The 57,671-nt window shown below is 46.9% G+C and carries 53 protein-coding genes, 2 tRNA genes and 1 riboswitch (2 of these 56 cut by a window edge); of the genes, 26 read left to right on the forward strand and 29 right to left on the reverse strand.

Annotated elements, in window-relative coordinates; translation table 11 throughout:
• From MESINF_RS09405 to pfkA, 9 genes are all read right to left on the reverse strand, one after another.
• On the reverse strand, window positions 1–253 hold the 5' portion of the coding sequence (locus tag MESINF_RS09405) for a hypothetical protein (protein ID WP_169699583.1). 245 nt of this gene lie to the left of the window's left edge; 253 of the gene's 498 nt are visible here — the first part of the coding sequence; the start codon lies at window positions 251–253; its stop codon lies off the left edge, out of view.
• Between the two features lies 1 nt (window position 254).
• A complete protein-coding gene (locus tag MESINF_RS09410; RefSeq protein ID WP_169699584.1) occupies window positions 255–1,130 on the reverse strand; it encodes a DUF4895 domain-containing protein in 876 nt (291 codons plus the stop codon).
• Window positions 1,127–2,326 carry a vWA domain-containing protein gene (locus MESINF_RS09415; RefSeq protein ID WP_231936707.1) on the reverse strand — a complete coding sequence of 400 codons (1,200 nt, stop codon included), beginning with the start codon at window positions 2,324–2,326 and terminating at the stop codon, window positions 1,127–1,129. Before MESINF_RS09415 ends, MESINF_RS09410 begins: the two co-directional genes overlap by 4 nt.
• Window positions 2,310–3,407, reverse strand: coding sequence for an AAA family ATPase (locus MESINF_RS09420; RefSeq protein WP_169699585.1), 1,098 nt, complete (start codon window positions 3,405–3,407; stop codon window positions 2,310–2,312). Before MESINF_RS09420 ends, MESINF_RS09415 begins: the two co-directional genes overlap by 17 nt.
• A 23-nt stretch (window positions 3,408–3,430) precedes the next feature.
• The gene (locus tag MESINF_RS09425) at window positions 3,431–5,062 is read right to left on the reverse strand and encodes a hypothetical protein (protein WP_169699586.1); all 1,632 of its coding nucleotides are present in this window, start codon (window positions 5,060–5,062) and stop codon (window positions 3,431–3,433) included.
• Window positions 5,063–5,138: 76 nt separating this feature from the next.
• Window positions 5,139–6,761 (reverse strand): chaperonin GroEL, encoded by a 1,623-nt coding sequence (gene groL / locus MESINF_RS09430; RefSeq protein ID WP_169699587.1) that lies wholly within the window; start codon window positions 6,759–6,761, stop codon window positions 5,139–5,141.
• Between the two features lie 13 nt (window positions 6,762–6,774).
• Window positions 6,775–7,044: a co-chaperone GroES gene (gene groES / locus MESINF_RS09435; protein ID WP_169699588.1), complete on the reverse strand. Its 270-nt coding sequence runs from the start codon at window positions 7,042–7,044 to the stop codon at window positions 6,775–6,777.
• Between the two features lie 226 nt (window positions 7,045–7,270).
• On the reverse strand, window positions 7,271–8,689 hold the full coding sequence (gene pyk / locus MESINF_RS09440; protein ID WP_169699589.1) for a pyruvate kinase: 1,419 nt from the start codon (window positions 8,687–8,689) through the stop codon (window positions 7,271–7,273).
• Between the two features lie 9 nt (window positions 8,690–8,698).
• Window positions 8,699–9,658, reverse strand: a complete 960-nt coding sequence (gene pfkA / locus MESINF_RS09445; RefSeq protein ID WP_169700989.1) for a 6-phosphofructokinase — start codon at window positions 9,656–9,658, stop codon at window positions 8,699–8,701.
• A gap of 149 nt (window positions 9,659–9,807) precedes the next feature.
• Between pfkA and MESINF_RS09450 the strand changes: the two genes are divergently transcribed.
• The 7 genes from MESINF_RS09450 to MESINF_RS09480 all read left to right on the forward strand — a co-directional run bounded on the left by MESINF_RS09450 (window position 9,808) and on the right by MESINF_RS09480 (window position 16,188).
• Entirely contained in the window at window positions 9,808–10,038 is a 231-nt protein-coding gene (locus tag MESINF_RS09450) for a putative signal transducing protein (protein WP_169699590.1), read from the forward strand.
• Window positions 10,035–11,141, forward strand: coding sequence for a glycine cleavage system aminomethyltransferase GcvT (gene gcvT / locus MESINF_RS09455; protein ID WP_169699591.1), 1,107 nt, complete (start codon window positions 10,035–10,037; stop codon window positions 11,139–11,141). Before MESINF_RS09450 ends, gcvT begins: the two co-directional genes overlap by 4 nt.
• 16 nt (window positions 11,142–11,157) lie before the next feature.
• The gene (gene gcvH, locus MESINF_RS09460) at window positions 11,158–11,529 is read left to right on the forward strand and encodes a glycine cleavage system protein GcvH (RefSeq protein WP_169699592.1); all 372 of its coding nucleotides are present in this window, start codon (window positions 11,158–11,160) and stop codon (window positions 11,527–11,529) included.
• 1 nt (window position 11,530) lies between these two features.
• Window positions 11,531–12,877 carry an aminomethyl-transferring glycine dehydrogenase subunit GcvPA gene (gcvPA, locus tag MESINF_RS09465; RefSeq protein ID WP_169699593.1) on the forward strand — a complete coding sequence of 449 codons (1,347 nt, stop codon included), beginning with the start codon at window positions 11,531–11,533 and terminating at the stop codon, window positions 12,875–12,877.
• A complete protein-coding gene (gcvPB, locus tag MESINF_RS09470; protein WP_169699594.1) occupies window positions 12,874–14,322 on the forward strand; it encodes an aminomethyl-transferring glycine dehydrogenase subunit GcvPB in 1,449 nt (482 codons plus the stop codon). The genes gcvPA and gcvPB overlap by 4 nt, the downstream gene beginning before the upstream one ends.
• Window positions 14,323–14,366: 44 nt before the next feature.
• Window positions 14,367–14,443 (forward strand) — tRNA-Thr (locus MESINF_RS09475).
• A 317-nt stretch (window positions 14,444–14,760) separates the two neighbouring features.
• Entirely contained in the window at window positions 14,761–16,188 is a 1,428-nt protein-coding gene (locus MESINF_RS09480) for a PAS domain S-box protein (RefSeq protein ID WP_169699595.1), read from the forward strand.
• Window positions 16,189–16,197: 9 nt separating this feature from the next.
• Here MESINF_RS09480 and MESINF_RS09485 read toward each other — a convergent pair whose 3' ends face one another.
• The 6 genes from MESINF_RS09485 to yajC all read right to left on the reverse strand — a co-directional run bounded on the left by MESINF_RS09485 (window position 16,198) and on the right by yajC (window position 21,883).
• Window positions 16,198–17,895 carry an NAD+ synthase gene (locus tag MESINF_RS09485; protein WP_169700991.1) on the reverse strand — a complete coding sequence of 566 codons (1,698 nt, stop codon included), beginning with the start codon at window positions 17,893–17,895 and terminating at the stop codon, window positions 16,198–16,200.
• A gap of 14 nt (window positions 17,896–17,909) precedes the next feature.
• Window positions 17,910–18,818, reverse strand: coding sequence for a phospholipase D-like domain-containing protein (locus tag MESINF_RS09490; RefSeq protein ID WP_231936709.1), 909 nt, complete (start codon window positions 18,816–18,818; stop codon window positions 17,910–17,912).
• 46 nt (window positions 18,819–18,864) lie between these two features.
• Window positions 18,865–18,940 (reverse strand) — tRNA-Ala (locus MESINF_RS09495).
• A gap of 55 nt (window positions 18,941–18,995) precedes the next feature.
• Entirely contained in the window at window positions 18,996–19,919 is a 924-nt protein-coding gene (secF, locus tag MESINF_RS09500; protein ID WP_169699597.1) for a protein translocase subunit SecF, read from the reverse strand.
• Window positions 19,916–21,427: a protein translocase subunit SecD gene (gene secD, locus MESINF_RS09505; protein WP_231936710.1), complete on the reverse strand. Its 1,512-nt coding sequence runs from the start codon at window positions 21,425–21,427 to the stop codon at window positions 19,916–19,918. Before secD ends, secF begins: the two co-directional genes overlap by 4 nt.
• 66 nt (window positions 21,428–21,493) lie before the next feature.
• Window positions 21,494–21,883, reverse strand: a complete 390-nt coding sequence (gene yajC, locus MESINF_RS09510; RefSeq protein ID WP_169699600.1) for a preprotein translocase subunit YajC — start codon at window positions 21,881–21,883, stop codon at window positions 21,494–21,496.
• Between the two features lie 158 nt (window positions 21,884–22,041).
• Between yajC and frr the strand changes: the two genes are divergently transcribed.
• From frr to MESINF_RS09565, 11 genes are all read left to right on the forward strand, one after another.
• Window positions 22,042–22,599 carry a ribosome recycling factor gene (frr, locus tag MESINF_RS09515; RefSeq protein WP_169699602.1) on the forward strand — a complete coding sequence of 186 codons (558 nt, stop codon included), beginning with the start codon at window positions 22,042–22,044 and terminating at the stop codon, window positions 22,597–22,599.
• Entirely contained in the window at window positions 22,599–23,294 is a 696-nt protein-coding gene (uppS, locus tag MESINF_RS09520) for a polyprenyl diphosphate synthase (protein ID WP_169699603.1), read from the forward strand. The genes frr and uppS overlap by 1 nt, the downstream gene beginning before the upstream one ends.
• Window positions 23,294–24,142 (forward strand): phosphatidate cytidylyltransferase, encoded by an 849-nt coding sequence (locus tag MESINF_RS09525; RefSeq protein WP_169700995.1) that lies wholly within the window; start codon window positions 23,294–23,296, stop codon window positions 24,140–24,142. The genes uppS and MESINF_RS09525 overlap by 1 nt, the downstream gene beginning before the upstream one ends.
• A gap of 12 nt (window positions 24,143–24,154) precedes the next feature.
• Window positions 24,155–26,767 (forward strand): alanine--tRNA ligase, encoded by a 2,613-nt coding sequence (gene alaS / locus MESINF_RS09530; RefSeq protein ID WP_169699605.1) that lies wholly within the window; start codon window positions 24,155–24,157, stop codon window positions 26,765–26,767.
• A complete protein-coding gene (locus MESINF_RS09535; RefSeq protein ID WP_231936712.1) occupies window positions 26,715–27,167 on the forward strand; it encodes a Mini-ribonuclease 3 in 453 nt (150 codons plus the stop codon). Before alaS ends, MESINF_RS09535 begins: the two co-directional genes overlap by 53 nt.
• The gene (rlmB, locus tag MESINF_RS09540; RefSeq protein WP_169699606.1) at window positions 27,167–27,934 is read left to right on the forward strand and encodes a 23S rRNA (guanosine(2251)-2'-O)-methyltransferase RlmB; all 768 of its coding nucleotides are present in this window, start codon (window positions 27,167–27,169) and stop codon (window positions 27,932–27,934) included. The genes MESINF_RS09535 and rlmB overlap by 1 nt, the downstream gene beginning before the upstream one ends.
• Window positions 27,935–28,142: 208 nt before the next feature.
• Entirely contained in the window at window positions 28,143–28,298 is a 156-nt protein-coding gene (locus MESINF_RS09545) for an RRXRR domain-containing protein (protein WP_169699607.1), read from the forward strand.
• 10 nt (window positions 28,299–28,308) lie between these two features.
• Window positions 28,309–30,108 carry a DNA mismatch repair endonuclease MutL gene (gene mutL / locus MESINF_RS09550; protein WP_231936713.1) on the forward strand — a complete coding sequence of 600 codons (1,800 nt, stop codon included), beginning with the start codon at window positions 28,309–28,311 and terminating at the stop codon, window positions 30,106–30,108.
• Between the two features lie 2 nt (window positions 30,109–30,110).
• A riboswitch (cobalamin riboswitch) is annotated at window positions 30,111–30,277 on the forward strand.
• A 53-nt stretch (window positions 30,278–30,330) separates the two neighbouring features.
• Window positions 30,331–31,215 (forward strand): ABC transporter substrate-binding protein, encoded by an 885-nt coding sequence (locus MESINF_RS09555; protein ID WP_231936714.1) that lies wholly within the window; start codon window positions 30,331–30,333, stop codon window positions 31,213–31,215.
• Window positions 31,212–32,204: a FecCD family ABC transporter permease gene (locus tag MESINF_RS09560; RefSeq protein ID WP_169699608.1), complete on the forward strand. Its 993-nt coding sequence runs from the start codon at window positions 31,212–31,214 to the stop codon at window positions 32,202–32,204. Before MESINF_RS09555 ends, MESINF_RS09560 begins: the two co-directional genes overlap by 4 nt.
• Complete coding sequence (locus tag MESINF_RS09565) at window positions 32,197–32,976, forward strand: ABC transporter ATP-binding protein (RefSeq protein ID WP_169699609.1); 780 nt, start codon at window positions 32,197–32,199, stop codon at window positions 32,974–32,976. The genes MESINF_RS09560 and MESINF_RS09565 overlap by 8 nt, the downstream gene beginning before the upstream one ends.
• On the opposite strand, the gene MESINF_RS09570 is transcribed toward MESINF_RS09565, so the two are convergent.
• The 4 genes from MESINF_RS09570 to MESINF_RS09585 all read right to left on the reverse strand — a co-directional run bounded on the left by MESINF_RS09570 (window position 32,967) and on the right by MESINF_RS09585 (window position 38,004).
• Window positions 32,967–33,437 carry a YbaK/EbsC family protein gene (locus tag MESINF_RS09570; protein ID WP_169699610.1) on the reverse strand — a complete coding sequence of 157 codons (471 nt, stop codon included), beginning with the start codon at window positions 33,435–33,437 and terminating at the stop codon, window positions 32,967–32,969. The genes MESINF_RS09565 and MESINF_RS09570 overlap by 10 nt on opposite strands.
• A gap of 84 nt (window positions 33,438–33,521) precedes the next feature.
• On the reverse strand, window positions 33,522–34,601 hold the full coding sequence (locus tag MESINF_RS09575) for a serine hydrolase domain-containing protein (protein WP_169699611.1): 1,080 nt from the start codon (window positions 34,599–34,601) through the stop codon (window positions 33,522–33,524).
• 40 nt (window positions 34,602–34,641) lie between these two features.
• Window positions 34,642–37,452, reverse strand: coding sequence for a response regulator (locus tag MESINF_RS09580; RefSeq protein ID WP_169699612.1), 2,811 nt, complete (start codon window positions 37,450–37,452; stop codon window positions 34,642–34,644).
• A 48-nt stretch (window positions 37,453–37,500) separates the two neighbouring features.
• Complete coding sequence (locus tag MESINF_RS09585) at window positions 37,501–38,004, reverse strand: hypothetical protein (RefSeq protein WP_169699613.1); 504 nt, start codon at window positions 38,002–38,004, stop codon at window positions 37,501–37,503.
• A 347-nt stretch (window positions 38,005–38,351) separates the two neighbouring features.
• Between MESINF_RS09585 and MESINF_RS09590 the strand changes: the two genes are divergently transcribed.
• The gene (locus MESINF_RS09590; RefSeq protein WP_169699614.1) at window positions 38,352–39,410 is read left to right on the forward strand and encodes a GAF domain-containing protein; all 1,059 of its coding nucleotides are present in this window, start codon (window positions 38,352–38,354) and stop codon (window positions 39,408–39,410) included.
• Between the two features lie 92 nt (window positions 39,411–39,502).
• Here the strand turns inward: MESINF_RS09590 and MESINF_RS09595 are convergent, their stop codons facing one another.
• Complete coding sequence (locus MESINF_RS09595) at window positions 39,503–39,916, reverse strand: transposase (protein WP_169699615.1); 414 nt, start codon at window positions 39,914–39,916, stop codon at window positions 39,503–39,505.
• A gap of 56 nt (window positions 39,917–39,972) precedes the next feature.
• On the opposite strand from MESINF_RS09595, the gene istA reads away from it, so the two are divergent.
• Together istA and istB are read left to right on the forward strand one after the other, a co-directional pair.
• Window positions 39,973–41,064, forward strand: coding sequence for an IS21 family transposase (gene istA, locus MESINF_RS09600; RefSeq protein ID WP_169699616.1), 1,092 nt, complete (start codon window positions 39,973–39,975; stop codon window positions 41,062–41,064).
• A 1-nt stretch (window position 41,065) separates the two neighbouring features.
• Complete coding sequence (gene istB, locus MESINF_RS09605) at window positions 41,066–41,842, forward strand: IS21-like element helper ATPase IstB (RefSeq protein ID WP_169698615.1); 777 nt, start codon at window positions 41,066–41,068, stop codon at window positions 41,840–41,842.
• Window positions 41,843–41,890: 48 nt separating this feature from the next.
• On the opposite strand, the gene MESINF_RS09610 is transcribed toward istB, so the two are convergent.
• Complete coding sequence (locus tag MESINF_RS09610; protein WP_169699617.1) at window positions 41,891–42,442, reverse strand: hypothetical protein; 552 nt, start codon at window positions 42,440–42,442, stop codon at window positions 41,891–41,893.
• Between the two features lie 331 nt (window positions 42,443–42,773).
• Here MESINF_RS09610 and MESINF_RS09615 point away from each other — a divergent pair, with 331 nt between their 5' ends.
• From MESINF_RS09615 to MESINF_RS09635, 5 genes are all read left to right on the forward strand, one after another.
• Window positions 42,774–43,877, forward strand: coding sequence for an ABC transporter substrate-binding protein (locus MESINF_RS09615; protein WP_169699618.1), 1,104 nt, complete (start codon window positions 42,774–42,776; stop codon window positions 43,875–43,877).
• Between the two features lie 78 nt (window positions 43,878–43,955).
• Window positions 43,956–44,897, forward strand: coding sequence for a branched-chain amino acid ABC transporter permease (locus MESINF_RS09620; protein ID WP_169699619.1), 942 nt, complete (start codon window positions 43,956–43,958; stop codon window positions 44,895–44,897).
• A gap of 4 nt (window positions 44,898–44,901) precedes the next feature.
• Window positions 44,902–45,948, forward strand: a complete 1,047-nt coding sequence (locus MESINF_RS09625; RefSeq protein ID WP_169699620.1) for a branched-chain amino acid ABC transporter permease — start codon at window positions 44,902–44,904, stop codon at window positions 45,946–45,948.
• Window positions 45,945–46,739, forward strand: a complete 795-nt coding sequence (locus tag MESINF_RS09630; RefSeq protein ID WP_169699621.1) for an ABC transporter ATP-binding protein — start codon at window positions 45,945–45,947, stop codon at window positions 46,737–46,739. The genes MESINF_RS09625 and MESINF_RS09630 overlap by 4 nt, the downstream gene beginning before the upstream one ends.
• Window positions 46,729–47,445, forward strand: coding sequence for an ABC transporter ATP-binding protein (locus tag MESINF_RS09635; protein WP_169699622.1), 717 nt, complete (start codon window positions 46,729–46,731; stop codon window positions 47,443–47,445). Before MESINF_RS09630 ends, MESINF_RS09635 begins: the two co-directional genes overlap by 11 nt.
• Window positions 47,446–47,452: 7 nt before the next feature.
• Here the strand turns inward: MESINF_RS09635 and MESINF_RS09640 are convergent, their stop codons facing one another.
• The 8 genes from MESINF_RS09640 to MESINF_RS09675 all read right to left on the reverse strand — a co-directional run.
• Window positions 47,453–48,094, reverse strand: a complete 642-nt coding sequence (locus MESINF_RS09640) for a glycerol-3-phosphate acyltransferase (RefSeq protein WP_169699623.1) — start codon at window positions 48,092–48,094, stop codon at window positions 47,453–47,455.
• A 13-nt stretch (window positions 48,095–48,107) separates the two neighbouring features.
• Window positions 48,108–48,875 carry a DUF1295 domain-containing protein gene (locus tag MESINF_RS09645; RefSeq protein ID WP_169699624.1) on the reverse strand — a complete coding sequence of 256 codons (768 nt, stop codon included), beginning with the start codon at window positions 48,873–48,875 and terminating at the stop codon, window positions 48,108–48,110.
• Window positions 48,876–48,884: 9 nt separating this feature from the next.
• A complete protein-coding gene (locus tag MESINF_RS09650) occupies window positions 48,885–50,702 on the reverse strand; it encodes a DAK2 domain-containing protein (protein WP_169699625.1) in 1,818 nt (605 codons plus the stop codon).
• 178 nt (window positions 50,703–50,880) lie between these two features.
• A complete protein-coding gene (locus MESINF_RS09655; protein ID WP_169699626.1) occupies window positions 50,881–51,081 on the reverse strand; it encodes a cold-shock protein in 201 nt (66 codons plus the stop codon).
• Window positions 51,082–51,255: 174 nt separating this feature from the next.
• Window positions 51,256–52,614, reverse strand: a complete 1,359-nt coding sequence (locus tag MESINF_RS09660) for a hypothetical protein (protein ID WP_169699627.1) — start codon at window positions 52,612–52,614, stop codon at window positions 51,256–51,258.
• 49 nt (window positions 52,615–52,663) lie between these two features.
• Window positions 52,664–53,896 carry a DUF58 domain-containing protein gene (locus tag MESINF_RS09665; RefSeq protein WP_169699628.1) on the reverse strand — a complete coding sequence of 411 codons (1,233 nt, stop codon included), beginning with the start codon at window positions 53,894–53,896 and terminating at the stop codon, window positions 52,664–52,666.
• 31 nt (window positions 53,897–53,927) lie between these two features.
• A complete protein-coding gene (locus MESINF_RS09670) occupies window positions 53,928–54,884 on the reverse strand; it encodes an AAA family ATPase (protein WP_169699629.1) in 957 nt (318 codons plus the stop codon).
• Between the two features lie 561 nt (window positions 54,885–55,445).
• Window positions 55,446–57,671: the 3' portion of an efflux RND transporter permease subunit gene (locus MESINF_RS09675; protein ID WP_169699630.1), read on the reverse strand. The gene runs 114 nt beyond the window's last position; 2,226 of the gene's 2,340 nt are visible here — the last part of the coding sequence; its start codon lies off the right edge, out of view — the gene reads right to left on this strand; the stop codon is at window positions 55,446–55,448.

The raw sequence follows: 57,671 nt of genomic DNA on the forward strand, positions 1-57,671 counted from the left end.
CGAGATCGTCGGGGCCTATATCTGCTGGTTCTTGTCTCAAACCGTTTTCAGTAGGTTTACAGAAGAAGAGTATCTCTCTGGAAAGGTTCAACAGTGGCGTTCCTTCGAGTTTTTCGTACATTCTATATTTATCTATCGTATCTTCGTTGGCAAGAAGCACCCGACCGCTGTACTGTATAAGATCTCCAGCCTTGAGCTGTCTTATGTTTTTTATGGATATCGGGTAAAACATCTTCAATGTTTGTCTGGCCATCTCAATCTCCACATTTCTTAAGGGGAAATTCGTTTTCGATCTGATCTATCATACTTGTAAGGGTTCTTTCAACACAGCCGCAATAAAACTCGTACAGATGCGGCAAAGCTGGCAGGATCTCCCTCGCCTTCACCAGATCGATCTCGAAAACCGTTGCGACAGGTCGATCTATTCGCATATCCGGAGTTACACTGGCACTCCTGAGAACGCTGTATTTTTTAGTAACCTCGGATCTAAAAAGCCTCGAAAGCTCCATGACCACGGATTTATCGACGTTTCTTTCGGATTTTGGAAGGCCGAAAGCGATCTTTAAAACGTTCTGAACCGGAAAGATGAAGACCTCTCCGGAGGGAAATTCCAGCCATTTCCTGTAGTTCTTTATGCAGATATCTATAAGTTCTCCATCAACAACCTCCGGAAGCCGGAAATACTCCTTTCCCCTCAGAGAGTCTTTCAGGATCTCCCTCTTCAGAAGTCTCTCATTTCCATAGTACGAAAGGAAGTAGAGCTTTAAGGGAGTCTGAAAAATCGCTCTCTGGAAGGTCAATTCTGTATCACCAAAGAAATCCATGAAAGCTTCCCTCAACTCTTCGGCCTCTTCCTTTCCAAATCTGTAGAGGGCACTGGCGGTTTCGAAGGGAGAGGAATTTGAAAGTCCGCAGAAGCCCCTGCCCTCGCTATCTACAAAAATCGATAAAACCGGGAAATCTCTCCTCGACGGTTGAACTACCAGAGTCATGAAATGTCCAAAGGCATTGTCGAGCTTGTCGGAATGCTTGTCAACAAGGCTTCCGATCTCCATGAACCTTCCGCTGATGCTGTTGTAAACTCTCTCAAGTCTGTTTCTATAACTCTGCGGTCCTGCGTAGTAAATCAACTAAGGAACACCACCGATGATTTGCCGTAAATAGATCTGGCCTCCGAAACGAAATCTGGGTTGTGGCTCTTTGAAAGTACGAATAGTACCCTCCTGGTGACCGATGGGAGATCAGTGTAACCGTCGGTGAAGATAATCAAACCTTCCGGTCTCAGGTTTTCCTGTGAGTAATCTATGGCCGGTTGAAGATCGGTCTCTCCCCGGCCAACTAGTTTGAGGTCTCTCCACATACCTTTGCTATATTTCATCACACTCTGGACGGTCTCATCGACCTGTACCAGCCAGATTCTAGAATCGGTGATTCGAGCTACCGCATCTATTTCGCCGAAGAAAGCGTTGAATTCATCTTCTATGACACTACCGCTGGTATCGACAACTACAACCAGCTTGGCCGCGTAATCGCTTTTCCAGCCCGGTTGATCGTCGTAACGTCTGTTCGGTCTCATGGGAGTTCTGTATCTGCCCACGTAGGTAGATGAACCGAAAAACCTTCGTATCATGTTCCTCCAGTCGAGCACGGGATTGTCGAGCACCAGTTTCATGACCTCTTCCAGACCTTCTGGCATCCCGGTCCTCGCCTTTTCAAGCGTCTCTGAGATGACCTGCTTCAAAAGATCTTCGATGAATTCTTTAGGCAGTTCGAAGCTGCCAAAGTCTTCATGAGAATCCACCCTGGAGAGACTGCTCTCGAGAAGTTCAAGGTCGATGGATCTTTTTTTCCCCATAAAGTCCAGCGCCCACGAATGGTAGAACTCGGCCGTCTCACCCGGGTAAGCCATGGGTGGACCGACGAAGAACCTCTCGTTGTCGGTGCCACACCCCTCTGAGAGCAGAGAATCCAAAGGAAGACTGAAGGCGTCCAGCTCAGGTATATACTGATTCACCGCAGCGTCCATAGAGAGATCCCAGACGACTTTCTCTCTGGATTTGTTCACGGGAATCAGAATATGTCCATTCACTATGTGAAGACATTCGTGTTTCAACAGTGCCTTTGTAAAGACCATAGGTTTGTTGCCCAAAACGTCTGGATTGTAGAGAAGCTGAAATCTCCCCCTGGATGTCACGCGCAACCTGACGGTTCTTGTGGCCGAGGAAGGTATTCTATCAACGAAAAGGAGCAGGAAATTGTAGAATGGGCTATCCTTGCCCAGTTCAAAAACTGCGCGCTCCATCAGTTCTTCATTTTTCACTCTCATGGCTCCCCTGTAGGAATTTCATGACATCGTGATCCATCGCGAGCTCTTCGAGCAGGTTTTCGAAGAGGGCACGCTTCAGACCTTTTTCTCCTTCTATCTGGTGTACCAGATGCCTGATTATCGAGAAGAAAGAGTCTCTAGGGATCACTCTTCCTATTTCGAGAAGATTTCCCGCAATCTTCGGAACCATCTGGAAGTACTCCTGAACCTGCATTTCATCGAGTTCCGAAAGATGTCTGGTTATTCTCATGACTGAGGCGCTGATTCCGGATATGTCACTCTGGGAAATTCTCTTCAAAATAATATCGTCCAGTTCCACGAGCAGGGTTCTGGGAGATGGAAGGAGCTGGTTCCCCTGAATCTTGCTCATGAAAGTTCTTGCGGCTTCCGGTCCGACGATCCCAGCGGCTAACACGTAGCCGTACTTCTCTATCTCATCGACCTGGAGTATACCGAAGACCCTTCCAAGTTTGTACCAGCTTCTCGGACTTGGTCTGAGTTCCAGTCTCATCGAGACAATCGTGTCCCTGGAAAGGAACTCGGGATACTCTCCGATGAATCTGGTGACACAATCGGGAACGTTCTGTTGTTTTGACCATTTCAGCCATTCTTCGGGATCGGGAGTCAGCTCTATATGAAAGAATCTAGACATGAAGGCAGGATCGGTTATGAGTTCAACCTGGTCATACTCCTCGTCTGGCGGGTTGGCAGCCGCGATGATCCAGCTACCCTCTGGAAGAAAATGGTTATGTATTCGCTTGTCTATGAGAAGCTGCATTATGGCGTTCCTTATTGATCTGTGGGCCCTGTTTACCTCGTCGATCATAAGTATCACGTTTCCATCGGTCGGCCACCAGTCCGGTCTCAAAAACAGTGTCCGTTCACCGTCTCTGGAAGGCATCCCTATTAGATCTCCCGGTTCCATTTGGGAGATTACAAGTATCACCAGTCTCCTACCGGTTTCTTCGGCTATTTCTCTGGCTAGGTCGGTCTTGCCGACTCCGAAATGACCCCAAAGGAGCGGTATTTCTCCGGCTTCCATGATCTTCCTGCTAAGATACTTAACGTCTTGAGCTTTCAACAATATCCCTCCAAAAACCTCATTCAGACAAAATTATAGCACAGCGATTTTAACGATGCCCAGATGATGCCAGCCCACAAAAGAAAAGGGATTGCCATTCCGAAGATCCAGTTCCAAGGGTTGGCTGCCGGCAAGTTCAAAAAACCCAGAAACGCGGCTATGCTACCGGTAGTGTACATTGCCAGGGGAAGCGTCGTGAAGACAGGCAAAAGGGTAGAGAGAACGAACGATATCAAAGCGCCGGCAAGTGTAAGAGCCTTGAAAACGTTGCCCGTATCTCTGGTCCCGAAGCTTTTTTCAAGATAACCGCCCAACAGTGACAGCGAAAATATCGTGGGGAGCATGAAGAGGAGAAAAGTGAACATGAAGTCCCTGTAAACCGAGGCCTTCGATACCACATAAAGCCCAACCAGGAATACGATGAGCGAGTAAAGAAATGTGACTATCGAAGCCTTCGAAATAACAGTACCTAACCTTTTTACAGGGAAGAGAAGACCATTATCGCCCAACTGTCTTTCGAAGGCGAAAAGTGCCGTTGAAGTGACGGTGGAATAGTTGCTAAACAGGAAGACGATCAATCCCAATAATTGAAGTATTCCGAAACTTCTCAAAAGTGTGGGGTTGGCCATGACGACAACAGGTACGAAAAGTGAGGGATAAAGAAAGGCGAAAGTGAGCTTTGGCTCTCTAATCAGAAGGAGAAAATCCTTTTTCAAGATGCCGGAGAAAGAATGCGATCGACCACGTCCCTCTTTTCTAAAGTTTTTTATAGAACCTGTTGGTCGAGTCGTAAGCTTTTGAATAACTCCGGGATATAAAAAGATTTCGAGAAATTCAAGGATCATGATTATCGCAAGAGAATAAAGTAGGAACAGAACCACGTCGTCGGTCTTCCCCAAAATTGAATTAACAAAGGGTGTCCAGGGCAAATAAGGGGCCGTAATAACTCCCTGAAGTGTGCCGAACTGCTCTGCCACATGGTCGGGTCTGGCGAGATCTATGGCCGAGAAGTCCATGAAACGCAGCGTAAAAATAAATGCGAAAAGCGTTACCATAGTCATTATCGAGGAGAGGACTTTGAGGAACCTTCCCCTGGAGAGAAAGACTACCGCGAAAGATATCACACTTGTAATACACAGGATATCTACAACGAAAATGATGAGCAAAACCAATGCCAGCCAGAATCTAAACCCGGAAACTCCCAGTCCACTCAGGGTCGCCAAAAAGACTGGCACAAATAGCAAAATCGGTAACCCGCCGGTGGTAAGGACTTCGGAAAGCTGCACTTTGGCTATGGTCGATTTTTTGACGGGCATCTGTATGAGTAGTTTTACCCTGTCGGAAAAGAAAAGATTCGAAATAACGACGGGTAGATCGCTACCAAGAAGAATCGAGAAGATGATCGCGGAGAAAAAAGTTATGACGATCATTTTCAAATCTATGCCGGTCAATTCCCTCAACTGATCGGACAGCCCGGCAATCCTAGAAAAGTTGGGAATAAAGTACTCCCGCATATAGAAGATGAGCGGAACACTGAACATAATCAAAAAGATAATTGCCAGGGAGGAGATGAGTATAGTTTTCCTTCCCTGGCGGGTGACCAGCCTGGCGGCTTCTTTACTTCTCCATTTAACTATGATAAAGAAATCTCTCATGACTATATTCTGCCATAAAAAAAGGGAGGGCAATGCCCTCCCTTTTTTGTGAATATCGCTTTTCTATTTTCTCCTATCAGTACTCCGGCATCTGTGGCACCGGTGCCTGAGGCTTTTCTTCAGGCTTTTCCGTCAACGCGGCTTCCGTGGTCAGAAGGATACCGGCGATCGAAGCTGCGTTCTGAAGTGCGCTTCTGGTAACCTTTGCGGGATCGATTATACCGACCTTGAACATATCTGTATAAACGTCGTTGAGAGCGTCGTAACCGAATGCCGGGTCATCGTTGTTGAGAATCTTGTCCACGACTACCGCACCGTCGAGTCCGGCGTTTTCCACTATTTGTTTCATCGGTGTGTCGAGAGCTTTGAGGACTACTTTGATGCCGACTTTGATATCCGGGTTATCCGTGCTGTCGAGAAGCTCCTGGAGTCCCTTCTTGGCCCTTGCCAGAACGACACCTCCTCCGGCAACGATTCCTTCTTCAACGGCTGCCCTGGTTGCGGAGAGAGCATCTTCGATTCTGTGCTTCTTCTCTTTCAATTCGGTCTCTGTGGCCGCTCCGACCTTTATAACTGCAACTCCACCAGAGAGTTTTGCGAGCCTCTCTTGAAGGGTTTCCTTTTCGTATTCGGAAGTAGTTTGCTCGATCTGAGCCTTTATCTGTCCGATTCTCTGCTTTATCTTATCGGCATCGCCCTTACCGTCAACGATTATAGTGTCGTCCTTCTTAACCTTTACCATGCCGGCGCTTCCGAGGTCATTGATGGTAGCGTTTTCAAGAGTTAAACCGACTTCCTCGCTGATCACTGTACCGCCAGTGAGCGTCGCTATATCCTGCAACATTGCCTTTCTCCTGTCTCCGAAACCGGGAGCCTTCACTGCAACGGAGTCAAGAGTTCCTCTCAGTTTGTTGAGAACGAGAGTAGAGAGCGCTTCGCCTTCTATGTCTTCGGCAATTATTACCAGAGGCTTTCCGGCCTGTGCAACTTTTTCCAGCATCGGTACTATCGGCTTGACCGCAGAGAGTTTCTTATCGGTTATAAGAATGAGAGGTTCCTTGATGATGGCTTCCATCTTCTCGGGGTCGGAAACGAAGTAGGGAGAGATATAGCCTCTGTCGAACTGCATGCCTTCTACGAATTCGACGTAAGTTTCCAGCGTTTTGGAATCCTCGACCGTTATGACTCCATCCTGTCCGACCTTGTCCATGGCTTCGGCAATAAGTTCGCCTATCTCCGTGTCGTTGGCCGAGATTGCCGCGACCGAAGCAATGTCCTCCCTGGAGGAGATCTTCTTGGAAAGGGATCTGATATATGCCACCGCTTTTTCAGTTGCCTTCTGGATACCTTTTTTGAGAAGAATCGGGTTGGCGCCAGCTGTAACGTTCTTAAGACCTTCCTTTATCATTGCCTGAGCCAAAACCGTTGCTGTCGTGGTACCGTCACCGGCTATATCGTTGGTCTTGGAAGCCACTTCTTTGACTAGCTGAGCACCGAGATTTTCGAACTTATCTTCGAGCTCGATTTCTTTCGCGATGGAGACTCCATCGTTGGTTATCGTGGGAGAACCCCAGCTCTTTTCGAGAACCACATTTCTACCCTTAGGACCGATAGTTATCTTTACCGCCTCGGCTACTGCGTCTACTCCTCTTTCAAGAGCCCGGCGAGCATCTTCACTGTATTTTAGTATCTTAGCCATACCGCTTCCTCCTTCACCCTTCGATCTTTGCCAGGATATCGTCCTGATCGATGATTATATAGTCTTCATCATCGATCTTGATCTCCGTTCCGGAATACTTGGAATAAAGCACCTTGTCGTTTTCTTTCACGTCGATATCCTCGACCTTTTCTCCGACCGCTATAACCTTTGCGGTCATCTGTTTCTCTTTTGCCGCATCTGGAAGAACGATACCGCCAGATGTTCTCTTCTCTTCCTCATAAGGCTTGATTAACAATCTTGAACCAAGGGGAACTACTTTCATCTAAAAGCCTCCTTCCAATCTGTATATTTAGCACTCGATATATGAGTTTGCTAATTAATGATAAAACAACATCACAATTTCTTCAAGCACCTTTTTTGTTAAATGATGTTGACCAGAGAAGATTATACATCCATAGAGACAATTATGCCAGCAAATCTCGTTGTTGCTCACTTTTAAATAAAAAATGGCAGGAAATCTCTTGATCCTGCCATTCAAAGGTTTTCTCTCAGGCTTTTTCCAGTTTTAAGATGTTAGTGGACCTGCTGGTTCCAAAAGGAATACCGGCGGTGAGGATTATGGTATCGCCTTTCTTGACGAGCTTAAGTTTTTTAGCCAGTGGTCCGGCTACCTTTACTAGATCGTCAGTTGATTCTCCCAGGCCCATCAGAACTGGATGAGCTCCCCAGATCAGACCAAGCTTGTAGTAAGTTTCTTCATTAGGTGTAACGGCAAGAATATGAGCCCGTGGCCTGAAACCCGATACATTTCTCGCAGTATGGCCGGAGAAAGTCGAGCTGACTATCACTTTCACTTTCAATGCTTCGCTTATGTCCCAGGCGGCCCTGCAAATTGCGTCGGTATGATCATCTGTCAGGACTTTTTCGCGTGTCCACCTTAGAATGTCGGGATTCTGGTTCAGATACTTCTCCGCCGCCCTGGCCGTCAGATCCATAACCGAGACCGCCTCAAGTGGGTGCTTCCCTATCGAGGTCTCCCCCGAAAGCATTATCGCGTCGCTTCCATCTACGATAGCGTTGGTTATATCGGTTGTTTCCGCCCTGGTTGGCACGGGGTTCTCTATCATCGATTCGAGCATCTGGGTTGCCGTGATCACTGGTATTCTGTGATAATTTCCGAATTTTATTATCTTTTTCTGAGCGATTGGTACTTCTTCGACCGGTATCTCGACCCCGAGATCGCCTCTGGCAACCATTAAGCCATCGGAAACGGCGGCGATTTCTTCGATGCTCTTAAGCGCCTGTGCCGTTTCTATCTTGGAGATAATTGGTATAGAACCACGGCTATCGGTCACGATTTGACGGGCCAGGATAACGTCCTCCGCCTTTCTTACGAAAGAGAGGGCGAAATAATCTACTTCCTCTTCGATTCCTAGTTTTATGAACCCTCTATCTTTCTCGGTGACTGCGGGGATACTGATATCGATTCCCGGAAGGTTTATACCTCTCCTGTGAGTGACTACGCCTCCGTTGATTACTTTCGTTAGAATGCATCTTTCGTCAGTAGAAAGGACCTTCAGCTTTATTTTGCCGTCGTCCATCAAAATCACATGTCCTGGCTTGACTTCACCGGGCAGACGATCGTAGTTGACGCTCACCCCGGTTTCATCACCCTCGATAGTCGAGGTTGTCAGAAGAAAATCTCTGCCGGGAAGGAGCTCAACTCTCTCCTTTTTGAAGGAACCGGTTCTTATCTTGGGTCCTGAAAGGTCCAGAAGCAAAGACAGAGGGACTTTCAGGGAGTTGCGAACCTCTTTGATTCTACGAATCCTCTCTCTATGTTCCTCCAGATCTCCATGCGTCGTATTCAATCTGGCAACGTTCATTCCCCTGAAAACGAGTTTTGTCAACATCTCCCAGGATTCGGTTGCCGGACCGATTGTACAGACTATCTTCGTTTTCCTCATTTCACACCTTCAAGAGAGTATTTTGGCCATCTCGACAAGTTCCATATCGATCGTTTTCTTTTGAGAAAGGATCTTTTCAAGCGAAACACGGACCATTTTTCCTCCCTGAAGCGCGATCATAGTGCCGGCCTCGTTTTCCTCCAGGGCTTTTACAGAGGCGTAGCCCATTCTAGAGGCTAGAACCCTGTCGAAGGCCGTTGGTGATCCCCCGCGCTGTATATGTCCCAGAATGGTGATTCTGGTCTCGTACCCTATTCTGTGTTCAACATGCCTGGCGACAGTGTAAGCGCTCGAGGCGCCTTCGGCCACGACGATTATGCAGTTGATCTTTCCACGCTTTCTCTCCCGCCAGATCTTGTCGGCTATCTCTTCGTAGTTTACCGGAATCTCCGGAATTATTATTGCCTCGGCACCGACGGCCATTCCAGATGCCAGGGCTACATAACCCGAACTCCTGCCCATCACCTCTACAACAAAGGCACGCTCGTGCGAAGAGGCCGTATCTTTCAGTTTTTGAATCGTATCCACGCAGGTATTCAAGCATGTATCAACCCCTATGCACATATCGGTTAGGGCTATGTCGTTGTCAATGGTGCCGGGAAGTCCTACCACGGGAATTCCCTGTTCTTCCATTAAAAGTTTGGCCCCACTGAGACTGCCTTCGCCACCGATAACTAGCAGTCCGTCTATCCCGTGCTTCTTCAGTATATCAGCGGCCTTTGCCCTGCCTTCTTCGAGTCTGAACTCCTCGCACCTAGAACTTCGCAGGATAGTTCCGCCTCTTTCCATAATCCCTCCGACAGAAGAGTAATCCATGCTTGTGAAGTCTTCGTCGAGAAGGCCGGAGTAACCTCTATGGATTCCAAAGACTTCAAGACCGTCCGTTACCGCAGTCCTGACCGCCGCCCTTATTGCCGCATTCATTCCCGGAGCATCACCACCGCTGGTCAGAACCCCGATTTTCTTTATCATCAATATCCCTCCTGAGATTTCAATCTTGCTGTACGCCTTAATTTTAGCATATTAGCATATTAATTTCACGAGAGACGAAGCTTCACTAAGTTAACTAGTTACATGAGTTGGTGTATAATCTCGAATGGACGGGAGGAGTGATTAAAATGAAGGTTCTTAAGTCGGGAGTTCCCGTGTACGAGGCAAAAATGTACCAGGAAATACTTCTCAAAGAAGGAATCTTCGCAGAGATAGTCGATTCACATTTCGCGTACACCGATAGCATCTATTTTGGATCTGGTGGCATGGTGGACATAATTATTCCAGACGATGACTACGAAACCGCTGTTAACATATTTGAAGACTTAAAAGTCGAAGGGAGAGAGGATCCGGAATGAGTGATTTGAAAAGGACACCTTTGTACAAGGAGCATCTCAGACTGAAAGGAAAAATCGTTGACTTCGCAGGTTGGGAAATGCCTCTTCAATTCGATTCGATCATCGAAGAACACAATCTGGTCAGAACGAAGGCGGGGCTCTTCGATGTCTCTCATATGGGAGAGATAGAAATCGTCGGTCCTGCAGCAATTTCCTACTCCGATTACCTGGTCACCAACTCCGTTGCCACTATGAAAAATGGTGAGATCGTATATTCACCAATGTGCAACGAAAAGGGTGGAGTCGTAGATGATGTTCTGGTTTACAGAATAAGCAACAACAAAACTCTCTTTGTGGTGAACGCTTCCAACAAAGACAAAGACTACGACTGGATACACAAGAACTCCAAAGATTTTGAAGTGCAGGTGAAGGATGTTTCGGATAATTATGCCCAGATAGCCTTTCAGGGACCAATCGCCGAGGAGATACTTTCCGAGATTTCTCAGGTAAGGCTCGACCAGATACCCTTCTACCATTTCGCCGAAGGAAGGGTTAACGGAATCAAGGCCCTGGTTTCTAGAACCGGTTACACCGGTGAGGACGGTTTTGAAATTTACACCGAACCCGATGCGGCCGTACCCCTGTGGAGAAAGCTCCTCGAGATCGGCGGACCAAAAGGTGTAAAGCCAATAGGTCTAGGTGCCAGAGATACGCTCAGATTTGAAGCCTGTTACATGCTGTACGGCAATGAATTGAACGATCAGAACACGCCACTGGAAGCAGGGTTGAAATGGACCGTGAAATTCGATAAAAACTTTATCGGTAAAGATGTACTGGCCAAACAGAACGAAGAGGGAACCGAATACAGGTTGAAAGGCATCGAAATTACTGGAAAGGCTATAGCACGCCACGGTTATGAAATCGTAGACGGGGATAACGTAATCGGTTGGGTTTCGAGTGGTCTCTTCTCCCCCACCCTTGGAAAATCTCTCGCATTGGCCTATCTGAAGAAAGATTACTGGAAATTAGGCACCCAGGTTGGCGTTTCGGTGAGGGGAAAGGTAGTACCGGCAACCGTTGTGAAAACACCTTTCTATAGAGGTTCCGTGAAGTCAAAAGGATAAAAAGGAGGAGTAAAAAATGAAGAAGTACACAAAGACACACGAGTGGGTATCTGTCGATGGAGACATAGCAACTGTAGGTATTTCCGATCACGCCCAGGATCATCTCGGAGATGTGGTCTATATAGACCTACCCGAAGCGGGCAAATCCCTGAAGAAGGGGGACGTTCTCTGCACGATCGAATCCGTTAAGGCAGCAAGCGATGTTTATGCGCCCGTGAGCGGTAAAATTGTGGAGGTCAACGTCGAACTCGATTCCTCTCCCGAGACGATAAACAGCGATGCCGAAGGTGCTGGCTGGATCGCAAAAATAAAACTTAGTAGTCCTACAGAGCTCGACAGCCTGATGGATCTGGAGGCTTACAAGAAGCATTGTGAAGAGGAGGGCTAATATGCCTGAATTCCCGTATCTTCCTCAGACAGAGGTAGAAATAGAGGAGATGCTGCGGGCGATAGGTGTCAAAAGCATTGCCGAGCTCTTCACGGATATTCCGGAAAAGTTCGATGTTGATCTTTCGATACCGGCCAGTGCAGACGAATTCACTGTGCTCAGGGATCTTAAAGAACTGAGCCTGCGAAACACAAATTTGAACGATCTTTCAGTATTCAGAGGCGGGGGTATATACAAGCACTTCATACCCAGCGCGGTGCAAAGAATAGCCGGACGTGGGGAATTTCTCACCGCATACACTCCCTATCAGGCCGAGCTCTCTCAGGGAACCTTGCAGATGCTCTTCGAATACCAGACAATGATCAGTGAGCTTACCGGCATGGAGGTCTCCAACTCCTCGATGTACGACGGTGCCAGCGCCTGTGCCGAAGCGGCCTTGATGTCTGTGAGGATAAATGGAAAGGCGAAAATCCTCATATCGAAGGCTGTCCATCCTGAATATATCGAAACGGTGAAAACGTATTGTTTCGGGGGAAATGTACACGTTGACGAGGTTAATTTCGATCGTAAATCCGGTCAAACAGACCTTTCAGATCTTAAGAACAAGCTTTCCGACGATGTATCGGCTGTAATAGTCGGCTATCCGAATTTCTTCGGGATCATCGAAGATCTGAGAGAAATCAGAGAAGCGATTCCGGAAAACGTTATGATGATCGTAAGTGCTAATCCCACAGCTCTTGCGATTCTCCAGGCGCCGGGAAAACTCGGAGCCGATATAGTAGTTGGGGAGGGCCAACCACTGGGCAATCCGCCATATCTTGGAGGGCCGGGCTTCGGCTTTTTCGCTTCGAAAGAGGCTTATATACGTAAGATGCCTGGCAGAATAATCGGTGAGACGAAAGACGGTGAGGGGAGAACCGGTTACGTTATGGTTCTACAGACCCGCGAACAACACATAAGAAGAAACAAAGCCACCTCTAATATCTGTTCTAACCAGGCTTTCAATGTGCTCCTTGCATCGATATATATAAGTCTGGTCGGACCAAAAGGTTTACAGGAAATCGCTCGCCGCTCTTACGATAAGGCTCACTATCTGGCCAAACGTATAGAGAAGATGGATAAAGTTAGACCGGTTTTCACTGGACCTTTCTTCAACGAGTTCGTAGTCGAATTCGAAAAGGATCTTTCGAGTTTTAATAAGAAGCTTTTGAAAGACAAAATACTCGGCCCACTCGATCTGGGAGAGTTCATGAGCGAAATGAAGAACCACGGTTTGATATGTCTTACCGAGGCCAATAGAAATGAAGAGATCGAATTCTTCGCCGGGAAACTGGAGGAATTAGAATGACGATTTTCGACGCGACTGTGGAAGGTAGAACTGGATTTCGCCTTCCAGAAGAGAAAAGTTACGGTTTCGAGCCGATCGACGTTCTGCCTGAACATCTCCTGAGAGATTCAAGGCCAGAACTTCCACAGGTGAGCGAACTTCAGGTAGTGCGTCACTTTATGAGTCTTTCAAAAAAGAATCATTCGGTAGATAGCGGCTTCTACCCGCTTGGATCTTGCACTATGAAGTACAACCCCAAGCTGAACGAAGAGGCGGCCTCTTTCGAAGGGTTCAGTCAGTTACATCCCTATCAACCCGAAGAGACGATACAGGGAGCTCTGGAGTTGATGTACAACCTGCAGAATTCGCTGTGCGAGATCACCGGTATGGACGCCTTCACCCTGCAGCCAGCCGCCGGTGCACACGGCGAGCTGGTGGGAATGCTGCTTGTAAAGAAGTACTTCGAATTGAAGGGCGATACTTCCCGAAAGAAAGTCATAGTACCGGATTCTGCACACGGAACAAACCCGGCCTCGGCGGCGATGGCCGGTTATGATATAGTCGAAGTTGCCTCCAACAAAGACGGTAGGGTTGATCTTGAAATCCTTGACAGATTGTTAGATGAAAGTGTTGCGGCAATAATGCTCACCAATCCGAACACCGTTGGGCTCTTCGAGAAGGACATCTGTGAAATACAGAAGATGGCTCACGATAGAGGAGCCTTGCTTTACTACGACGGAGCGAATCTCAATGCGATAATGGGACATGCAAGACCGGGCGACATGGGCTTCGATATCGTTCACCTGAATTTGCACAAGACCTTTTCCACACCTCACGGAATGGGTGGTCCCGGAAGCGGCACGGTAGGAGTAAAGGCCTTTTTGAAAGAGTTACTACCCGTTCCAGTGATAGATTTCGACGGTCAGAAATATAGGGTAGTTTATGATCTGCCCGATTCAATAGGGAAGATCAGGAGTTTCTTCGGAAACTTCGGTGTCCTGGTGAGAGCTTACGCCTACATCAAAACCATGGGGAGCGACGGATTGAAAAGAGCCAGCGAAATGGCGGTACTTAACGCCAACTATCTAAGGAGCAAGCTGATTGAACTAATCCCCACCGCCTATCCTGGCATCTGCAAGCATGAGTTCGTTCTTAAGGGTACAAAGCTTATCTCCGAGTATGGTATCAGAACTCTCGATCTTGCCAAGAGACTTCTGGATTATGGTATTCATCCACCGACCGTCTATTTCCCGCTCATCGTAGATGAGGCCTTAATGATAGAACCGACAGAGACCGAAACTAAGGAAACGCTCGATCATTTTGCGGCCACGATAGCTACTATACTCAAAGAAGCGAAGGAAAACCCGGAACTGTTAAAATCAGCGCCTCACACAACACCGGTAGGGCGTCTTGATGAAGCAACGGCTTCGAGAAAGCCAAAGACAAGGTGGTCCAGGGGCTCTTGAGGCTTGAAAGTTAGAAAATGCTATGATATTATAGTTTCAGCAGAGCAGGCGTAGCTTCAATCGGTGGAGCGCCGCCTTGGTAAGGCGGAGGTTATGAGTTCAAGTCTCATCGCCTGCTCCATGTTGTGAGCTGGACCTTTCAAAGGTCCAGTTTTTTCACAAATTATAATGAACGTATGTTCAAAACCTCCCGCTTGGTATCTGGTAATAATCTATGTTAAAATAAAAATGTAACCTTTGAGATCCGAGAATTTTGTCAACATTCATATGGGTTTTCTTTACTGAATATTTTCCACCTCGGGAGAGATTTTAGGTCGGATCGAAGTTGATCAGATCAGTTTTAGTTGCTTGGAAATCGGTTTCTTTCTTTTGGATTATCGCAAAGACATTCGTTCAATATTGACTTCTATCCAGTCCTTTATTGCAGAGGTGAAGTTAGTGTTCGATTTCTATTCTAAACCCAGAATTATACTTGTAGGTAGAAGCCAGAAAGATGCAAGAAGATTAATAGAGGCTTTCGATGATCGTTTCGATGTCCGTTATGTCGAAGAGATATCTGATGAATTCAGCCGGTTTTCAGATGCAATGATCTTCGATTACGTAACCGAAGAGATCATCAAAAGCCTCAGAGCGGCGACCATCCCATACCTCTGTTTGGTCGGAAGCGAAAAATCTGTGGCCAAACACGAACTCAAACCGGGCGAGTATCTTCTCAAAGGGCCGGGGTATCTTCACTATCTACCGGAGATAGTCTTTTCTATGCTTGAGAAGCACAGACTTCAGAAGACACTGGATTTCGAGCGGGAAAAGTACATGGGTCTAGTAAACAGCATGGGATGCGGTATGCTTATCATTAGGAAACGCGATGGCAACGTGATCTTCTCAAATAAAGTTGCTCAGAGACTTCTTGGCTATGAAGAGAGTGAAATCGAGAAAACACGCCTTCAGGATTTGGTGTACGATGAGCCGCTCGCGTTGAACCTAGTTCTTGAGAGAGAGGGCGTCAATTCAGATAGAGAGATAGTTATGCTGACCCGCACCAATGGAAAGATATACGTTATCTTCAACACCTCCGAGATGCTTTATGGAGCCGAGAGAGTCGTACAGTTCACTTTCATGGACATATCCAAACAGAAACGAGATAGGGAAGAGCTGATCTTCCAGTGGCGCTTTCTGGACAACGCCGAGGAAATTGCCATCGCCGTTGATGAAAGGGGAAGAATCGTCTATCTTAACCGTTTTGCCGCCGAAATTCACGGCTATAGCAGAGAAGAGATGATCGGCAACAACCTGAGCAACTATCTGGTGCAGAATGAAATGGAGGCAAAATCCAGACAGTTTGAAATAATGAGCTCGGGAAAATGGAAAGGCAGACAGTTGCACAAAAAGAAAGACGGCTCTGTCTTCGTTGTAGAATCCAAAAGAAGCGTTCTCCGTGTCGATGATAACGTTTATGAATTGATCATCGGCATGGACCTGACCGAGAGCATAGAGCTTCAGAGAAGTTATAACCTTCATTCCCTGCTGCTTAACGGGACCGAGGATATAGCGATCGCAACCGATATGGACGGCCGAGTTATTTACATGAACAAGGCCGCTCAGAAGTTCTTCAAAACCTCTCTTGAATCTATCCATCACAAACTGCCTGAAGAAATACCGTCGGAAAATCTACGGGAGTTCCTCAGGAACGGTCTCTCCTGTGAAACTTGCGATGAAGGCTCCAGAATAATCACCATAGTCGATGATTCTGCCACTTCAAACCGTGTGGAATTCAGCGGTAAAGTCGTCAAAGATGAAGAAGGAGATGTCGGCACGATCTTCATAGGTCGGAGAATAGCCGGTTCTGGTAGCAGATCGGTTATATAGAATCTTTCTTCAATCTCTGTACTTGTTCGTAATCGGCATTCTCCAGTCCTTACCGAAAGCCCTTTTCGATACCTTTATACCCGGTGCCCCTTGCTTGCGTTTGTATTCACTTCTTTGCAGGAGCCTTAACACATATTCAACCGTCTCTCTATCGAATCCCTTGCTCACTATTTCATCCAGTGAAAAGCTCTCTTCGATATATAGCCTGAGTATGCCGTCGAGTATTTCATAAGGTGGAAGGGAATCCTGGTCTTTCTGGCCTTCTCTTAGTTCTGCCGTTGGAGCTTTTAAAAAGACGTTACGAGGTATGATCTCCGTGCCGGTCTGTTCGTTGATCCTCTTGGCTATCCTGTAAATCTGGGTCTTGTAGAGGTCTTTCAGTATTGCTAGACCTCCAGCCATATCTCCGTAAAGCGTTGCGTATCCGGTTGCCATTTCACTCTTGTTACCCGTAGCAAGAACCAGCCAACCGAATTTGTTTGACAGCCCCATAAGAATAATCCCCCTGATTCTCGCCTGAAAATTCTCTTCGGTTACATCGTGAGTCCTGTCTGAGAACACCGGTCTCATTAACCCGTTGATCGAATCGAAGACACTTTCAATTGGAATCTCGAATGTCTCTATTCCCAAATTTTTAGCCAGTTCGACGGCATCTTTTTTCGACTCGTCGGAGGTTATTCTGGAGGGCATCATCACGCCTATGACGTTTTCTTTGCCGAGCGCTTTTACGGCCAGTGCGGCAACAAGCGAGGAATCCATACCACCACTGAGACCCAAAACGACCTTCTTGAATCCGTTCTTCTTTGTATAGTCCCTAAGGCCTAGCACCAACGAATCAATCAGGTCATCTTCCTCGGACGAAACTCTATAGGTCTCTTCAGGAAGAAACTCCTGGTGTTTTCTCTGGGGTATTATTACATTTATTTCTTCGACTTCGGCCTTTTTGCAATAGCCCTTTCTCTTGCCCTCCAGGAGGTTGTATCGCGTCGATTGATCGGTATCAATGTCTATGACAAGGAAATCCTCCTCGAAGGATCTGGCGACTATTCTATGACCGTCTGGCATTATCGCGGTGCTTCTACCGTCGAAAACGAGCTCGTCCTGACCACCCACGTGATTACAGTAAAGCATACAGCAGGAATATTCCATCGCTCGCGTTTGGAGGAGCGACATTCTGGTTAGGTTCTTGGTCGAAGTGAAGGGTGAAGCCGAAAGATTCAAAATGAGATTCGCGCCGGCTATCGCCTGATCGTTTGTCGGTCCTGCTGGGACCCAGATATCCTCGCATATGTTCACTCCGATCTTCAAACTGCCACTCATGATTATCAGAGGACGGGAACCTGGGGTGAAGTACCGTCTCTCATCGAAAACGGAATAGTTGGGCAGGTTCATCTTTCTGTATACTCCCTTTATCTCACCGTTCTGAATAATTGCCGCTGCGTTGTATATCTCCAAAGAAAAATCTACGAAGCCTACCACGACCATCGTGTCACTACCGGTCGTATAAGCCTCGACTTCCTTCAGAACTCTGATATTGTCGCGAAGGAAACCCGTGTGCAACAGCAAGTCCTCCGGAGGATACCCCGTTATGGTGAGTTCCGGGAAGAGAAGTATTCCCGCCCCGGCCGATCTAGCACTGTCTATCGAGCTGAGAATGATCTTTTTGTTCCCTTCCAGATCGCCGACCGTTGTATTTATCTGGGCCATTGCCGTCCTGATTATCACCGTGCATACCCCCCTTTGAGATACTCAATATGTTCAAGATACTGTCTTGAAAGTCCCTCGGAGTCTATTATAGCAACGATTTCTCTATTCTTGCCCCAACCACTCAAAGTTGCGTTTGCAGAGCCTGTTATGATTTTTCTGCCATCTATTACAAAGGTCTTGTCATGAATTGTGAAAGAGGCGTCTCCCCAGATAACATCCATCCCGGTGGAGAGGAAGTCTTCCAGAGGAGAGGAGAGGTTCCAGCTGTCAAGAACACCAGAAACCCAAACTCCGTGGGATGCCTTGAACTTGAGAGCGGAAAGAACTGACGGATCCGTGAAGGCGAACATGGCAAACGAGATCTCGTGCCGGGCCTTCATAATCTCCCTTATCACTCTCTCCCTTGCTTTTTCTGAAGGGCAGAGATAGAATTCCATGTTCTCGAAGCACTTTGGCTCTCTCGATTCCCCACTAATTATAGCTTCATAGAAATCGATGAATATCCCGGCCAGCTCTTTTGAATCGATCTGAATGAAACTGTTAGAATCCTCCCTGAGGCTACCCTGTGTAAAGTTGCCCGTTCCGAACAGAACCTTTTCTCTATCCACCACGATGAACTTGGAGTGAATCAGGGCCTGTGTGCTATCGGTGAGCATCTCGAGGGTGGCAGACTCTCCGAGAGTCCTTCCAATGGTCGAATCGTCGATCATTATTTTGATATCCACTCCTCTTGCGCCTTGCCTTTCCAGGCTCTCCATGACCTCGCGATCATCCAGCGAGTAAGAGACGAGAATAACCTCCTTCTCGGCCGATTCTAGAAGCTCTACTATCCTTTCAACTGCGGTTCCGTCATCCGTGAAGAAAACGACCGAAAGGACCGCTACTTTTATCAAAAGCGCCAACGCGATAAGCGTACCTTTCAAAACAGTCACCTCTGCCAGAAAAAACAGGGAGCAAAAGCTCCCTGTCTGGTGGAGACGAAGGGATTCGAACCCTCGGCCTATACAATGCCATTGTATCGCGCTCCCAACTGCGCTACGTCCCCACTCCAGAAAAGATTATACACTACCGTCCCTGACTTTTCAACAGGTTAACAACGATCAGGCGTGCTTCCTGTTTTCGGAATTCTTCAGCCAGGTTATTACTATCGGACTGGCTATGTACAGAGAAGAGTATGTTCCTACAATCACTCCGACCAACATTCCGAAAGCGAATGGCCGGAGCACCTCTCCTGAGAATATGTACAGTGTTAAAACGGCTATGAAAGTTGTTAATGACGTGTTCAAGGACCTCACTATCACTTCGTTTATGCTTCTATTGACGATCGTTTCGACACCGTCGGCACCGCGCATCTTCTTCCTGTTTTCCCTTATCCTGTCGTAAACGACTATCGTATCGTTAAGAGAGTATCCCACCAGAGTCAACAGAGAGGCAATAACCGGAGCGTTGATCTCGATACCGAAAATGCTGTAGAAACCTAGAACGATCACCACGTCGTGGACCAGAGCAAGTATGGCTCCAACGGCGAAAGAAAACTTGAACCTTATGGTTATGTACAACAGGAGCAAAGCTATGGATACCACCACGGCTATCCAGGCGTAGCCTCTGATCTCCTGGGCGGCATATCCGGATATGGTGCTTATGGAGAGGATGTTCTTATCGGTCACGCCTTCGCTACTCAGTGCCCTGAGCATCTTTCCCCTGACAGCCTCTTCGCTCTCGCTGCTGTCAATGATTATGGAGAACCTGCCGGACTCTTCCACGGTGCCCTCTTCCAGAAGCGGCCTCTGCTTTATTATCCTCGCGGATGCTAAGTTTGCGTCCTCAGCCGAAAGAAGGCTCCTGACCTCTGCCACGGTCATGTTCTCATCGGGAACGGAGACACTGACTTCTATACCGCCGGTGAAATCCACACCGAAGTTGAAACCTTTAGTGAATACGAAAACCAGGGAAACTGCTATCAAAAGAAGAGAAAGAGTTACATAGTACTTCCTCTTGCCTACAAAGTCTATGTTGAAGTTCATCTGGCTTCTCTCCCTTCATTTACTTTTTTCGTCTTGAGGTACCTTTCCGGTTTGATACCACCGGCCATCGCCGTCAGGACCGTTCTCGAGACAACTATGTTGGTAAACATAGCTCCGATTACACCGATTATGAGAGTTATTGCGAAGCCTTTAACGGTTCCCGTGCCGAAGTAGAAGAGAACTATACCGGCAAGTATAGTAGTGAGATTGGCATCGAAGATCGTCCAGATGACTTTCGAGAAGGCCGAATCTATAGCATTTTCCGTGGTTTTTCCCAGCCGGAACTCTTCCTTTATTCTTTCGAAGATGAGAACGTTTCCGTCGACGGTCATACCTATCGTAAGAACGATACCGGCAATACCGGGCAGTGTTAGTATCGAGCCGGTCAACGAAACCATACCCATCAATAGAACACCGTTGTAAAGCAGAGCAATGTTGGCTACGATGCCCATCTTTCCGTAAATGACCAGCATATATATCATTATCAGGATCAACCCACCGATTCCTGCCCAGAGGCTGGCGTTGATGATGTCTCTACCGAGAGTCGGCGAGAGAACGCGTTTGTTGAAAGCCGAAAGCTCGACCGGCAGGTTTCCGCTTCCGACCAGAATGGAAACTTCTTTCGCCTCGTCAAGAGAATTTAACCCTTCTATGACAGCGTTTCCGTCACTGATCTGTGTCTGAACCAGAGGGGCGATTATTACATTCTCGTCGAGAACGATCGCCAGTCTCTTTCTGATATCGGTGTCGGTGTAAGTGGATTTGACAGATGTGATCTCCCTGAAAGTCTTAGAACCTTCGGAGTTGAACTTCAGTGAGACCATGAATCTACCCTGCCCAGGTCTGGGCTGGTTGTTAATCAAGGATTTGGCTTCTGTGACAACGCTGCCGTCAAGCTCTAGATAGCTTGACCCGACGGCGATTCTGGGACTTATAAAGTACCAGGTGTTGTTCTGAACTCCATTAACGTATTCACCGAAATGGAGTTCTTTTATCCAGAAAGGCTCTCCGCCCTGGAGTTTTCGCTTGCTTATTTCCAGAGACATTCCCGCGGGAATTGATGGAGTCGAACTCGACGTCTCTATGGCGAGAACATCGGCGAAATAAAGCTTACCTGTCTTTCCGACAAGACTCTCAGCGCGCAACACATCTGTGATACCCGGGATCTGGACCCTAACCCTGACGGGAGGTATATCCTCGCCGAAAGAGATAGCCGTCGTGATCTTTTCGACGGTTGCTTCGGTGAAACCGGCAGCATCCAGCCTGGTTCTCAAAACTTCTATGACTCTGTCGGCCAGAGCGCTCATTTCTTCTTTCGAAACGTCTGTGACCATCTGGTACTCAAGAAGGGCCCCTCCCTTAATATCGAGACCCAGCTTGATATTGGCAGCGATCTTATCCATGAAACTGCTGCCGGATGGAGCATTACCGTGCGGTATAAGCAGGGGTAGCAAGGCTCCTACAAGTACCACAACGGTTACGATCAAGCGTTTTTGGTTTGCTCTCATACGGATTTTGCCCGAAGTTCTCGGACAGACACCCCCTTCCAATATCTACGGATAAAACTACTATAGTTACTGCTTGACTGTCACATCGGGCTCGATCTCTTCTTTGTCTCCCTCGCCCCTGTTAACGACAACGGCTATCGCTTTCCTGGTTACATCGAGTTCCGTACCGGTGCCCGTCCTCAATCTGAGGCTGTCTGGTTTTATCAATGTAATCTTCCCGATTATTCCTCCTGCCGTAACTACTTTATCGCCTACCTTGAGTTTCTCCATCATCTGCTTGAACTGCTTGTCTCTCTTTCTCTGGGGCATGATGATGAGAAAGTAGAAAAAGGCGACCATAAGGACCAGCCAGATTATGATCCCGGTGAAGCCTCCGCTTGCCGCACCGGTGTCAGCCGTTGGAGCGGCCGCATCGCCAGCGGGAGCGTATGCTATAAAACTTAGGATTGGTAACATTTACATTCCTCCTGTCGTGGATAGAGCATTCTGTAAGATTTTACCAGAATAGATTATGCAATTCAACTGAGAATGCATTTGTGGGTTGTCTATACGCTCGTCACCCAAAACGATGACATGATATAATTTCCCATGACTAACGGAAGAAAGGGAGGTTTATGATGAGTAGTCTTCTAAAAGATGCCGAAAACAGAATGAAGAAGAGTGTGGAGAAGATCGTTGAGGAATACGGTCAAATGAGGACGGGAAGACCTTCGCCGGCACTTCTAGAGTCAGTGAAAGTCGATTACTACGGTGTTCCTACTCCTATAAATCAACTCGCTACCATCACCGTAACCGAAGACAGAACCCTGATCATAAAACCCTGGGACAAAACGGTCCTCAGCCAGATCGAAAAAGCCATATTCGCCTCCAAGCTCGACCTGACTCCGATGAACGACGGTGTAAATATCAAGCTGAGCTTCCCTACTCCAACCACCGAACAGAGAGATAAATGGGTGAAGATAGCCAGAGAAAACGCCGAAAAGGGCAAAATCGCCGTGAGAAACATCAGGAGAGATGTGATAAAGGAGGCCAGAGATCTTCAGAAGGCCTCTGAAATGACAGAGGATGATCTTAAGAAATTCGAAGAGGATATCCAGGAATTGACCAATAAGTACGTTCTTGAAATGGACAAGGCCTTCGAGAAGAAGAGCAAGGAAATCATGGAGTTCTGATGAGCCTTCCCGGTCATGTTGCCATAATAATGGACGGTAACGGCCGCTGGGCGGAAAAGAGAGGACTGGAAAGAATAGAAGGACACAGAAGAGGGGCGGAAATTGCCGATGCAGCCTCCCACTGGTGCGCCGATCTAGGCATCAAGTACGTGACTTTGTACGCTTTCTCCACCGAAAATTGGAAGAGACCGGAAAGAGAAGTGAGCTTTCTCTTCGAGCTTATGTTGGTGTATATAGCGAGCCAGTTGCAGAACATGCTGGACGAGAGTGTAAGGATGCGCTTCATAGGCCGGATAAACGATCTTCCTGAAAAGTTAAGAGAGTTCGCGAAGCATATCGAAGCAAGAACGGCCAGTGGAAAGAAGCTTACTGTAATAGTCGCCCTAAATTACGGTGGACGCGCGGAGATAGTGGATTCGGTTAACAGGTTTATTGAAAGCCAGAGAATTGACGAAAAGAGAAGAATAACGGAGGAAGATATCACCGGCAATCTCTATTTACCGGAAGTACCCGATCCCGACCTTATAATAAGAACCTCCGGCGAGGAACGGCTCAGCAATTTCCTCATGTGGCAGAGTATATACAGCGAGCTTTATTTCACAAAGACTCTCTGGCCAGACTTCACCAAAGAGGAGTTTCTCGAGATAATGGAGGAGTACTCGAAGAGAAAACGAAGGTTTGGTGCCCATCAATGATGAAGAAACTGTCAGAGACCACTATCAGAATAGTAACCGCTGCTGTTATAGCTCCATTTGTAATTCTTTGCTTTGTCAATTACTTTTCTTTCATAGGATTGGTCTCGTCCGTTGTGCTATTTGCCAGCTACGAATACTTGAAGTTCAGTCTGAAAAGCACCAATCACGATGTCGTAAGAGTGGTTATATCCGGTATCATCCCAGCCATAATCGTCGTGTATGGCATTTTGCTTTATAGATCAAGCTTTATGAGCTTTCAAAGACCCGAGCTGATATTTGCGGTCGGCGTGATCTCTTTATCCTCGATCGTCATAATGACGGTATCAGACGTCAAGGGTGCGAAGGAAATTATTGTGAATTCGGTTTTTTCACTCGTATACGTAGGGTTCAATCTGGCCTTCTTCTACCATATATATCTTCGCTTCGGCTCTTCGATGGCCCTGTTGGCGTTGACCTCTGTATGGCTTTTCGACACAGGCGCTTACTTTTCGGGCAAGCGATTCGGGAAAATCAGAATCTCGCCCAGTTACAGTCCCAAGAAAAGTCTCGAGGGTGTGATCGGCGGATATATAACAACCATCCTTTTTATTATCGCTTTCATCTATATCAGTGGTCTACTTGGACTCTACAATGGACCGGAACTGGGGCTGTTTCAGATAGCGATTCTCGCCATGGTAGTATCGATCTTCGGTACGATAGGCGATATAGTTGAGTCTTCATTCAAGAGATATCACGGCGTTAAGGATTCGGGCAACTTGTTGCCCGGTCACGGTGGTATGCTTGATCGTATAGATGGCGTGCTCTTCGTGACACCCATGTTTTATATATTTCTGACTTTGTTGACCTGAGGAGGTTCCGCCATGAAATACATGACTGGCGCAGAGATAAGAGAGAGCTATCTCAAGTTTTTTGAATCGAAGGATCATGTGAGGCTTCCGAGCGCCTCCTTGATCCCCAATGATCCTCAACTGATGTTTACAGTTGCTGGCATGGTGCCGTTCAAACCGATTTTTTGGGGAAAAGTCGAACCGACATACAAAAGAGTTGCGACGTGTCAGAAATGTGTCCGAACCAACGATATCGAGAATGTCGGTAGAACACCGAGACACCAGACCTTTTTCGAAATGCTCGGCAACTTCTCTTTCGGAGATTATTTCAAGCGGGAAGCTATAAAATGGGCCTGGGAGTATGTCACCGAGTATCTCAAGCTTCCTGAAAATCTTCTCTGGGTATCTATTTATCTCGACGATGACGAAGCCTTCAGTATATGGCACGAAGAAGTGGGGATTTCCGAGAGGAAAATCGTCAGACTTGGAAAGGACGACAACTGGTGGGGACCGGCCGGGCCGACCGGACCGTGTGGACCTGACTCGGAGATCTTCATAGATCGTGGAGTGAACGACAACTGTCCCGACCCCGATAACTGCAGTCCGGCCTGTAATTGTGGGCGATTCCTGGAGTTCTGGAATCTTGTCTTCACCGAATACAACCAGGACGAAGAGGGGAACCTGGTTTACCTGGAAAAGAAGAATATTGATACGGGATTCGGTCTTGATAGAGCCGCCTCGATAATGCAAAATGTGAACACAAACTTCGACACCGACATGTTTATACCCATAATCGACAGGATTCAGGATATACTCTCGGTGAAGTACGGTGCACAGAAGGAACGGGACGTCTCTATAAAAGTCATAGCCGACCATGCCCGCTCAATAGCCTTCATGATCTCAGACGGAGTTCTTCCCTCTAACGAAGGGCGTGGATACGTTCTGAGGAGAGTCCTCCGTAGGGCAGTACGTCATGGCTCTCTCCTGGGATACGACAGGCCCTTCCTTTACAGAATAGTGGAAACTGTTGCCTCGCATATGGGAGATATATATCCCGAACTCAGGGAGAGGCTTTCTTTCACCCAGGAAATAACACTGAAGGAAGAAGAGCGGTTCCTTTCCACACTGGAAAACGGAGAGAAGCGACTGAGAACGATGCTTGTCGATAAAAAAGAGTTGACAGGCGAGGAGCTTTTCACCCTTCACGACACTTACGGTTTCCCTCTGGAACTCGTGAAAGAGATGGTAGAAGGCACTGGAGTAAAGCTCGACAGAGAAGGTTATGAAGCCGCTATGGAGAGACAAAGAGAACGTGGCCGCGGAGCCATTGGCAACAGGGAATACCTCGGCGATGTCCAGGTTTACACGGAACTCTTTGAAAAAACCGGAAACAGCGTGTTCACAGGTTACAGAACTATGAGAGACCGATCAGCGGTAATAGGCCTTGTTAATGATGGAATCGAAGTCTTCTCACTTTCGCAGGGTGAGACTGGTGAAGTAGTTTTCTTTCAAACTCCTTTCTATCCCGAGAAAGGAGGGCAAGTTACCGATAAAGGCACTCTCGAGGGAGACGGCTTTATGGCGAGAGTTGAGTATGTTTTCATTCCATATCAAGAGATGATAGTACATAGAGTGACGGTCGAAAGGGGTGTTCTAACTGTCGGTCAGAAGGTTGATCTCGTCGTTGACGACAGCAGAAGACGGGCCATTATGAGAAACCATACGGCTACACACCTGCTTCACGCTTCTCTGAGGAAAGTGCTCGGAGAGCACGTGCATCAATCGGGTTCTCTGGTTCTTCCGGACAGACTAAGGTTCGATTACTCTCACTTTCAGGCTATGAGCGAGGAAGAGATCAAAAGAGTCGAAGATCTGGTCAACGAGCAAATACTTCAAGCCGTGCCGGTAAACACCACAGAAGTTAACTTCACGGAAGTGAAGGAAAAAGATGTGATGGCCCTCTTCGAAGAGAAATATGGAGATAAGGTCAGAGTGGTTACCATCAACGATTTCAGCAAAGAGCTTTGTGGTGGAACTCATGCCGGCAATACAGGTGAAATTGGCCTTTTCAAGATAATATCAGAGACTTCCGTATCTGCTGGAACCAGAAGAATAGAGGCTGTAACAGGTCTGAATTCTCTCCAACTGGTCAGAAGGCTCTTCGATAGAGAAAAGCATTTCCGTGAATTGCTGGAGGTGCCCGAAGAATCTCTTGTCCAGAGACTGCAGAATCTCGTAATCGATTTAAGAGCTAAAGATAAGGAAATAATGCGCCTGAAAGAGCGCCTCCTATCGGGAGATGCCAGTAAGGATGACCTAAGGAAAGAGGTCGAAGGTGTAAGGGTGCTTGTGAGAAGGGTAAAAGGGGCCCCGTCGAACGTCTTGAGAAATAGTGCAGACGTATTGCTCGGAAAGGAAGGTGGTGGAATCGTCATTATCTTCAACGAGGTTGACGACTCCGTGTCCTTCGTGGTAAAGGTTGAAAAGAGCCTCACAGACAGATTCAAAGCCGGCGAGATCGCCGGAAAGATAGCCAGAGAGCTGGGCGGGGGCGGCGGCGGTAAGCCGGAATTCGCACAGGCTGGAGGAAAGGATGTCGGAAAACTCCAGAGAGTTATCAACGGAATCGATGAATATATCCGATGAAAGGTCCGGGGAAAAACTCCCGGACGTTCTTTTTCAGACGTTTGCCGATCCCGAGCGGCTTTCGCTAGATAGTCTTTCGTATGTCGGAGATGCAGTTTACACGCTTTTCTTCAGGCTAAGCACTCTATCGAGAGCTCATAGAAGAGCTGGGGTTCAGCACGACATAGTAAGCGAATACGTAAGCGCCCGGGGCCAACACAGGGCGCTTGAGATATTGATGCCATTGCTGACCAAAGAAGAGAAAAGCCTTGTCAGAAGGGGTTACAACTCCAGGGGGGCCAAGAAACACGGGGATGATGAAGATTACAGAATGGCTACCGCGCTTGAAGCCCTGGTCGGTTATCTTTATCTGAAAGGTGAACTCGGCCATCTCAGAGAATTACTTGAAAGGGTGGTTTAATGTATCTCCACGGAAGAAATGTACTGAAAGAGCTACTCGGTCTGAGAAATAGTAATATAAAAGTGAAAAGAGTCCTCTTCACCGATCAAAAGAATGTCGATAGCCAGCTGGAGCACCTGATAAAAGAGACCAGGGATAAGGGTCTTCGTGTAGAGATCCTTTCACCGGAAAAGTTAACCAACCTGTCTAGGGAGAAAAAGCACCAGGGCGTCGTGATCGAACTGAAGGAGTTTCCATATACCGACGCCGACGCTTTTCTTAATGACTCTAGCCCTTCAAAGAAATCTACACTAGTTCTTCTGGATCAGGTTCAAGATCCGCACAACCTGGGAGCGATAATCAGAACTTCTGTCGCCGCCGGAGTCGATGCCATAGCGATCACAACGAGTAACTCGGCTGAGATTACTCCGGCCGTTGTTAAAGTCTCGGCCGGACTTGTCTTCAAGATTCCGGTAATACCTGTGGGTAATCTTGCCCGGTTCCAGGAGAAACTAAAGGGAAACGGATACTGGATCTACGCGACGGACATGTCCGGTGTGGCCTATTACGAGGTGGAGTACAACGATAAAGTGGCCATGATTTTTGGAAACGAGGGAAAGGGTGTTAGAAGACTGGTGAAAGAGAGGAGTGATCTGCTGGTGTCTATCCCGATGGAAAAGACGGTTGATTCACTCAATGTAGCCGCTTCGGCGGCTATCCTCTTGTTTGACAGAAGACGGCGGATAATTATTGGGGAGAGATCTCAACTGTCAACGACCCCCGGCTAAAGCCGGGAGCTAGTAGCTCAGGTTGACTAGTCTAAGTGTTTCGGACACTGTTACCGGCAAATGTATAGGCACCGTAGGATGCGTTCCCAAGTCTTACGCTCTGCGGTTAGTGGTTAAACAGTTCTGATAGGTAGGGACAGTGCTGCTAACGAGAAACTGTCGGATAACATTGGCGATGGGAGAATTACTCCGTAAGGAGGTGGGCTATATGTTAGTCTACGTTATTAACAGGCACGGGAAACCGCTAATGCCCTGTAAGCCGCAGAAAGCAAGGAAGCTATTGAAAGAACAGAAGTCTAAACCGCTATTATGCGAAAGGAGGGAAGCGTCATTCCTCACCGCGCTGAAGCACGGTGTCTCCTGACGCTGTTTAGATGATCAGGATTCATGAATTACCGGGTGAAGTCGTAAGGAAGATCGCCGCGGGCGAAGTCGTTACCGGTTGCTACTCGGTGTTGAAAGAACTGGTAGAAAACAGCATCGATGCAGGTGCATCGTTTGTAGAGATTGAGATAAGATCCGGTGGAAAAGAGTACATAAAGGTGCGCGACAACGGTACCGGGATGACGCTCGAAGAGGCCAGGCTCTCTTTGAAACCCCACACAACGAGCAAGATCGCGACAATAGAAGATCTCGATTCTCTTTCGACCTTCGGCTTCAGGGGCGAGGCGCTTTCCACCATCGCTTCCGTTTCAAGAATGTTGCTCTCCACTGTGGGTGTTGAGGACACTCTGGGAGTGACACTGGAAGTTACGGCCGGAGAAGTGATCGGAGAAAAATTCTTCAACGGAGCCAGGGGTACCACAGTCGAAGTCTTCGATCTTCTCTTCAACACGCCTGCCAGAAGGAAATTTCTTAAATCTGTCTCTATCGAGGGGCGGATGGTCACCGAGATGATGCAAAGATTCATATTATCCTTTCATAGTGTTGATTTCTTATACATACGCGACGGTCAGAAAGTTTATGACACAAGGGGGCTGACAGGTATCGAAGATCGTGTCTTGATGATCTACCCCGAACTTTCAAGGAGAGACTTACTGCCGTTCAAAGAAGAGACTCGCGAGATGAGAATCGAAGGACTAGTCACACTCCCGGTAAGGACGAAACGCAATAGAATGGGAGAGAACATTTTCGTGAACGGCAGGTATGTGAGGCAGTTCGAACTCAACTACGCCCTCGAGAGAGGGTACGGAGAGGCCTTGGAGAAGGGGAACTTCCCTTTCGCGGTCGTTTTTATTCAGATAGATCCGGTCGAGGTAGATGTCAACATCCACCCGCAGAAACTAGAGGTGAAGTTCGCATCTCCGGCGACGATTCTTGAAGGTCTTAAAAGAGCGGTGAGGTCCGCGATAAGAAATGCCGGGAGTTTCTCTATTGACATTCGTCCTCCATCAATCGGCGGAGAAGAATCTAGGTCAGAAGAGAGAGATGAACCTAAAATTCGTTATAGAGAGAAAGCTTTTCCGACAGATAGAACGGACAGAATGAGTGATGAGGTAAAAGAGCCTTCCTGGAGAAACTACGACAGAAACGAGAGCATACCCGTGAGTTTGGAACGAAGGATTTTCAGACCCTACATCGAATCGAGAAAGGACGAAGCTCTTAAAAAAAGTGTTGAGGACAGAACCGACTTTCTCGGTGTCCTCGGAGAGAGGTACATACTGGTAGAATCGGGGGAAGGACTGTTGATCATCGATCAACACGCCGCCCACGAAAGAATCCTGTACGAAAGATTGAAGGAGAAGATGGTTATAGATTCTCAAAATCTACTCGTACCCGTCGAACTCTCTTTCGAGTCAGAAAGGAAGGAACTTCTCACACTGAAAAGAGAGAGGATAGAACAACTCGGCTTTAATTTCAGGTTCGAGGGTGATAAAATTCTGTTAGTGGCGATACCCCAGTTACTTCCAGTTGAAAGTGCGGCAGAAACTCTCGGGGAAGTGATTGACGAATTACGTCTGGAAGGACTCGAAGAACCGGAAAGGGTCTTCGATAACCTTCTCGCGACGATCGCCTGTAAATCGGCCATAAGAACTGGAGACAAGCTTGACATAGGACAGGCGAGGGAACTTTTCGAAGAGCTTAGGAAAAGGCAGTTGCTCGTCTGTCCCCATGGAAGACCGATATCCATGGTAATAAGACAGGAAGATCTGGACAGGTATTTCTCCAGATAGTTCCTATGACATTGTAACTCCGTATCAAGGGAAACCGGTGAGAATCCGGTACGGTCCCGCCACTGTGAACGGTTACGAAATCCACAAGGTGCCACTGGGAAACCGGGAAGGCGTGGAGATTAGGTTGAGCCGTGAGTCAGGAGACCTGAGCAGAGTTGAGATATCACCATCCTTCCGAGGCAGAAGGATGGTGAAATTCCTTGCAAAAAGGGGAGAGTTTTAATGAAAAAACTGGTTCTGGTGTTATCGGTTCTACTTGCGATCTCTACGGTTATGACCATCGAACTGGTCGATGACCTTGGACGTCTCGTTTCGATCGATAAGACTCCCGGGAGAGTCGTGATCGCCTCTCCTGCGATAACCTACTATCTGGAACTTCTGGACGTCACGCACACCATAGTAGGCGTAACCGATTGGGACTCTTTCGCCCTTTCGAGGGAGGTTACCAAAATAGGAAATCTCACCCCTCTCAACCTCGAAATGGTTCTATCCCTTGAACCTGATCTAGTACTCATCTCTGGGGGCATTCAGGAAGTCGAAGTGGAAAAGCTCGAGAGAATGGGGGTCAATGTGTTCGTGGTAAATCCTAACTCTTTCGAAGATATCTACCGCAATCTTACCGTTCTCGGCAATATCTTCGCGATTCCCGAGCGAGGAAGAAAAGTGGCCACCGATTTCAGAAACGGGGTGCTTGAAGTTGCCAAAGACGTTTACAACGTTCCTCAGGAGGAAAGGCCGAAGGTGATGTACATAATGATCGCCGGTTCTGTGAGTGATATATGGACCTGCGGTACCGGTTCATTTGTGAACCAGGCAATAGCATACGCCGGAGGTGCCAACGTTGCAGCACCTTACAGCGGCAACAACGGGTGGTTCCCCGTTAGCCCGGAATTCGTTCTCAATACGCAGCCGGATGTAATCCTGGTTCCCTACTATTACGAGGGGGGACAGCGCGAAGCTGTAGAGATGATAACGTCCTATAAACCTTTCGCCGAAGTCCCGGCAGTTAAAAATGGGAGGGTATACCCTATCTCAGATTCGCTTACGGCTTACGCCAACCCCAGATTCATAGATCTCGTAAAGACTCTGAAGGAGTATTTTTATTGAAGAAGATACTGCTTTTCATATCGATAGCCGCGGCATCCCTTATTGGGATGCTGTGGTCGTCGAGTTTTGGAACCGTTAAGTACTCGATGGTTGAAGTCTTTCAGATGATTTCTGGAAATCTAACTGGATCGCGTGCGAATATCTACATGAATCTGCGCCTTCCCAGACTTCTCGTTGCCTTTCTCATAGGTTCAGGATTGGCTGTTGGCGGAAACGGTCTGCAGCTAACGTTGAAGAACCCTCTTGCTGATCCGTACATAATAGGCATATCGGCAGGGGCTTCTTTTGGCGCCGTCTTCTCCTTATTCATAAAGGAGATGAGTAGGACTACCATCAATATAGATCTGATGGCCTTTATTTTCGCCGTCTTTTCAGCTTTTTTGACTTACACCATTTCGCGCAGGGGTGGGCGGATTCCTATAACGACCCTTGTGCTGTCTGGCGTGATCGTCTCCTCGCTTTTCAACGCGGCCGTGACCTTCCTGGTGGTTTTCGCATGGCGAAACGTTATAACGCTTCACTTTTGGTCACTCGGTTCACTCTCAGGAGTCACGTGGGGAGATGTTTTAAAGCTGCTACCTGCGACCCTCTTCCAGTACGCCGTGTTCACCGTGATCAGGAGAAAGATGTTGATTCTGGCAACGGGAGAGGAACACGCGATAACGGTTGGGGTAAACCCTGAGAGAATAAAGTTCGTTGTCTTCTTCACGGTTTCGATCGTCTCGGCGATAGCGGTGTCCACGGCCGGATTGATAGGTTTCGTGGGCTTGGTAATTCCACACATTGTGCGACTGGCCTTCGGTACGGACAACAGGCTGAACCTTCCGGCAACGGCGCTGCTGGGTGGCTTTTTTCTTATCGTTTGCGATACCTTCGCCAGGACACTCTTTCAGCCAACCGAATTGCCAATCGGGGCCGTTACGGCTCTTGTGGGCGCTCCCGTTTTCATCTACCTTCTCAGGAGTAAAGAAGTGGTCAGGAATGGATGATGTCATAACTATAAGGGATCTCCACTTCAGCTACTCGAGAGAAGAGGTTTTAAGAGGCATAAATCTCACCCTTAAACAGGGCGAAGTGCTCGGTATTCTCGGGCCCAATGGAAGCGGGAAATCTACTTTGATGAGCATTATATGCGGGATTCAAAAAAACTGGAGCGGATCGATAGAGATAATGGGAAGTCCTCTAAAAGACTATACGGGTAAAAGATTGGCCAGAATACTTTCTTACATACCCCAGAGTTTCGATCCTTCCTTCGATCTGAAGGTGGAGACGATAGTCTCTTTCGGTAGGAACCCATATCTCAAAGGACTGTCCGGTCCTGGAGCCAAGGACTACGAAATCATAGACGAAGTCATGGAACTTACCGAGATATACGGGTTCAAAGACCGCTTCTTCAGTACACTGAGCGGCGGAGAAAAACAGAGAGTGGTCATTGCCAAAGCGCTCGCCCAGGAGGGAAGAATACTCCTCATGGACGAGTTCACCTCGCATCTCGATCCCGGACATTCAAGAAAAGTTGGCAAGATTGCCACCGATCTCGTTCGTGCCAAAGGTCTGAGTGCCATGGCCGTCTTTCACGATCTAAACCAGGCTATAGAGATGTCTGACAGACTGGTTTTCATGAAAGAGGGAAAGATCGAGGCACTTGGTGAAGTCTGGGAAACGGTGAACCCCGATGTAATATGGAAGGTTTATGGTCTCAGAGCCCAGATAATAACAAATCCCATTACGGAATTGCCACTGGTGGTTTTCTACGATTGATCGAGCGGGTTGGTAAGGTCGAAGGCTTCACCACCGGTTATCCTCACAAGATCTTCAAAAGTGGTCTCCACGGCCGAGCCCGAAGTTCCTGCAGAAGGATAGACTTTGTCGTATTCTCTCAACCATTCGTCAATCAGAACCTTCACTCCGTTAAGACCGAAGGGGCACACCCCGCCAGGTAAGAATCCGGTTAAGGATTCCGTCTCATCGGCGCTAGCAAGGCGTGGTTTCTCACCAGTCACTTTCTTCAATTTCGAGGAGGAGACTTTACGATCACCCGGACAGACAACTAGAAAGGCTCCGTTTTTCTTGCAAACAAAAAGGATCGACTTCGCGATCTGACCAACCGCAACGCCGAGCATACCGGCAGCGGTTACGGCCGTAGGTGTGGAACCGTCGGGGAATTCGCGGTACTTCAGTCCGTGCCTCTCCAAAACCCTTAGGACTTTTTCGGAAATCATTTCTCTCCCCCTTTTTTGCACGGCCTTAACAAAGGCAATGTCTGGATTCGCTAGAGTGAGATACACCGTTGCTGCTCGATCATTTTATCTTCCCATATCGTTTATTATAACCGCTTTTGCCAGCTCATGTGCCAACGAGGTGAAATCTTTTCCTTCGATGTTGCTCAGTACGACGACGAAAATGTCATCTTCCACGTACCGGCTTATTCTGGTAGAAGTTCCCTTGGTGTCGCCATCGTGATAGACCAGTCGCCTGTACTGTCCGGCGATGAACTCCGTTCCCACAAAAACACCATAGCCGGCTTCGTGAAGCTGGCTTGTAGGTGTTTCCATGATCTTCACCGACTCTTTGGACAGTATATTCGTGCCGTACAGAGCCCTGTCCCAGAGATATAGATCGTAAACCGTTGAATAGAGGCCACCAGCTCCTCCGGGCAGTTTTCTATCCACCCAGTCGGCCTCTCTGATAAACTCATCGTCGATAACATACGACTGGCAGTAATACGGCCGGGCCCATCCCGAGTCGTACTCGTTGAAATCATAGCCAGTGTTGTTCATACCGAGGGGCTTAAAGATATTTTCCCTCAAATATTCATCATAGGGCATTCCGCTTACTTTTTCTATAATTACCCCCAGAAGGAAGTAAGCACTGTTACTGTACAGGAAGGATGTTCCTGGTTCGAACCTGAGTGGAAGCGTGGAGATGTATTCGATTTCCGCGCTTTGAAGAGATTTGTCGTTTTCGTAAACACGTATATTTTCCAGTAATTCCTCGCTATTTATCATGGTTGGAATCCCCGAAGAGTGATTCAACATGTATTTAAGTAAAATCTTCTCTCCGTTCGGGAAGCCCTCCAGATACATTGACAGAGGATCGTCGAGTGTAAGCTCGCCTCTTTCGACGAGTTGCAAAATCGCCACGGCGGTGATCTGTTTCGTTATAGAGGCTATCCTGAACTTCTTTTCTGGAGTATTGGGGATATTTCTTTCAACGTCGGCCATTCCGTAACCGGCCGCATGAAGTATAGCATCGCCCCGGGCCACAAGAATCGCTCCCCAAAATCCTTCGAAATCAACGACTCTCTGAATGACTTCATTAAGGGGGTTAGCCAGGATCATTGAAGAGAAAAGTACAACGATACAGATAAACGCAATTTTTCTCATTTCCGCTTCCTTTCAATCATGTTATCCTTTTTGGTCGGCTTCACCAGAGCTTTCGCCGGATTTTTTCCAGTTGAGATAAGATATCTGAAACATCGGTTTTCCTGAGATTTTTCGCTGCGATTTCAAGCTTTGAGCCAAGTTCAGATATCTCTTCTACCCCGTACATTCTGCCAGATCCCTTGAGGCTGTGTCCCTCACGTGCCAGAGATTCGAGATCTCCCCTTTGAAGTAGCGAGCGGATCAACTCGATTGTTTTTCCAATATGTTTTCCGTACTCCTCGAACATATCTGAGGCCTCTTCGAGTGTCAACCCCATCTCTTTGGCGAATATCTCTATCTTCTCTTCGGAAGGATTTCTATTACCTCCACCGTCGGCAATATTCAAAGTCAAAATTTCACGTTTTTTTCCGGTCTTGCCGTATATTCCGGTGTAATACCTCACAGTTTCGAGAAGATCGGTTTGTTTTACCGGTTTGCCAAGGAAGCCGTCACAACCTGCCGAAATCGATCTCTCTTCGTCTCCCTGCATCGTATGGGCCGTTAGGGCGACGATAGGCATCTTGTAACCTTCGTCCCTCAAAATTCTAGTGGCCTCGTAACCGTCCATTACGGGCATCTGCATGTCCATCAGAATAAGCGCATACCTCTCGCGCCTAACCAGTTCTGTAGCTTCGAGACCGTTGCTGGCGATATTCACCAGATATCCAGCCTTTTCCAGAATCTTTTTTATGAGTAACTGGTTGGCCTCGTTATCCTCTACGACTAGAACTCTGGTTTCTTCAATACCGACCGGTGTGAAATCGATATATTCATGGATCTTTCCGATCAGCTCTTCCTCCTTAACCGGTTTCTGGATAACCTCCTGTACCCACTCTCCGACTTCCATTTCTCCACCTGAGGAAGATATCACACCGATAACAACAGACCCGCCGAGCTCTTCCAGTGCTTCAAAAACCTCAGATTTCTCCGTGGGCATATCCATTATCACCAGAGAGGCCCCGAACTCTCTTATAGCCCTGGCCGTGTCTTTGAGATTCTTGATAACTTCGAACTGTATCCCGTTCCTTTTTAGCATCGCTCCGACTATAGTCGAAAAATCCTCGCTGGGCGATGCCAGAATTATCTTGCCGGATTTTACCTGTTCAGGTCTAACCTTCTCTTTAGGTGCCTCCTTCGATAAAGGTGAAGGAATTTTGACAGTCACTTTAGAGCCTTCATTGATTTTGCTCTCGAACCTTATGACCCCGTTCATGAGCTCAACTATTCTTTTGGTAATCGTGAGACCAAGACCTGTGCCTCCGAACTTTCTAGACATCGTACCATCGGCCTGTGTGAAGGGCTCGAAGATCTTGTCTATCTGATCGGCCGAGACCCCGGTTCCAGTATCCTGTACAACATACGTCAGGTTTGAAGCGTCATAATTGACGATTATGGATACATAGCCTTGATTGGTGAATTTCAAACCATTGGAAACCAGATTGGTAAGTACCTGACGTACCCTGAATTCGTCCCCGTCCACAAAATCCGGTACATTTTCAGTTAAGCTGTAAGCGAGATGGAGTCCTTTAGAGTAGGCCATAGGCAAATACGTTTCGACTATCTCTTTCACCAGTTTCGAGGGATTGTATGGAGCTATGAAAAGTTCCAGCCTAGCCGCTTCTATCTTCGAGAGGTCCAGAACATCGTTTATCAGGCTTAGAAGATGTTCACCGCTCCTGTAAATGGTTTTAAGGTATTTCAATCTCTCAAGACTGCCTTCATCGCTCATCAGCAGTTCGGTAAAACCAAGTATCGCATTCATTGGCGTCCTCATTTCATGGGACATGTTGGCGAGAAACTCCGATTTCATCTTGCTGGCCTGCTGGGCTTCTCTGGATACCTTTCTGAGTAATTCGTTGGAATTTTTAAGTCTGTCGAGGGTTCTCTCTATGAATACCATCGTGTCGTTGAGACCGGAAGCTATCTCGCCTAATTCATCATCTGATTTCAAGGTTACCCTCGAGAAAGAACCCTTTTTGATCGACTCGAAACCCTTAAGAAGCTCTGAGAGGGCCCTAGATATGTAAGAATTTAAGGATAAAGAGAGCAAGAAAGAAAATGCGAAGACCCCTGCAACAACGAGAATTAGAATCGGTAGAACTCTGTTTTTAAGAAGTACGAGCAATCCCTCCGACTGGAGGACATATATAGTGGCACCGCCAATGGAAACCTTATCGACTAGAAAGAGCGAGCCGGAATTCAAGAAACTGAAGGCCGGACGCACCTCGCTGACAGTGAAAGGAATCTCTTTAGACCAGTTCTCTTCATCGAGAACGGTTCTAACATACAGACCTGAATCGGAAAACTCCTTCGGAATAACGAAGTGTTCTTCCATGAGCAGAAAGGCTATCGCATCCTGACCAAGAAAACTCGAGAGGCTTTCTATCTCGGCGTTGTCAAAAGTTATACCGATGATGTATTGGATATCGTCACTGACCATTGTGGAGTAATAAATAAGCTGATTGTTGAACATCTTGAATCCGTTTCCCGCACTCGCCATATCGTTCAAAGAATCCTGCAGGAGTCCCGGCCTATTGCGGAGGATAACCACGCTTTCGCCCTTTTCAATCAACAGGTCAACAGCGTTGTCTATGTAATTATCCATTGAGTATCTATCCACATAAGATTTGAAATCGCGTCTCAAGTCTATAAACCATCTATAAACCGACTGTTTTTTGGATTCTAGATAGCTCGTATATTCATCGGTGGCGGCTTTGACAAATATCACCGAGAGGAGAACTATAAGAACAACCAGAACCGCCAGAACAAAAACAAAAAACTGCAGGGATATCTTTCTGCTTAATCTTTTCATGGTCCCTCCAACCTGAAAAGAAGCGTCTACTCCGAATTCTTTATGAGATCAATGAACGCTCTTTTGCCCGGCATCGAACTCCCAAGATACACTTCCAGATGGATGTTTCAGAGTTAAACTGTACCGGCTCCCTGTATCTATGTAAGCGGATAAAGCCAGTATAAGTCTTCCTGAACTTACCACGATGAGAGGATTATATCTAACGGTTTGTACGATTAAACCCTCGCCAATCAAAAAAAGATCGGCCCACGAGTCTTCGACCGGCTGTCCACGCTTGCATTTACCGCTCACTGATATGTATTCAAAATCGACCCGACTCAGTTCTGGCGGTAGCTTGAAGATCATCAGGCCTATCAAGTTTTCAATTCCAATTTCCAATCCATTCAACGCGGAGAGCGGGATAACCGTGACAGAAACCTGAAAACCTGTCGAAGTGATGATCCTCTCTAGAGACGGATCCGTATCCAACGAAAGAATATAATCGACAAAAACTACGCCGAAAATGTTTGTGATAAGTACTATAAAAAGAGCTACTGTCGAGATTCTCTTCATGAATACCTCCGCAAATTCCGAAAGGTATCGTAGAGTATTACCCCTCCGGGGTCATATAGATTATATTATCTTTCGAATCATTCTCACAATCCAAATGCAACTTGTGAGTTTCCAGTCAAGTAAACTCGTAGTTACCCACTAAATTACTAGTCAGTCTGCAATCAGTTGATTTTATCTCTGGCTCCTATTAAGAAAGGCTGTTGGTTGCTGTGTAGTAGTTGGTAAAAGCACAAGAGAAAGAGTTCTTAGAGAGTCCGCTCACGAGAAGGCAAGAATTCTCGGTGAATACCGAAATCGGGTGATTTTAACTGTATAATATTACTGATGTTTTTTGTTTGGGGGAAGCTATGGAAACGATTAAGGTTTATATTGTGGACAATGGCTCTGCGGAGTTAAACTCGGTCTTCAGAAAGATCTCCAAGATCAAAGGAAACATTCATGTCGCCCTTTTGACTGAGGAGCCGGTAAATAAAAACAATCTTCAGATCGATCGTTGCGAAAGGTTGAACAACCTTCTCAAGACGAAGTACGAGGGTTTTTCGAACCTCATCGAAGATCTCATCTTTCTTGTGAAACTGGACGATCCAGTTAATCCGGGAAAGATAGTCGAAATTAACAACAGGGTTGTTGAAAAACTTGGCTACTCTTATGAAACGCTTTTAGGTAAGAACTTTTATTCGCTGATGAGTGATCCCGACAGTTATTTTGGCACAATAAGGGCCGATCTTATGTTGAAAGGAAGATGCAATTTCAATTCATCTCTGATAGGCAACAATGGCTCGGTTTTGCCCGTAGAAATTTGGATGAAGGTGCTGGATCTTCAGGGAGATATAGTTACCATGGTTGTCGCCAGAGATCAGAGTTCTTATGAAAAGATACAGGCTGAGCTGCGGTGGCGGCTCGAATTCGAAAAGGTGATATCAAATGTATCGGGAATTCTAAAGAACTACGAAGATATAGATAGGGCTATCGATAAAGCACTCGCAGAGCTTTGTCGTTTGACCGGGGCCGACAGATCTTACGTATTTCTCTTCGATAACGAATCAGATTTCATGAGTAACACTCATGAATGGTGCCGAGAAGGCGTCGAATCGGAGAAAGAGGCCCTTCAGAAACTTCCTTTAAGCGATTACCCCTGGTGGATGAAAGAGCTTCAAAAGGGTGAGGTTATGAACATAATAGTAGATGAACTTCCTGAGGATGCGAAGCCGGAAGCGGAGATTATGAGAAGGCGTAAAATACAGTCTCTGGTGGTGGTTCCGATCTTCACCAGGCAGAAACTGGTAGGTTTCGCCGGTTTAGACAGCCTGGAAGGCTACTTCAAATGGAACGAAGCCGATATAGAGCTTCTGAAGGTCTTCGTGTCTCTTATATCGGAAGTTGTAGGCTTTTCGCTTTTGACCTGAGATAAAACCTCCCTAATAAGAAAATCAATAGCCTCTGTACCCATTCAAAGGACATTAACCCCGAATGGAAAGCACCGTATCCAATAAACAAATCAGCAACAATTGAGGTAATCCAGAATAGGGTCATTAAGCACGAACTTCGAGAAGGCAAGAGTAACAACCGTTAGAAATAGTGCCGTTACTCTGGACAGGAGATCATCTCTGCCCCCTTTTCTGGGAATCTCCACTCTGAACACCTCTTTCATTTTCTGGAAAAGCCTCTCTATCTTCCATCGCTTTGAATATGTCTGTGAGTGCTTCTCCTTGAAGCTCGAGTCCTTCTTTCTCGATTTCGGTCTCACTATGGCACGTAGATCGCCTTCTTTGGTGAATTGGGACAAGAAGCTCCCTTTGAAGTAACCCCTATCGGCTATAATCAGACCATTGAGATTGTCGAGCATCTCCTTTCCAATGTCGACATCAACAGTAAAATAAGAAAAACGCCGGTAGAAAATGTGAAAAAGCATCGGGAGAAATTGTGGACTAACATTTGAATATTCTCAGGCAAAAAGGGGGTATTCAGATGTTGGGAGAGAAGCAGGTCATTGAAATAAGAATACTTAGCAAGAGGGGAATTACAAACAGAGAGATAGCCAGAGAAATGGGCTGCCATGAAAACACAGTCAGCAAGTATTTGAAGGAGGATTGGAAGAAGATGAAGGGTATTTCAAAACTGGATCCTTACAAAGAGCACATAATCAAAAGGCTAGAAGAGTATCCGTCAATAAAAGCCACAGTGTTGTTCAAAGAGATAAAGGCTCAAGGTTACACCGGAGGAATGACGATAGTTCGGATGTATGTGCACTCCATACGTCCGGAGGATGAAATTGAGAGCACAAGATTTGAGACAGCTCCGGGCAGGCAATTCCAGGCCGATTGGGGAGAGGGTGAGACCAGGATAGGTGGAAAGTCGGTGGTGATAAAGTTCTTCACCATGGTCCTAGGATACTCGCGAATGTTGTATGCCCAGATAGTCAATGACGAGAAGCTTGAGACACTTCTTCAAGCTCATAACAAGGCATTCGAATACTTCGGAGGTTATCCACATGAAGGGCTGTACGACAACATGAAAGCCGTGGTCAAGTCTCTTGAGAGGAAGAAAGAATACAATGCCAAGTTCACAGACTTCGCAGACTTCTATGGCTTCAGGATAATAACTCATCGTCCATACAACCCGAAGGCCAAAGGGAAGGTTGAGAGGATGGTTCCGTATGTGAGAAACAACATACTGTATGCTCAGAGCTACTCAAGCCTCTCTGAATTAGAGAACACTCTTCTCGATTGGTTGGTCATTGCCAACCAGAGATTACATTCTTATCTAAAAGAAACCCCTCTCGAGAGGTTCGAGAGGGAAAAGGAACATCTGAATAAACTAACTAGATTCTATCCCTTGAGGAGATTAAACACAAGGCTGGTAAGAGAGTCCGGACAGGTCATTTACAAAGAAAGAGCTTACAGGGTACCTGAGAAATACACCGGCAAGAAAGTCAACCTGCAAACGGAAGGTCAGATGCTGAAGATTTATTGTGAAGATGATCTGATCAACAGCCAGCCACTCAAAGACCAGGTTGAAGTAAGGTCCTTGAAGGAATACCAGAAACTGGTGGGGGCATGAAATGGCGTACGAAAGAGTGAGAGAGTTAATGGAATCGCTCAAGCTTACCGGAATGATGAACTCGCTGGATTTCTCTCTACACAATTGGGGCAAAGGAGAGAAAGATGTAACCGAGCTCTTGGAAGAATTACTGCTGGCTGAAGTAAAGGAGAAGAGTGAAAGAAGATATCTCACAGCTCTCAAATACAGTGGACTTCCATTTCACAAAACACTCGAAGAATTCGACTTCTCCTTTCAGCCTTCAATAGACAGGAAACAGATAATGGAACTGAAGAGCTTGAGATTCCTGTACGAAAAAGAGAATGTCGTTCTGCTTGGACCTCCCGGGGTTGGAAAAACACATCTGGCAGTAGCCCTGGGAATGGAAGCGCTCAGAGAAGGGAAGAAAGTTTACTTTGTGAATGCAATATCGCTTGTGGACAAACTGAAGAAGGCCTTTTCTGAAAGACGGTTTGAAAAGACGATAGGTTACTTCAAATCGATTGAGCTACTCATTGTAGACGAGTTGGGGTATCTCCCACTTGAAAATGAAGGTGCAAAGCTCTTCTTTGAACTGGTGAGTGAGAAATACGAAAAGGGAAGCATAATTCTTACTTCAAACAGAGGCTTTGCAGAATGGAACAGAATCTTTGAAGACGAGATACTCGCAACAGCCGTTCTTGACAGACTATTGCATCACTGTACCATTGTCAACATACGAGGAAAGAGTTACAGGCTTAGAGAGAAACAGAAAACCGGTCTTATTGGTACACAATTGATTAGTTCGCCTGGTCATTGATTTCACAAAAATCGTTGATGTTTTTCCACATTTCCGATCGATGTTTTTTCACATTTCCGATTGATGTTGACATCCAACTCTAGCATCGTCTTCGTTGGCCTGAGTCAACCTGAACTTAACAGGTATCCCTTCTTCAGTAATTATGAAATGTCCCTTCTTTCCCCAAAAGAATCCGTCCCTGTTCTTGCCAAACTTCAGATTCTTACACTTTTTTATCCCCTGACTTGTGATGTCCTTTATCGGTGTCGAGTCAATTATGTATGTTCCGCCTTTTATGCTTTCTATGATCCTCCTGCTTATCGCTTCAATATCTAGCCTTCTCAATCTATATGATAATGTCTGCCTGGACGGAAGCTCACCTATCACTTTCAGCAGCCTCTTCTTTCCTTCGATCATTTTGTACATCTCAACGATTGAGCTGTAACGGAAAAGTATGAAAATCACATACAACAACACTATCGTTCTGTCCGAGTATTCTCTGGGTCTTCCTTTAACCTGCCTGTGTGCAGGTATTATCTCTCTCACCGCTTCCTTCACTTTTCTTATGTCCTTTGGTGTTATCATTTCTTCGGGACTCTCTCCTTTCGTTTTGTTTTTCATACACAAAAAACATTCTATATGGAGTTGAGTCCCTTTTCTTTCGCCTTATTCCTTTCTTCGCCTATTTATTGGATACGGTCAATGGAAAGACCTATCTTCGATATGTTACCGAATATCCACCCTTTGTTGCACTTGTTTACAGTAAATTCTTCTCCTTAATGCTAATATTCCAGCAATACAAAAAAACTCGCAAATCACAGCATAAGTGTACATGGAGTCATTTTACAGCGTTTATTGACTTTAGATGACTCTAAAAGCGCCTAGCGTCACTTGAAAATCAGTTTTGGGTTAGTCTCATTTACTTATCACCACTTCAGGAGGAGGTAAAAGTATGAGAAAACTCGTTCTTATTGTACTGGTCGTCTTTCTTTCCATTTCCGCATTCTCAACAATCAAAGTTGGGGCTATACTTCCGATGACGGGTGGGGTAGCTGCCTTCGGACAGATGATCTGGCAGGGTGTTAAGCTCGCAAATGAACTCTTCCCACAGGTTTTAGGACAGGATATCGAAATTGTTCTTCTCGATAACAATTCCGATAAAGTCCAGGCTGTAAACACAACCCGTCGCGCCATTGAACAAGACAAGGTCGTAGCCATCATCGGGCAGGTGATAAGCTCAAATACCATCGCAGGGGGCGCCGTGGCTGAAGAGAATGGCGTTGCAATGGTCTCGCCGAGTTCTACCAACCCTCTCGTAACACAGGATCGTAAATACGTTTCCCGTGTCTGTTTCAGCGACCCATTTCAGGGTGTCGCAGCTGCACTGCTGGCCTTCAACAACATGGGGGCCAAAAACGTAGCCGTCTTTGTAGACGTTGAGCAGGATTACGCTGTCGGATTCGCCAACTTCTTCAAAGATACGGCAATTGAGCTCGGCGGAACAGTCTTCTACGAATACTACAAGTCGGGGGATCAGGATTTCACTGCTCAGATTTCCGATGCTCTCTCGAAGAATGCTGACGCTTTTTTCATTCCCGGTTACTACCAGGAGATAGCGCTAATCGCAATTCAGGCACGCCAGCTGGGTTTCTACGACCCTATAATAGCCGGTGATGGAGCTGCCGTTCCTGAGACCATAGAAATTGGTGGCGCAGCCGTCAACGGTCTCTATTTCACCACACACTACGATTCTGGTAGCCCTGCGATCACAGACAACGCAAAGCTCTTCGTCGAAGCTTACACCCAAAAATATGGCGAGGCACCTGGAACTTTCACTGCGCTAGGATTCGATACTTACCTGGTAATCAGAGATGCCATCGAGCGTGCAGGGAGTACCGATCGTGAAGCGATCGCCAAGGCAGTGCGCCAGACAAAAGACTTTCCGGCCGTAACCGGTATTATCACCATCAACGAGTCTGGCGATGCCATAAAGTCTGTAGCGATTGTGAAGATAGAGAACGGTAAGTTCGTGTACGATACAACTATTAATCCGTAATGGAATCGGGGGACCGTATGGTCCCCCTTTCTCTTCGCTCTCTTCATTCGGACAGAACGCGCAGCCGGAGGTGTAATTTTGGATCCAAAGACCCTTCTTCAAAATCTAGTTAACGGCCTCAGTCTCGGTTCACTTTATGCGTTGATAGCGATCGGTTATACCATGGTCTATGGTATTTTGAGACTCATCAACTTCGCTCACGGTGACATATTCATGATGGCCGCTTACTTCACTTTTTTCTTTGTCACACTAATCCAATTGCCTTGGTATTTTGCAGCCATTTTTGCGATAGCCAGTGCTGCATTACTTGGATTTGGCGTTGACAGAATCGCATATAAGCCGATAAGAAAAGCTCCGAGAATATCGGCTTTAATAACGGCAATCGGTGTTTCCTTCTTTCTGGAGAGTCTAGCCGTTGTTATATTCTCCGGTATTCCCAGATCCTTCAGAACCATTTTTCCACAGTTCCTGAACGAAATGATAATTCTCGGCGGTCACATGGAAATAAAGTATGGACAGGAAGTAATCTTGGGGGGTATCAGGTTCCCAATAATCTCCGTTGTCACGCTCGTTGTAACTGCAATCGCCATAATATTCTTGTGGTGGTTTATCTACAAAACGAAGATCGGAATGGCGATGAGATCTGTTTCGGTTGATATACCTACGACTTCGCTGATGGGAGTCAACGTCGATAGAGTCATAGGCATGACTTTCGCTCTTGGTTCGGCACTGGCCGGGGTAGGAGGAATACTCTGGGCGGTAAGATATCCTCAGGTATGGCCATATATGGGCTTTTTACCGGGTATGAAGGCTTTCGTTGCCGCAGTCTTTGGTGGTATTGGTTCCGTACCAGGCGCGGTTGTGGGCGGTCTTGTACTCGGCATAACCGAAGTGATGATGGTCGGTCTTTTCCCCGGAGCTGCCGGATACAGAGACGCGTTTGCCTTTTTCATACTCATAATAATTCTCTCGGTCAAACCTTCCGGTCTCCTCGGAAAACCAGAGCTAGTAAAGGTGTGATGAGATGACCGTAAAGAAGAGGATTGTTTTAACCGCTGTAGCGATTATCTGTCTGTTCGTTATTCTGTACCTCTCTCAGGAGTTCATGGGCAGTTATTATTCGAGGATAATCACGCTAATAGGAATTTACGGAATAATGGCGGTAAGCCTGACCCTCGTGAACGGTATATCCGGTGTTTTCTCGCTTGGACATGCCGGATTCATCGCAGTCGGAGCCTACACATCGGCTCTACTAACTTTGTCTCCTCAACAGAAAGAGATAACCTTTATCATAGAAAAATTGGTATGGCCTTTCAACTCTATTCAACTTCCCTTCTTCTGGGCGACTCTGATCGGAGGGATCGTTGCTGCGATCTTTGCGCTTGTCATAGGCTGGCCTTCGCTTCGCTTGACAGGCGATTACTTTGCTATTGCGACTCTGGGCTTCGCCGAAATCATAAGGATCTTCGCGCTGAACATGAACTCGCTTACCAACGGTGCTCTTGGATTGAAGGCCCTTCCCGACCACACCAACATCTGGGCGTCTTGGGGTTGGCTGTTGGTAACGGTTGCATGTGTGACGAGTCTGGCATACAGTTCCTTTGGCAGGGCCTTGAGGGCGATAAGAGAGGACAGGGTGGCGGCTCAGGCGATGGGTATAAACGTCTTCAAGCACCAGCTTATGGCCTTTGTTGTGGGAGGTTTCTTTGCGGGTATATCTGGTTCTCTCTACGCTCACTGGCTGAGTACTATAGATCCCAGAACGAATACAATAGGTATTATGCTAACGTTCAACGTGTTGATCATGATAGTTCTCGGCGGCCTAGGGAGCATCACCGGAGCTATAATCGGCGGGGCCCTTTTCGCTTTCCTGAGCGAATGGTTGAGATTTCTGGAAGGTCCGATGAACATTCTCGGTTTCAAGATAATGGGTATAACCGGTCTTAGAATGCTCGTATTTTCAAGCCTTTTCGTCGTGATAATGATTTTCTGGCCCAGGGGGATTATGGGAAGACGTGAGTTTTCCTGGGACGGTCTCGCTTCCCTCTTCAAAAGGAGGGATAGAAAATGAGAGTTCTGTCGCTTGAGGGTATTACCATGCAGTTTGGTGGCCTAACGGCCGTTGGAGACGTCAGCTTCGAGGTCAAAGAGGGCGAATTGTTCGGCTTGATAGGACCTAACGGAGCCGGCAAAACCACTGTTTTCAACATGATAACGGGCCATTACAAACCGACCAGGGGAAAGATATATTTCAAGGAGATGGAGATTACAGGGTTAGTACCCGACAGGATAACCAGGATGGGTATAGCAAGGACCTTTCAAAACATTCGTCTCTTTCAGGATTTGACGGTTCTTGAAAACGTTATGGTCGCCCAGCATCATAATATATCCAGTGGCGGACAGGCTGCAAAATGGTTCTTAAAAAGTGTTACCAGGATCGGCTACGCCGCCAAAGAAAGGGAAATGAAAGAGAAGGCAATGAGTCTTTTGAATGTGCTTGGCATAGAAGGATTGGCGAACGATAAGTCTGGTTCACTGTCTTACGGTGCACAGAGACTGCTCGAAATCGCTAGGGCAATGGCCACCGGAGCATCGCTTCTCCTCCTAGACGAGCCCGCAGCCGGCATGAACGCTTCGGAGACTGCTCAGTTGGTTCACACAATACGGAAGATAAGGGACGATTTCAGTTTGACCGTCCTACTCATAGAGCACGACATGAAACTGGTGATGGGACTTTGCGAAAGAATAATGGTGCTGGATTATGGAAGAACTATAAGCGAAGGTGATCCGGCATATGTTCAAAAAGATAGGAAGGTCATAGAAGCTTACCTGGGGAAGGAGTGGGTTACAATTGGAAGATGAAATCCTGAAAATAGAAAATCTCCAGGTCAACTACGGCTCGATTAAAGCCGTGAAAGGCATCTCTATTTCTGTTCAGAAGGGTAGTATCGTGACGATCATAGGTTCGAACGGGGCCGGAAAGAGCACCACTCTGGGAGCGATAAGCGGATTGACCAGACCTTCGGGAGGAAAGATCATTTTCAGGGATAGAGATATAACCCGTTTGGGTGCCGCCAAGACCAGTCAGCTAGGTATATCGCTCGTACCGGAAGGCCGAAGAATCTTCCCGAATTTGACTGTGCGGGAGAACATGATGATGGGCGCCTATAACAGAAAGAACAAGGAAGAGGTTCAGGAGAACTTTAAGACGGTCTTTACGTTGTTTCCAAGATTGAAGGAGAGGTTAAAACAACCGGGCGGGACTCTCTCGGGTGGTGAACAACAGATGCTCGCCATAGGCAGAAGTCTGATGGCCAATCCCGATCTCATAATGATGGATGAGCCTTCGCTCGGATTGGCTCCGATCGTGGTTGAAGAGGTCTTCAAAGCGATACAGTCTCTCAACAGCAAAGGTGTCACGATACTGCTGGTGGAGCAGAACGCTGCGAAGGCTCTAGAAATATCCCGGTATGCTTATGTTCTGGAAACCGGATGCGTGACACTGCAGGGGGATGCAAAAAAGCTCCTCGAAAGTGAAGAGGTTCGAAAGGTTTACCTGGGTATATGAAAGAGAATCACCCTTGAGCCCCTTCGGTGGGGCTCCTTTCTTTTTTCTTCCTTCTAATATAGGCTTTTAGACCTGTTTCTTTTCCACTTGATATTCTGTGAAGGTTTTCTAGATTCCTGGAGATCATTATCGTTGCGATAGGAAGAAGCATCAGCGAGATTCCCCAACGGTAACCGAATATCCTGAAAAGAAAGATCATAACCGAAGATACGGCTATCACTCCGGGAGCAGAATAATCGGTAATGGCTATGAATATCAGCAGTATGGTCATACAGATCAAGGCTACCTGGTAGTCGAGACCTATCAATCCTCCAGCGAGCGTGGCCGTTCCCTTCCCGCCTTTGAATCCCAAGAAAATCGGGTACATATGCCCGATAGTCGCAAAGGTTGAAGCCACAAATAGCATCTGATAAGTCCAGTTCGGATCAACCCCTTTGATTATTAGAATAGTTCCCATACCCTTCATGAAATCTATCGCCCCGGTAAGAATGCCAATCTTCCAGCCCATAACGGAAACCATGTTTGACGCGCCCATGTTACCTGTTCCCCTCTTTCTGATATCGAACCCGAAAAAAACTCTCCCGATCAGGTAGGCAGTGGGTATGGAACCGATCATATACGCGAAGACCGCAGAGTATATAAGCTTCATCTCATCTCACCCGCTACTTTTTCGGAAACCATGGAATGAAAGAGTTGGTTTCTTTCATATATTCCGTGAATTTCGGGTATTGTCGGTATTTTCTTTCAAGGTAAGGAACACCCGAAACGAACCTCAAGAGGAATGTTATTAAAATAGGGCTAATAATGGCCAACCATCCATCCTGCAATGAAAGCGCGACTATGAAAATGCCCCACCATTGAACGGCTTCACCGAAGTAATTGGGGTGTCGGGAATATCTCCAGAGGCCGCTCTTCATTATATCGCCAGGCTTTTTGGTTTTTACGAACTTTTTCAGCTGATTATCGGCGATTGCTTCGAAGAGGAAACCTGCGAACCAGATCGACAGTCCCAGAAGATCCAGCCAGCCCAAGGATGGACCGGATGTGCTGTTCACAAGCATAACAGGATACGCTACAATGAGCATGAAGAAACCCTGAAGGACATATATCTGGAGGAAAGAGCGTATCAAAACGTATCTTCCCCAATTCTCTCTCATAGCCGCGTATCTAAAATCTTCGCCCCTGCCTCTGTTTCGCCTGAAAATATGGATTGCCAGTCTCAACCCCCAGAGAGTTACGACGGCAGTCACCAGTAGCTGTCTGAGATTGAATTCTCCGAAGGAGAGAAGGGTGAAATAGCCGATCAAGACAAACCCCGTTCCCCAGGCGACGTCAACAATCGAATTATCCTTCCTGATCGAGGCTATCAAGAAGAAAATACTCATATAGACGAGAACCACAAGAGTGCTAAACATAGCAACTTCGATCATACAGCCTCCTCAGCGTACTTTTATTTCTTCCGACCAGGTGTTTCTCTCACATAACACCGAAACGCTCACTGCTCCGATCCCGGCGCTTATTCCGACAACCGGGGAGACCTCCATTATGAATTCCGGTTTTTTCCCCAGTAGCTTCGTGAGGCTTTCTTCAAAAGCCTTGGCCTGCTTCGGTGCGTGGGCGTGTGTTATATTGTAATTCTCGATCCTGCACTTTCTGTTCAGTTCATCGATATAACCAAGTATCTTCTTCATATTTCCGAGTCTGCTGAAGGCCTTTCCATAAAGTTTCGAGTTGCCTTCTTCATCCACCGATACAATCGGCTTCAGGTTCATCATTTTGGCCAGCAAGCCCTTCATGGGACTGACCCTTCCGCCCTTGACCATGTATTTCAAGGTGTTAACACTGACGAAGATCCTTGAATTCTTTGTGAGCGACTCGATGGTTTTGACTATTTCGTCGTGATCCGTTCCATTCTCTATGAGCTGCGCGGCTCTCAGGACAAGCAATCCAAAGGAGCCGGAGACGTGCCTGGAATTTATTACACTGATTTTCTTTCCTTTAAGCCTTTCTGCCGCTTTCAGACTTGAATTCCAGGTACCGCTCAATTTGTCGGAAACATGGATGGCTATGACCGAATCATAGTGTGTAGCCAGAAAGTGGTAGAGGTTCTGAAAAGAGTTAATACCTGGCTGGGCCGAAACCGGATAGATATCGGTGCTCTCGAGCATCGAATAAAACTGGTCGGGCTTGATGGTTATCTTATCAAGATAATGGCTTTCCCCAAAATTCAGAAACAGTGGCACAACGTGGATTTGGTAATAATCTATGATCTCTCTCGGCAAATCGCATACCGAGTCAATAACAAGCGCGATGGGGTATTTTCGTCTCTGACTGACTCTGTACTGCATCTCCATGTCGTCGACTTTCTGCTGCGTGATACTTCCATATTTCCCTAGCCTGTAAAAGAGATCGGCCGGCTCGTTGGTATGTATATGAACCCTTGTACGTTTGTTGGAGCCGACTACCACAATTGAATCTCCATAAGAACCAGCATCTCTCTTCAAAGACTCTTGATCGATTCCAGTTCCCTCTATAATCGCTTCGGTGCAGTACCTGAACTGTATGTTGGTCTCATCTACATGAACATGATTGTGCAGTTCGATGTCGGGAATGACTTCGTCCTCCATTTCAACGGTCTTTCCACTCAGAAATATCTTTATTCCCTCCACGAAGGCTACGAAACCTCGGGCTCCGGCATCCACGACACCTGCCTTTTTCAAAGCATCGAGCTTCTCTGGCGTCTCTTCAAGAGATTTCTTCGCGACCTCGTTGGATCTAGTTATCATTTCAAGAAAGGAGTTTTCGGAGCCCCCGGCAGAGTTCAACGCTTCGGCCCAATCTTTCATAACTGTAAGCATTGTTCCTTCTACTGGCGTGGTCATTGCATCGTAAGCGTAAGGGACGGCTTCCCTAATGGCCCTGGCAAAACTCCGGCTGTCAAGGCTCTCTTTGTTGCCGATCGCGTTGCTAAGTCCGTGTATGTACTGGGCGAAGATCGCTCCAGAGTTACCTCTGGCACCCATAAGAGCTGCGTCGGCGATAGATCTGGAAGTCTTGCCTATGGACTGAGACACGGCTGTCAACTCTATTATTGATTTCATCGTAGAAGCCAGGTTGGTTCCCGTGTCGCCGTCCGGAACCGGAAAGACGTTTATCTTGTTGAGGTATCCCTGCTCCTTTATAACAGCCCTGGCGCCAGAGAAAAATGCGTTGAAAAGTGTCGGTCCATCGATTACTTTCTGAATCTTTTTCTCCATTTTCTCCTCCTGTCATGACACCGTTTATGAATATGTTAGCACAACGGAGATTGGAGTAAAGCTCACTGTATGTAGTGATTAGATTTTTGGGGAAAAAGAGAAAGTATCGACGGAATATTTGAAGAGAAAAATCGCCCGCTTTCAAGCGGGCGATGGGATTGCTTATATAGACATTCGATTACTTCGCAATTCTAACTTTTGCTGCCTGAGGACCCTTTGGGCCGTCCTCAACTTCGAACTCTACTCTCTGACCTTCGTCAAGAGTCTTGAAGCCATCCATTTCGATTGCGGAAAAGTGAACGAAGACATCCCCACCTTCGTCCTTAGTAATAAAGCCGTACCCCTTTGTTCCGTTGAACCATTTCACAGTTCCTGTCATACTTGAGTGTTCCTCCTTAAAATTACCTTGCACCACTTGCAAAGCGATAGTGTCCTTCTGGACAGATTCATTATAACACACTAAACTCAATAAAATGCAAGTACCCAATCTGAAAGAAAAAAATTTTTGTCAATCTTCTTGCCGAATTTTCGGTTCACTTCCTTTGATGTCTGTCTACTCTTTATCGAAAAGATTTCCAGTCTCTCTCCTCTGGGAAAGTTCTAACAGAAGCGAATGGAATTTCAGGCACTCTTCCCTGGAAGGATCGACCTGTCCATATTTGACAGGTACAAAAATCGACGTAACCTCCGAGACCACTCCCCTCTTCTCCTGATCGATCTCCACCATCAATTCATTGGGCGTAAGCTGAACGTAATTCTTGAAAAAACTCATTCTCATCCATCTGTATCCATCAAGGATGAACTTTCTGTTGTATTTGAGGGGTGGTACTTCGCGGTCCAGCGGTTTTCGACTTCCTCGAGGTTCTTTATTGGGATTTTCCATATTGCTACCGCGTCTTCGTCTCTCTACGCCGTTCGTAGTTACGAAAACAATCGCTAACGCGAGTGCGATAGATAAAATGGCTAGTGCAACTAATGAAGACCATCTAAGAGTTTCGAACAGGATCCCGGACAACGCCGACTCTTCGGAAATTATATCTCCACTCGGAGAATCCTCAACCTCTATGACGTTTGAAGACGGAGTCTGGGATTGAACTCCCCCGTCCAACGAAAACTCGACGTTTTCTGCCAGGGGAAGTGATCTTAGATACATGAATCCCCCTATTATGAATATCAATAGAGAGATCAAAATTAGTAAAGGTGGTATCAGTCTGGCAAATCCACGCGTGATACGGAACATCTTCCAAGCTATTGAAGCCACTAAAACGAACGAAAGCGTATAAAACAGAGATATGATTATCGAGTCCACAATTCCCGTTTCCGGTTGAGCTTCGTCAACCATACCGGGGGATCGAAGCGGATTTCTCTCCATACTCTGGGCGTCGGTCGCCGTTTGACCATCCTGGACGTACTCAAGAGGATTTTGGTTCTGAGATGATTTAGTGCCTTCGAAATGCTCCTCGCTTTCGAGGCTTCTAATAAGACCTCCAATCGGTCCTTTTGAAACAATCATGATAAGCACCGATAGTACCAGAACTGAGACAAGCAGTAGCCTGGAAAAGCCTGGTATCGTAAAAAGCCTGTAGCATACAATAAACAGAAAGACCCCAACCGCGATTTCCGTCAGTATCGGGCTGATAGAAAAGGCTACCCCCAGTATCAACAGACCTGTCAGGGCTGAATATGGGTGCCAATCCATGACTAGAATTATACCGGCTATCATCGTAACTGTGGATAAGGTGTATAAAGCGTCGACCCGGAGAATTCCGCTCAGAAGTATTATCAATGCAAAAAGAGTTATCGGTAGAATAAAATACACACTACAGCCGGTTCTGTTACTTCCGTAGACGAAAAGAAAGGCGATTATCGCTCCACCGGCAATTGCGATCAGTAACCCGCCAGTCTGTATCAATGCTAAGATTGCTACGGATGCGACAATGAAAGTCTGAACCTTGCCGGTATTACCTATGTTTACAAACCTCCCCGAAGGTCTCCGCCAGCGACCGATTTTCCTCCACCACCCGCACGATTATCTGCTCCTCCTCAAGAAGAGAACTCCTCCTTTTCAACTCTTCCATCGCCATGGGGAGCATCTGGTAAGACTTTCCCGGTAGTTGACCGGGCTTTCTCAAACCGAACGGCATAAGAAGCACAACGACACGACTTGCACGACTTCTGGCCTTTACGAGATCGGGGAGTACACTCTCGCCGAGGTACAGAGAGAGGACCACCACCGTTGTGGTGGGATCGTAGCGACCCATATCCCGGGATATGTATTCCGAAAACGACGGCCCTTTTTCACAACCGTGAGCCATCGAAAGCACTTCGAAAAAATCTATCCAGTCCCTGCCAGTATCATCTGTGTAACTCACTTTCTCACCCACCGTAACAAGTGTCAATCGACCGGAATCGGTTAAAATCTTTCTTATCAAAGATCCGGCAACCTCTATGGCAGTCTCCTCGTAATCTACTCTTATCCTTTCCCACACATCGCGTGCGAAGACCTCGTCAGAAAGGTTAAGATCCAGATAGAGAAAGGTCTTACTGACGGCCGTAAAGCCGAACTCCTTCGAATAAAGTCTGCCCATTCTCGCAGAGGCTTTCCAGTGAATTCTATTGAGTGGTTCCCTGTCGTACACCCTGATCCCCCGGAAATCGGTCAGATCCTCCATTAATTTGAAATCGCTCTCCTTTCCCGGAAGCAATTCACGTAACCTTATTGGGAAATTGCCCGGATCGGTTATTCGCGGAAGAATCAAAATCTTCTCTTTCAGAGAGTAAGTAACCATAAGGGTGAAAAGCTTCGTTGGATCCCTGTAAAGAATCTCCAGTTTTGAAATGTCCTTCTCACCATGCCTTCTGAAACTCACCGTGTATTGAAAGCTAACTGCGTGCTCGCTCCCGACTACTACTTTTTCACCCTTTGTACTGGCAAAATCATATCTGCCCACCAACGTAGGTGTAGCGATGAGTTCGAGCCGCATTGGTGACGTGGCGGAAATAGAGTATTTCAAGGTGAGATACTCACCAGGGAAAAGCCTTTCTCTGTCAATTGTTCGTATTATATTAAGTCTTTTGACAGATATTACCACGAAATAATAATGAATCCAGAGAAGGATAACCAGTGATCCGATCATCAAAGAAAAGGTATCTACCGACATAATAATCCAGACTAAGACCGCCATCGAAAACATGAAGAGTGGTCTCTTTCTAGAAATTAAGCTATCAAACCTCAATTCTCTCATTTTCAAGTGGAACCGGAACGGTCTGCAGAATTTCCTCTACGACATCTCTGGCCTTTCGTCTCATCAGACGGGCTTCGGGTTTGAGCATAATCCTATGTGATAGTGCCTCCGGAGCTATTTCCTTGACATCGTCGGGAATTACGAATCCTCTTCCCCTGAGTCCTGCCAGTGCCCTGGCCGCATCGACGATGGCGATCGAACCCCTTGGGCTAGAACCTAGTGAAAGATCCCTGTGATTCCTGGTTTTAGAAACTATCGCAACCACATACTCCAGTATCGATCTCTCTACCTTTGTTTCCTTAACTCTTTTCATTATATTCAGCAGCTCATCTCTACTGGAGACGGCCTTGAGGCTTTCCAGTGGATGCTCGAGCAACATACCTTTCAGAAGCGCTACTTCGTATTCCTCATCTGGATATCCCATCGAGAGTGAAATAGAAAATCTGTCGAGCTGGGCTTCGGGGAGTGGAAAAGTCCCTTCGAACTCTACGGGATTCTGGGTTGCCATGACAAAGAAAGGTCTTGCCATGAAGAAGGTCTTCCCGTCGATTGTAACCTGTCTCTCGCCCATTGCTTCGAGAAGGGCCGATTGGGTTCTCGGAGTGGTTCTGTTTATCTCGTCTACCAGAAGTACTTCCGTAAAGACAGGTCCCTTTTTGAAGATGAACTCGTTGCTTTTGATATCCAGCACATTAAGTCCCGTTACATCGCTGGGAAGAAGGTCGGGTGTACACTGTATTCTCCTGAAGTCCAGACCCAGGGAAACGGCCAAACTTCTTGCAAACACAGTCTTTCCAACGCCGGGAACATCGTTTATAAGAACATGGCCGCCACTCAGAAGAACGGCCAACGCCTTCTCTATTATCTCTTCCTTACCCACTATCACTTTGGCAATGTTCCTTTTCAGCTTTTCACCGAAGAAATCGATTTCCGGCATCTCTTCACCTCTGTAATTTTTACGATCTCTAAAAGTCTATCATGGATGTTTGTAGGAGCGTGAAGCAGTTATATTTTTCGACTAGAAACTCAATAAATAATATCATTCAATAAACTCATTTTTTTGTATTACTATTCAGTTTGATCTGAATGCGGTTATTCATGAAAAGACAAAAAGCAGAAATTGGGAATGTCCCTAGCAAAGGTCTTGACTGTCCTTGCAATTTCAAACATAGTACTTGCGACCGTCAGTATAAATTCATCTCGATCTCTGAAGACATCTGGTAAAGTAAACGCCTCCCTTTCTCTTGAGTAAGGAATGATAAATTTCATGCATCATAGAATATCTTTGTGAACAACGGCGACTGTAACTATCCTGTGAGAAACAGACACACTCCCCAACTGGTCATTACCGACTCAATAACGGCCTATACTATCTATGCGCTGGGGCAGTCAACCGACCTAGACCCCTTAATGGCTGCTGCCAGCACACGTCGAAGATCTCATTTCCAGTAGGTCAGCCAGGCTGGGTCTGGCAGAAATTCAAACCTGGTAAGCAGTGCTAGAACGGTATCTTACTCCCTTTTTCTTTAGCATCCGTCCTTAGAAGTGCTTTCAATATTTTATCACTAAGTCTTCGCGAGTTCAGTATGGCCGGTATAATCACCAGAGCTGCCACGGAACTGGTGGCCATCGTGAAGGTCATAAGTATTCCAAATGCCGACACCGTAAGAAAGTTGGAAAAGGCGAGTATCGAAAAACCCGAGATGAGAGTTACTGCATTTATGAGTATTGCGCGTCCTGCCGTACGGGACGCCTTGTTGCTGGCCCTTTCCAGAGAGTTACCCAGTTTAAGTTCGGACTTGACCCTTTCTATGAAATGTATCGAATAATCTATTCCGACCCCCACAGATATGCTCGCCACCAGAACGGTTGCAGCATCAAGAGGTATTCCAGTTAATCCCATGATTCCCAAACTGAAAACTATCGTGAAAAGCAGTGGTAGCATGGCGATAGAACCTATGAAAATCGAAAGGAACATAAGAGAAACTATAAGCCAGACTATAATCGCCGAGAACAGGAGACTGACCGCCTGGCTCTGGGAGAAGCTCTCCATGTGTAATTGGATTACGCGCGGCGTGCCCGTGAGGGTGAGTGTGGCGCCGGCCGGTAAAAACTTTCGAAGTTCTTTTTCTACGCGAACCAGTGTTCTGGATATCTCGCGCGTACTGGTATTTCTGATATACGTGTGTATAGCGGCCTTCGAAGAATCCTTGCTAATGTACCCTTGTACCCCCGAGCTTCCGATGCCCGATTTTATAAGCGTTATCTGTCCCTGGTTGAGTTCTCCCGGATAGATCGAACCTACCAGGCTGTAGAAAGAAGATGTTCTAGAGAGTATATCGAAACTGTCCAGCACTTTTTCCATCTCACCTAGCGCCTTCATAAAATCCACAGTCATTACTCCGCCTTCTTTTCCCGAATCGACAGCGATTATTAATAGGGAGGAGCCGCCGAACCTCTCTTCAAAGTTGATAACACCCATGGATACGGCGCTTCCCTTTCTAAAGTATCTTGATAAATTCGATTCGAACTGTACGTTTGTGATACCGACTACACAGACTAGGGCCACGGCTATCGAAATCAGCAACACGATCCGTCTCTTCTCCGCCACCGCCATGGAAAATCTGTACAACAGCTTGTCCATGAAAGGTTCTTCTACGCTTCTGGAAGAGGCTATATCAACCCTGGGTGCGGGAAGCAAAGAAAGTAATGCGGGAACGGCCAGCAATGAAAACAACATAGCGTAGATAATTCCGAAAACGCTGAAGTAGCCAAGTTCTTTCATCGGAATGATAGAAGAGAATACGAGTGAGCCAAAACCAGCAGCAGTCGTCAGCGAGGTCATAACTACCGGCAACACCAAAGAGTTAATCGATTGTGTTATCGCCTGTCTTTTCTGACTGCCACGCGAGATTTCTTCGCGGTATCTACTGAAAATATGTATGCTGTCGGCGCTGCTCATTGCTATCAGCAAAACGGGTAAGACGGCGCTAATTATCGTGAGGGGTTTGCCGAGCGTGGCCATGAAGCCTAAAGTCACCACAACAGTAGAAAGCACAGTGATTGTCGGAGCCAGCACTCCCGCGATGCTTCTGAAGCTCAGTATTGTGACTAGAAATACAATGGCTATGGCCAGCGGGAAGAGAGTTATCACATCCGCAACAACCGTTTTGTCGACCGAGTAGCCTAAGAAGAACTCTCCAGTGAGATAGTAGCCCCCTTCACCCCATTCATCTTGCAGTATCTTCTGAATTTCGTCAATGGCTTTCTTTCCTCGGCTACCTAGACCGCCTCTAATGTACAGCCTCACAACGACCGCATCTTCCGAAGGACTGACGGAGAAACGGCTATCAAAACTCATGGAAAGATTATTACGGAATACTTTGAGTTCTTCTTCGTTAGAAGGAGTCGCAGAGGTTACTGGCAGGCTCTTAACACTGAAACCTTGAAGAGTCATGTAAGTCGAATCGAGAGGGCTCAAAGCACGCGCTACATTTTCTACCTTCCGCAGGTTCGCTGTTGTCAGCGCTATCCTTTGCCAGGTTTCCAGTGTTCTCGTATCACCAACGAGGACCAGATAGAGCGGTTCCCAAATTGAGAAGTCTCTCGCAGCCAGCTCTATCTCTTTTATTTCGCTGGCCGATTTCGTCGCTAGATTGTCTATGTCCGTCTCGAATTTCAGAGAAGTTGTCTTCGTTCCAAAGAAGATCGTGAGTGCTGCAAA

Origin of the sequence: Mesotoga infera (assembly GCF_900157305.1) — a bacterium.
GTDB lineage: Bacteria > Thermotogota > Thermotogae > Petrotogales > Kosmotogaceae > Mesotoga > Mesotoga infera.

What these genes read in the sequence shown, in the direction of transcription:
- MESINF_RS09670 (WP_169699629.1), bottom strand. Translation starts at nt 54,884, where the DNA reads ATGCCGGAAATCGATTTCTTCGGTGAAAAGCTGAAAAGGAACATTGCC.
- gcvPA (WP_169699593.1), top strand. Translation starts at nt 11,531, where the DNA reads ATGCCTGAATTCCCGTATCTTCCTCAGACAGAGGTAGAAATAGAGGAG.
- MESINF_RS09650 (WP_169699625.1), bottom strand. Translation starts at nt 50,702, where the DNA reads ATGGAGAAAAAGATTCAGAAAGTAATCGATGGACCGACACTTTTCAAC.
- groES (WP_169699588.1), bottom strand. Translation starts at nt 7,044, where the DNA reads ATGAAAGTAGTTCCCCTTGGTTCAAGATTGTTAATCAAGCCTTATGAG.
- MESINF_RS09545 (WP_169699607.1), top strand. Translation starts at nt 28,143, where the DNA reads ATGTTAGTCTACGTTATTAACAGGCACGGGAAACCGCTAATGCCCTGT.
- MESINF_RS09425 (WP_169699586.1), bottom strand. Translation starts at nt 5,062, where the DNA reads ATGAGAGATTTCTTTATCATAGTTAAATGGAGAAGTAAAGAAGCCGCC.
- yajC (WP_169699600.1), bottom strand. Translation starts at nt 21,883, where the DNA reads ATGTTACCAATCCTAAGTTTTATAGCATACGCTCCCGCTGGCGATGCG.
- gcvPB (WP_169699594.1), top strand. Translation starts at nt 12,874, where the DNA reads ATGACGATTTTCGACGCGACTGTGGAAGGTAGAACTGGATTTCGCCTT.
- secD (WP_231936710.1), bottom strand. Translation starts at nt 21,427, where the DNA reads ATGAGAGCAAACCAAAAACGCTTGATCGTAACCGTTGTGGTACTTGTA.
- MESINF_RS09485 (WP_169700991.1), bottom strand. Translation starts at nt 17,895, where the DNA reads ATGGCCCAGATAAATACAACGGTCGGCGATCTGGAAGGGAACAAAAAG.
- gcvH (WP_169699592.1), top strand. Translation starts at nt 11,158, where the DNA reads ATGAAGAAGTACACAAAGACACACGAGTGGGTATCTGTCGATGGAGAC.
- alaS (WP_169699605.1), top strand. Translation starts at nt 24,155, where the DNA reads ATGAAATACATGACTGGCGCAGAGATAAGAGAGAGCTATCTCAAGTTT.
- MESINF_RS09575 (WP_169699611.1), bottom strand. Translation starts at nt 34,601, where the DNA reads ATGAGAAAAATTGCGTTTATCTGTATCGTTGTACTTTTCTCTTCAATG.
- MESINF_RS09645 (WP_169699624.1), bottom strand. Translation starts at nt 48,875, where the DNA reads ATGATCGAAGTTGCTATGTTTAGCACTCTTGTGGTTCTCGTCTATATG.
- pyk (WP_169699589.1), bottom strand. Translation starts at nt 8,689, where the DNA reads ATGAGGAAAACGAAGATAGTCTGTACAATCGGTCCGGCAACCGAATCC.
- rlmB (WP_169699606.1), top strand. Translation starts at nt 27,167, where the DNA reads ATGTATCTCCACGGAAGAAATGTACTGAAAGAGCTACTCGGTCTGAGA.
- MESINF_RS09665 (WP_169699628.1), bottom strand. Translation starts at nt 53,896, where the DNA reads ATGTTTTCGATGGCGGTCTTAGTCTGGATTATTATGTCGGTAGATACC.
- MESINF_RS09570 (WP_169699610.1), bottom strand. Translation starts at nt 33,437, where the DNA reads ATGATTTCCGAAAAAGTCCTAAGGGTTTTGGAGAGGCACGGACTGAAG.
- MESINF_RS09580 (WP_169699612.1), bottom strand. Translation starts at nt 37,452, where the DNA reads ATGAAAAGATTAAGCAGAAAGATATCCCTGCAGTTTTTTGTTTTTGTT.
- istA (WP_169699616.1), top strand. Translation starts at nt 39,973, where the DNA reads ATGTTGGGAGAGAAGCAGGTCATTGAAATAAGAATACTTAGCAAGAGG.
- groL (WP_169699587.1), bottom strand. Translation starts at nt 6,761, where the DNA reads ATGGCTAAGATACTAAAATACAGTGAAGATGCTCGCCGGGCTCTTGAA.
- MESINF_RS09535 (WP_231936712.1), top strand. Translation starts at nt 26,715, where the DNA reads ATGTCGGAAAACTCCAGAGAGTTATCAACGGAATCGATGAATATATCC.
- MESINF_RS09585 (WP_169699613.1), bottom strand. Translation starts at nt 38,004, where the DNA reads ATGAAGAGAATCTCGACAGTAGCTCTTTTTATAGTACTTATCACAAAC.
- mutL (WP_231936713.1), top strand. Translation starts at nt 28,309, where the DNA reads ATGATCAGGATTCATGAATTACCGGGTGAAGTCGTAAGGAAGATCGCC.
- MESINF_RS09640 (WP_169699623.1), bottom strand. Translation starts at nt 48,094, where the DNA reads ATGAAGCTTATATACTCTGCGGTCTTCGCGTATATGATCGGTTCCATA.
- MESINF_RS09625 (WP_169699620.1), top strand. Translation starts at nt 44,902, where the DNA reads ATGACCGTAAAGAAGAGGATTGTTTTAACCGCTGTAGCGATTATCTGT.
- MESINF_RS09595 (WP_169699615.1), bottom strand. Translation starts at nt 39,916, where the DNA reads ATGCTTTTTCACATTTTCTACCGGCGTTTTTCTTATTTTACTGTTGAT.
- MESINF_RS09415 (WP_231936707.1), bottom strand. Translation starts at nt 2,326, where the DNA reads ATGAGAGTGAAAAATGAAGAACTGATGGAGCGCGCAGTTTTTGAACTG.
- frr (WP_169699602.1), top strand. Translation starts at nt 22,042, where the DNA reads ATGATGAGTAGTCTTCTAAAAGATGCCGAAAACAGAATGAAGAAGAGT.
- MESINF_RS09630 (WP_169699621.1), top strand. Translation starts at nt 45,945, where the DNA reads ATGAGAGTTCTGTCGCTTGAGGGTATTACCATGCAGTTTGGTGGCCTA.
- secF (WP_169699597.1), bottom strand. Translation starts at nt 19,919, where the DNA reads ATGAACTTCAACATAGACTTTGTAGGCAAGAGGAAGTACTATGTAACT.
- istB (WP_169698615.1), top strand. Translation starts at nt 41,066, where the DNA reads ATGGCGTACGAAAGAGTGAGAGAGTTAATGGAATCGCTCAAGCTTACC.
- MESINF_RS09525 (WP_169700995.1), top strand. Translation starts at nt 23,294, where the DNA reads ATGAAGAAACTGTCAGAGACCACTATCAGAATAGTAACCGCTGCTGTT.
- MESINF_RS09655 (WP_169699626.1), bottom strand. Translation starts at nt 51,081, where the DNA reads ATGACAGGAACTGTGAAATGGTTCAACGGAACAAAGGGGTACGGCTTT.
- MESINF_RS09565 (WP_169699609.1), top strand. Translation starts at nt 32,197, where the DNA reads ATGGATGATGTCATAACTATAAGGGATCTCCACTTCAGCTACTCGAGA.
- MESINF_RS09450 (WP_169699590.1), top strand. Translation starts at nt 9,808, where the DNA reads ATGAAGGTTCTTAAGTCGGGAGTTCCCGTGTACGAGGCAAAAATGTAC.
- gcvT (WP_169699591.1), top strand. Translation starts at nt 10,035, where the DNA reads ATGAGTGATTTGAAAAGGACACCTTTGTACAAGGAGCATCTCAGACTG.
- MESINF_RS09555 (WP_231936714.1), top strand. Translation starts at nt 30,331, where the DNA reads ATGAAAAAACTGGTTCTGGTGTTATCGGTTCTACTTGCGATCTCTACG.
- MESINF_RS09590 (WP_169699614.1), top strand. Translation starts at nt 38,352, where the DNA reads ATGGAAACGATTAAGGTTTATATTGTGGACAATGGCTCTGCGGAGTTA.
- MESINF_RS09610 (WP_169699617.1), bottom strand. Translation starts at nt 42,442, where the DNA reads ATGAAAAACAAAACGAAAGGAGAGAGTCCCGAAGAAATGATAACACCA.
- MESINF_RS09615 (WP_169699618.1), top strand. Translation starts at nt 42,774, where the DNA reads ATGAGAAAACTCGTTCTTATTGTACTGGTCGTCTTTCTTTCCATTTCC.
- uppS (WP_169699603.1), top strand. Translation starts at nt 22,599, where the DNA reads ATGAGCCTTCCCGGTCATGTTGCCATAATAATGGACGGTAACGGCCGC.